The organism is Sphingomonas sp. PWP1-2 (assembly GCF_049898305.1).
Lineage (GTDB): Bacteria > Pseudomonadota > Alphaproteobacteria > Sphingomonadales > Sphingomonadaceae > Sphingomonas > Sphingomonas glacialis.
In genome coordinates, this window is record NZ_JAFCXM010000008.1 from 1 (window position 1) to 55852 (window position 55852).

Annotated in this window: 59 protein-coding genes (1 of these 59 cut by a window edge); 40 read left to right on the forward strand and 19 right to left on the reverse strand. The window is 64.7% G+C overall.

The annotated features are described in order from the left end of the window. Positions 1 to 69: 69 nt before the first annotated feature. Genes ACP7C5_RS17510 through ACP7C5_RS17520 form a run of 3 tightly spaced genes read right to left on the reverse strand, consistent with a single transcriptional unit; the run spans position 70 to position 1399 of the window. Entirely contained in the window at positions 70 to 360 is a 291-nt protein-coding gene (locus ACP7C5_RS17510; protein WP_426265224.1) for a hypothetical protein, read from the reverse strand. Beyond that, on the reverse strand, positions 357 to 941 hold the full coding sequence (locus ACP7C5_RS17515) for a mobile mystery protein B (protein ID WP_426265225.1): 585 nt from the start codon (positions 939 to 941) through the stop codon (positions 357 to 359). The genes ACP7C5_RS17510 and ACP7C5_RS17515 overlap by 4 nt, the downstream gene beginning before the upstream one ends. After that, entirely contained in the window at positions 938 to 1399 is a 462-nt protein-coding gene (locus ACP7C5_RS17520; RefSeq protein ID WP_426265226.1) for a mobile mystery protein A, read from the reverse strand. The genes ACP7C5_RS17515 and ACP7C5_RS17520 overlap by 4 nt, the downstream gene beginning before the upstream one ends. A 225-nt stretch (positions 1400 to 1624) precedes the next feature. Between ACP7C5_RS17520 and ACP7C5_RS17525 the strand changes: the two genes are divergently transcribed. The 5 genes from ACP7C5_RS17525 (at position 1625) to ACP7C5_RS17545 (ending at position 5129) form a co-directional block, all read left to right on the forward strand. Next, positions 1625 to 1852: a hypothetical protein gene (locus ACP7C5_RS17525; RefSeq protein WP_426265227.1), complete on the forward strand. Its 228-nt coding sequence runs from the start codon at positions 1625 to 1627 to the stop codon at positions 1850 to 1852. Then, a complete protein-coding gene (locus ACP7C5_RS17530; RefSeq protein WP_426265228.1) occupies positions 1849 to 2286 on the forward strand; it encodes a TA system VapC family ribonuclease toxin in 438 nt (145 codons plus the stop codon). Before ACP7C5_RS17525 ends, ACP7C5_RS17530 begins: the two co-directional genes overlap by 4 nt. Before the next feature lie 4 nt (positions 2287 to 2290). After that, on the forward strand, positions 2291 to 3196 hold the full coding sequence (locus ACP7C5_RS17535) for a HEPN domain-containing protein (protein ID WP_426265229.1): 906 nt from the start codon (positions 2291 to 2293) through the stop codon (positions 3194 to 3196). 428 nt (positions 3197 to 3624) lie between these two features. Next, positions 3625 to 4116, forward strand: coding sequence for an RNA polymerase sigma factor (locus ACP7C5_RS17540; RefSeq protein ID WP_426265230.1), 492 nt, complete (start codon positions 3625 to 3627; stop codon positions 4114 to 4116). Next, on the forward strand, positions 4116 to 5129 hold the full coding sequence (locus tag ACP7C5_RS17545; protein ID WP_426265231.1) for a FecR family protein: 1014 nt from the start codon (positions 4116 to 4118) through the stop codon (positions 5127 to 5129). Before ACP7C5_RS17540 ends, ACP7C5_RS17545 begins: the two co-directional genes overlap by 1 nt. Before the next feature lie 9 nt (positions 5130 to 5138). Here ACP7C5_RS17545 and ACP7C5_RS17550 read toward each other — a convergent pair whose 3' ends face one another. After that, positions 5139 to 5675 (reverse strand): MucR family transcriptional regulator, encoded by a 537-nt coding sequence (locus tag ACP7C5_RS17550; protein ID WP_426265232.1) that lies wholly within the window; start codon positions 5673 to 5675, stop codon positions 5139 to 5141. Positions 5676 to 5845: 170 nt separating this feature from the next. On the opposite strand from ACP7C5_RS17550, the gene ACP7C5_RS17555 reads away from it, so the two are divergent. Then, positions 5846 to 8779: a TonB-dependent receptor domain-containing protein gene (locus ACP7C5_RS17555; protein ID WP_426265233.1), complete on the forward strand. Its 2934-nt coding sequence runs from the start codon at positions 5846 to 5848 to the stop codon at positions 8777 to 8779. A gap of 8 nt (positions 8780 to 8787) precedes the next feature. After that, positions 8788 to 10878, forward strand: a complete 2091-nt coding sequence (locus tag ACP7C5_RS17560; RefSeq protein WP_426265234.1) for an Atxe2 family lasso peptide isopeptidase — start codon at positions 8788 to 8790, stop codon at positions 10876 to 10878. Here the strand turns inward: ACP7C5_RS17560 and ACP7C5_RS17565 are convergent. The 9 genes from ACP7C5_RS17565 to ACP7C5_RS17605 all read right to left on the reverse strand — a co-directional run bounded on the left by ACP7C5_RS17565 (position 10844) and on the right by ACP7C5_RS17605 (position 19674). Next, entirely contained in the window at positions 10844 to 12625 is a 1782-nt protein-coding gene (locus tag ACP7C5_RS17565; RefSeq protein ID WP_426265235.1) for an asparagine synthase-related protein, read from the reverse strand. The genes ACP7C5_RS17560 and ACP7C5_RS17565 overlap by 35 nt on opposite strands. Further along, positions 12622 to 13278 carry a lasso peptide biosynthesis B2 protein gene (locus ACP7C5_RS17570; RefSeq protein ID WP_426265236.1) on the reverse strand — a complete coding sequence of 219 codons (657 nt, stop codon included), beginning with the start codon at positions 13276 to 13278 and terminating at the stop codon, positions 12622 to 12624. The genes ACP7C5_RS17565 and ACP7C5_RS17570 overlap by 4 nt, the downstream gene beginning before the upstream one ends. 59 nt (positions 13279 to 13337) lie before the next feature. Further along, positions 13338 to 13469: a benenodin family lasso peptide gene (locus ACP7C5_RS17575; RefSeq protein WP_372901065.1), complete on the reverse strand. Its 132-nt coding sequence runs from the start codon at positions 13467 to 13469 to the stop codon at positions 13338 to 13340. Between the two features lie 102 nt (positions 13470 to 13571). Further along, a complete protein-coding gene (locus ACP7C5_RS17580) occupies positions 13572 to 14162 on the reverse strand; it encodes a GntR family transcriptional regulator (protein WP_426265237.1) in 591 nt (196 codons plus the stop codon). Continuing rightward, on the reverse strand, positions 14159 to 15055 hold the full coding sequence (locus ACP7C5_RS17585) for a phytanoyl-CoA dioxygenase family protein (protein ID WP_426265238.1): 897 nt from the start codon (positions 15053 to 15055) through the stop codon (positions 14159 to 14161). The genes ACP7C5_RS17580 and ACP7C5_RS17585 overlap by 4 nt, the downstream gene beginning before the upstream one ends. Positions 15056 to 15060: 5 nt before the next feature. Then, positions 15061 to 15693 (reverse strand): acyl-homoserine-lactone synthase, encoded by a 633-nt coding sequence (locus ACP7C5_RS17590; RefSeq protein ID WP_426265239.1) that lies wholly within the window; start codon positions 15691 to 15693, stop codon positions 15061 to 15063. Positions 15694 to 15769: 76 nt separating this feature from the next. Beyond that, complete coding sequence (locus ACP7C5_RS17595; RefSeq protein ID WP_426265240.1) at positions 15770 to 16522, reverse strand: LuxR family transcriptional regulator; 753 nt, start codon at positions 16520 to 16522, stop codon at positions 15770 to 15772. Positions 16523 to 16819: 297 nt separating this feature from the next. Beyond that, entirely contained in the window at positions 16820 to 17209 is a 390-nt protein-coding gene (locus ACP7C5_RS17600) for a Cu(I)-responsive transcriptional regulator (RefSeq protein ID WP_426265241.1), read from the reverse strand. Between the two features lie 122 nt (positions 17210 to 17331). Next, entirely contained in the window at positions 17332 to 19674 is a 2343-nt protein-coding gene (locus tag ACP7C5_RS17605; protein ID WP_426265242.1) for a heavy metal translocating P-type ATPase, read from the reverse strand. 348 nt (positions 19675 to 20022) lie between these two features. On the opposite strand from ACP7C5_RS17605, the gene ACP7C5_RS17610 reads away from it, so the two are divergent. Further along, positions 20023 to 20376 carry a hypothetical protein gene (locus tag ACP7C5_RS17610; RefSeq protein ID WP_426265243.1) on the forward strand — a complete coding sequence of 118 codons (354 nt, stop codon included), beginning with the start codon at positions 20023 to 20025 and terminating at the stop codon, positions 20374 to 20376. Positions 20377 to 20535: 159 nt separating this feature from the next. Here the strand turns inward: ACP7C5_RS17610 and copD are convergent, their stop codons facing one another. Both copD and copC read right to left on the reverse strand, forming a co-directional pair. Continuing rightward, positions 20536 to 21462: a copper homeostasis membrane protein CopD gene (copD, locus tag ACP7C5_RS17615; RefSeq protein WP_426265244.1), complete on the reverse strand. Its 927-nt coding sequence runs from the start codon at positions 21460 to 21462 to the stop codon at positions 20536 to 20538. After that, the gene (copC, locus tag ACP7C5_RS17620; protein WP_426265245.1) at positions 21463 to 21840 is read right to left on the reverse strand and encodes a copper homeostasis periplasmic binding protein CopC; all 378 of its coding nucleotides are present in this window, start codon (positions 21838 to 21840) and stop codon (positions 21463 to 21465) included. 135 nt (positions 21841 to 21975) lie between these two features. Between copC and ACP7C5_RS17625 the strand changes: the two genes are divergently transcribed. The 8 genes from ACP7C5_RS17625 to ACP7C5_RS17660 all read left to right on the forward strand — a co-directional run bounded on the left by ACP7C5_RS17625 (position 21976) and on the right by ACP7C5_RS17660 (position 28283). After that, the gene (locus tag ACP7C5_RS17625) at positions 21976 to 22260 is read left to right on the forward strand and encodes a hypothetical protein (protein WP_426265246.1); all 285 of its coding nucleotides are present in this window, start codon (positions 21976 to 21978) and stop codon (positions 22258 to 22260) included. Continuing rightward, on the forward strand, positions 22257 to 22697 hold the full coding sequence (locus ACP7C5_RS17630; protein WP_426265247.1) for a periplasmic heavy metal sensor: 441 nt from the start codon (positions 22257 to 22259) through the stop codon (positions 22695 to 22697). Before ACP7C5_RS17625 ends, ACP7C5_RS17630 begins: the two co-directional genes overlap by 4 nt. Next, positions 22694 to 23263 (forward strand): RNA polymerase sigma factor, encoded by a 570-nt coding sequence (locus ACP7C5_RS17635; RefSeq protein ID WP_426265248.1) that lies wholly within the window; start codon positions 22694 to 22696, stop codon positions 23261 to 23263. The genes ACP7C5_RS17630 and ACP7C5_RS17635 overlap by 4 nt, the downstream gene beginning before the upstream one ends. Before the next feature lie 149 nt (positions 23264 to 23412). Then, complete coding sequence (locus ACP7C5_RS17640) at positions 23413 to 25368, forward strand: copper resistance system multicopper oxidase (RefSeq protein ID WP_426265249.1); 1956 nt, start codon at positions 23413 to 23415, stop codon at positions 25366 to 25368. Next, on the forward strand, positions 25365 to 26585 hold the full coding sequence (locus tag ACP7C5_RS17645; RefSeq protein WP_426265250.1) for a copper resistance protein B: 1221 nt from the start codon (positions 25365 to 25367) through the stop codon (positions 26583 to 26585). Before ACP7C5_RS17640 ends, ACP7C5_RS17645 begins: the two co-directional genes overlap by 4 nt. Positions 26586 to 26649: 64 nt before the next feature. Further along, on the forward strand, positions 26650 to 27225 hold the full coding sequence (locus ACP7C5_RS17650; protein WP_426265251.1) for a c-type cytochrome: 576 nt from the start codon (positions 26650 to 26652) through the stop codon (positions 27223 to 27225). A gap of 74 nt (positions 27226 to 27299) precedes the next feature. Next, the gene (locus tag ACP7C5_RS17655) at positions 27300 to 27746 is read left to right on the forward strand and encodes a DUF305 domain-containing protein (RefSeq protein ID WP_426265252.1); all 447 of its coding nucleotides are present in this window, start codon (positions 27300 to 27302) and stop codon (positions 27744 to 27746) included. Between the two features lie 93 nt (positions 27747 to 27839). Further along, on the forward strand, positions 27840 to 28283 hold the full coding sequence (locus ACP7C5_RS17660) for a DUF411 domain-containing protein (protein ID WP_426265253.1): 444 nt from the start codon (positions 27840 to 27842) through the stop codon (positions 28281 to 28283). A 72-nt stretch (positions 28284 to 28355) separates the two neighbouring features. Here the strand turns inward: ACP7C5_RS17660 and ACP7C5_RS17665 are convergent, their stop codons facing one another. After that, positions 28356 to 29015, reverse strand: coding sequence for a class I SAM-dependent methyltransferase (locus ACP7C5_RS17665; RefSeq protein WP_426265254.1), 660 nt, complete (start codon positions 29013 to 29015; stop codon positions 28356 to 28358). A gap of 92 nt (positions 29016 to 29107) precedes the next feature. On the opposite strand from ACP7C5_RS17665, the gene ACP7C5_RS17670 reads away from it, so the two are divergent. From ACP7C5_RS17670 to ACP7C5_RS17705, 8 genes are all read left to right on the forward strand, one after another. Then, the gene (locus ACP7C5_RS17670) at positions 29108 to 29857 is read left to right on the forward strand and encodes a helix-turn-helix domain-containing protein (RefSeq protein ID WP_426265255.1); all 750 of its coding nucleotides are present in this window, start codon (positions 29108 to 29110) and stop codon (positions 29855 to 29857) included. Between the two features lie 15 nt (positions 29858 to 29872). Continuing rightward, positions 29873 to 30139, forward strand: a complete 267-nt coding sequence (locus tag ACP7C5_RS17675) for a metal-sensing transcriptional repressor (RefSeq protein WP_426265256.1) — start codon at positions 29873 to 29875, stop codon at positions 30137 to 30139. Positions 30140 to 30152: 13 nt separating this feature from the next. Further along, positions 30153 to 31493: a cation diffusion facilitator family transporter gene (locus tag ACP7C5_RS17680; RefSeq protein WP_426265257.1), complete on the forward strand. Its 1341-nt coding sequence runs from the start codon at positions 30153 to 30155 to the stop codon at positions 31491 to 31493. A 124-nt stretch (positions 31494 to 31617) separates the two neighbouring features. Next, positions 31618 to 31986, forward strand: a complete 369-nt coding sequence (locus ACP7C5_RS17685; RefSeq protein WP_426265258.1) for a hypothetical protein — start codon at positions 31618 to 31620, stop codon at positions 31984 to 31986. Between the two features lie 417 nt (positions 31987 to 32403). Then, positions 32404 to 33642, forward strand: a complete 1239-nt coding sequence (locus tag ACP7C5_RS17690) for a TolC family protein (RefSeq protein WP_426265259.1) — start codon at positions 32404 to 32406, stop codon at positions 33640 to 33642. Further along, complete coding sequence (locus ACP7C5_RS17695) at positions 33639 to 35108, forward strand: efflux RND transporter periplasmic adaptor subunit (RefSeq protein ID WP_426265260.1); 1470 nt, start codon at positions 33639 to 33641, stop codon at positions 35106 to 35108. The genes ACP7C5_RS17690 and ACP7C5_RS17695 overlap by 4 nt, the downstream gene beginning before the upstream one ends. Then, entirely contained in the window at positions 35105 to 38242 is a 3138-nt protein-coding gene (locus tag ACP7C5_RS17700; protein WP_426265261.1) for an efflux RND transporter permease subunit, read from the forward strand. Before ACP7C5_RS17695 ends, ACP7C5_RS17700 begins: the two co-directional genes overlap by 4 nt. Before the next feature lie 17 nt (positions 38243 to 38259). Then, positions 38260 to 38649 carry a copper-binding protein gene (locus tag ACP7C5_RS17705; RefSeq protein ID WP_426265262.1) on the forward strand — a complete coding sequence of 130 codons (390 nt, stop codon included), beginning with the start codon at positions 38260 to 38262 and terminating at the stop codon, positions 38647 to 38649. 131 nt (positions 38650 to 38780) lie between these two features. Here the strand turns inward: ACP7C5_RS17705 and ACP7C5_RS17710 are convergent, their stop codons facing one another. Then, positions 38781 to 39185: a MerR family transcriptional regulator gene (locus tag ACP7C5_RS17710; RefSeq protein WP_426265263.1), complete on the reverse strand. Its 405-nt coding sequence runs from the start codon at positions 39183 to 39185 to the stop codon at positions 38781 to 38783. Positions 39186 to 39252: 67 nt separating this feature from the next. Between ACP7C5_RS17710 and ACP7C5_RS17715 the strand changes: the two genes are divergently transcribed. The 8 genes from ACP7C5_RS17715 to arsH all read left to right on the forward strand — a co-directional run bounded on the left by ACP7C5_RS17715 (position 39253) and on the right by arsH (position 45595). Beyond that, positions 39253 to 39918: a cation transporter gene (locus ACP7C5_RS17715; protein WP_426265264.1), complete on the forward strand. Its 666-nt coding sequence runs from the start codon at positions 39253 to 39255 to the stop codon at positions 39916 to 39918. A 90-nt stretch (positions 39919 to 40008) separates the two neighbouring features. Continuing rightward, positions 40009 to 40695, forward strand: a complete 687-nt coding sequence (locus tag ACP7C5_RS17720) for a ZIP family metal transporter (protein WP_426265303.1) — start codon at positions 40009 to 40011, stop codon at positions 40693 to 40695. Between the two features lie 120 nt (positions 40696 to 40815). Next, entirely contained in the window at positions 40816 to 42822 is a 2007-nt protein-coding gene (locus ACP7C5_RS17725) for an FTR1 family protein (protein WP_426265265.1), read from the forward strand. Between the two features lie 232 nt (positions 42823 to 43054). Continuing rightward, positions 43055 to 43414, forward strand: a complete 360-nt coding sequence (locus ACP7C5_RS17730) for a hypothetical protein (RefSeq protein ID WP_426265266.1) — start codon at positions 43055 to 43057, stop codon at positions 43412 to 43414. 73 nt (positions 43415 to 43487) lie between these two features. Then, the gene (locus ACP7C5_RS17735; RefSeq protein WP_426265267.1) at positions 43488 to 43841 is read left to right on the forward strand and encodes an ArsR/SmtB family transcription factor; all 354 of its coding nucleotides are present in this window, start codon (positions 43488 to 43490) and stop codon (positions 43839 to 43841) included. Beyond that, the gene (locus ACP7C5_RS17740; RefSeq protein WP_426265268.1) at positions 43838 to 44377 is read left to right on the forward strand and encodes an arsenate reductase ArsC; all 540 of its coding nucleotides are present in this window, start codon (positions 43838 to 43840) and stop codon (positions 44375 to 44377) included. The genes ACP7C5_RS17735 and ACP7C5_RS17740 overlap by 4 nt, the downstream gene beginning before the upstream one ends. Positions 44378 to 44414: 37 nt before the next feature. Further along, entirely contained in the window at positions 44415 to 44858 is a 444-nt protein-coding gene (gene arsN2 / locus ACP7C5_RS17745; RefSeq protein WP_426265269.1) for an arsenic resistance N-acetyltransferase ArsN2, read from the forward strand. Continuing rightward, positions 44855 to 45595, forward strand: a complete 741-nt coding sequence (arsH, locus tag ACP7C5_RS17750) for an arsenical resistance protein ArsH (RefSeq protein ID WP_426265270.1) — start codon at positions 44855 to 44857, stop codon at positions 45593 to 45595. The genes arsN2 and arsH overlap by 4 nt, the downstream gene beginning before the upstream one ends. Positions 45596 to 45729: 134 nt before the next feature. Here the strand turns inward: arsH and ACP7C5_RS17755 are convergent, their stop codons facing one another. Continuing rightward, positions 45730 to 47025: a tyrosine-type recombinase/integrase gene (locus ACP7C5_RS17755; RefSeq protein ID WP_426265271.1), complete on the reverse strand. Its 1296-nt coding sequence runs from the start codon at positions 47023 to 47025 to the stop codon at positions 45730 to 45732. Between the two features lie 597 nt (positions 47026 to 47622). On the opposite strand from ACP7C5_RS17755, the gene ACP7C5_RS17760 reads away from it, so the two are divergent. The 4 genes from ACP7C5_RS17760 to ACP7C5_RS17775 all read left to right on the forward strand — a co-directional run bounded on the left by ACP7C5_RS17760 (position 47623) and on the right by ACP7C5_RS17775 (position 53450). Then, positions 47623 to 48840, forward strand: coding sequence for a DUF932 domain-containing protein (locus ACP7C5_RS17760; protein WP_426265272.1), 1218 nt, complete (start codon positions 47623 to 47625; stop codon positions 48838 to 48840). A gap of 126 nt (positions 48841 to 48966) precedes the next feature. Next, positions 48967 to 51072 carry a ParB/RepB/Spo0J family partition protein gene (locus ACP7C5_RS17765; RefSeq protein ID WP_426265304.1) on the forward strand — a complete coding sequence of 702 codons (2106 nt, stop codon included), beginning with the start codon at positions 48967 to 48969 and terminating at the stop codon, positions 51070 to 51072. Between the two features lie 73 nt (positions 51073 to 51145). Further along, complete coding sequence (locus tag ACP7C5_RS17770; protein ID WP_426265273.1) at positions 51146 to 52207, forward strand: DUF7146 domain-containing protein; 1062 nt, start codon at positions 51146 to 51148, stop codon at positions 52205 to 52207. A gap of 307 nt (positions 52208 to 52514) precedes the next feature. Next, positions 52515 to 53450 carry a DUF2493 domain-containing protein gene (locus tag ACP7C5_RS17775; RefSeq protein WP_426265274.1) on the forward strand — a complete coding sequence of 312 codons (936 nt, stop codon included), beginning with the start codon at positions 52515 to 52517 and terminating at the stop codon, positions 53448 to 53450. Here ACP7C5_RS17775 and ACP7C5_RS17780 read toward each other — a convergent pair. Further along, positions 53436 to 53654: a hypothetical protein gene (locus tag ACP7C5_RS17780; protein WP_426265275.1), complete on the reverse strand. Its 219-nt coding sequence runs from the start codon at positions 53652 to 53654 to the stop codon at positions 53436 to 53438. The genes ACP7C5_RS17775 and ACP7C5_RS17780 overlap by 15 nt on opposite strands. 285 nt (positions 53655 to 53939) lie before the next feature. Between ACP7C5_RS17780 and ACP7C5_RS17785 the strand changes: the two genes are divergently transcribed. The 4 genes from ACP7C5_RS17785 to ACP7C5_RS17800 form a co-directional block, all read left to right on the forward strand. After that, positions 53940 to 54107 carry a hypothetical protein gene (locus tag ACP7C5_RS17785; protein WP_426265276.1) on the forward strand — a complete coding sequence of 56 codons (168 nt, stop codon included), beginning with the start codon at positions 53940 to 53942 and terminating at the stop codon, positions 54105 to 54107. Positions 54108 to 54248: 141 nt separating this feature from the next. Continuing rightward, on the forward strand, positions 54249 to 54662 hold the full coding sequence (locus ACP7C5_RS17790; protein ID WP_426265277.1) for a hypothetical protein: 414 nt from the start codon (positions 54249 to 54251) through the stop codon (positions 54660 to 54662). 452 nt (positions 54663 to 55114) lie between these two features. Then, positions 55115 to 55438 (forward strand): DUF736 domain-containing protein, encoded by a 324-nt coding sequence (locus ACP7C5_RS17795; RefSeq protein ID WP_426265278.1) that lies wholly within the window; start codon positions 55115 to 55117, stop codon positions 55436 to 55438. A gap of 386 nt (positions 55439 to 55824) precedes the next feature. Then, positions 55825 to 55852 carry the 5' end (the start) of a helix-turn-helix transcriptional regulator gene (locus ACP7C5_RS17800; protein WP_426265279.1) on the forward strand. The gene runs 254 nt beyond the window's last position, so 28 of the gene's 282 nt are visible here — the first part of the coding sequence; it begins with the start codon at positions 55825 to 55827; the stop codon falls past the right edge of the window.

Consider the following 55852-nt stretch of genomic DNA (forward strand, 5'->3'; position numbering starts at 1 on the left):
ACGCCAAACATCCCCGGCCGCTCCTAAAAGAAGCAGCCTTACCAACGGCTGGATTTTACTCCGCCACGCTCAGCACCGCGCCGGCGTTCCGATGGCCTGCTTTGTCACCGGCGCATCCACCAATTGTACGCGTGCGGCAGCGGCGCTGGTTTCGGCATGGTCCGGGTCGATCACCGCAAGGCAGAAATCAAGCGGTGAAACATAGGTCTTGAGGATTGCACCACGATCCCGCCGAAGGGTCGATAGCAACTTGAGAACGTGTTGGCGTGGATCGGGAGAGCCAGCCGCGAGATCCGGCAACGTAACTTCCTCGTGATCGCACGCCGGCAAGGTCTGCGTTAGGGCAGCATAGTCCGTCATGTTCGAGCGAAGGCGAGCAAGAGGCCAATATCATGAGCGTCAGCAGCTCTGAGCGCATCGACATATGCGTGGCGCATTGCGCCGATATCGCCGAGATTGCCGCCACCCCAGCTGAACGGATTGCCACCGAGACGCTCGATCAGGAGGTCGGCCATCAGGCGTGCATGACGTCCGTTGCCATTGGGAAATGGGTGGATGGCAACGAGGCGGTGATGAAATCGGATCGCGATTTCGTCTGCTGGATAAGTTCTATGCTCGATCCAGTAATTGACGTCGGCCAGTAGCGCATGAAGGTCTGTTTGGATGCGGTAAGCATTAATGCCGATATTGCGCTCCGTCCGCCGGAACCTCCCCGCCCAGCTCCAGACATCTCCGAGCATCCGCTTGTGGAGTTCTCGCACGAAGCCTTCGGTTAGAATGTCGCCGCGCCGGCTTAGCGCCCAGCCCGCACCGATATCAATGTTGGCCTGCTCGGCCTCGTTGAGATCGGAGCGAGTTGTAATCCAGGTCTGCAGCAGTCCCTCGCGTTCGCCTGGCTCCAAGGGGGTGGCGTCATCGGGCTCGGCAAAAAGATCGGTCACGGCTTGTTCCAAATGTCTCGTTGCCGCAGGCTCGTCGCGATGTAGCGCTGAATTCGAGCTTCATCCTCCGTGTCGGCTACGCGCTGGTCTTCGAGTGCCATCGAATGCGATACGCGGCGTAGGGCTTCGATCGCGATAGCGCGTTCCCGCTGCTCCATCGTCCTCGCGAGGCTGCTTTTGGGGATCAAGGCATAGACGAGGACGCAGTCCATCGCCTCGGCCGCCTTGCGCAGAGTGTTGAGCTGCACTGTGCCGCTGACTTCAGACGTCTCCAGATTTTGGACGCTCTGGGCGGTAATACCGATGCGCTGACCGAGCTGTGATCCGCTCATGCCCAGTGCATCGCGAATGGCTCTAATCCAGCCACGCGGAGGCACGGCGAAACGCTCTGCTGGACCCAATGCCGTCAGACGTTCGTCGAGGCGCTTGCGCGCTCGGTCTGTAATTTCCTTTTTCATCAGGTTACAGTCTTATGATTAGGTCATCTACATCAGGTTATGTGCTGATATCATAAAAATAATGATAAGGCTATAGCCTGATAAAGATCACATATTTATCAGGCCATAGCCAGATATTTCGTAGGGCGATCTGCATATCGCGCCATTCGCATCGAGACGCGAAGCAGCCGATTGAGACACTAATACCCTTCTGCTATGATGCGTGATGACTGATGCATAGGCGGCATGATGCGAACTACGCTAGCGATAGATGATGACGTACTGGAAGCGGCGAAAGCGATCGCGGGTCAGAGCCATCGGACCGTTGGCGACGTCATCTCCGATCTCGCCCGGCGCGCCTTGAGGCGGCCCGATCAGCCACAACAGCGAAATGGCATCCCCCTCCTGCCAGCGCGGGAAGGTGTCGTCGTCACCCAGGCGGCCGTGAATGCTTTGCGCGACGAATTGCCGTGAGGTTCCTGCTGGACGTCAATGTACTCATTGCCCTCATCGACCCCGCCCATGTCGGGCATGACGCTGCGCATCGGTGGTTCCAAGCGGAAGGCCAGCTTAATTGGGCGACATGCCCGATGACCGAAAACGGCGTAATCCGAATCGTCGGTCATCCCAAATATCCGAATTCACCAGGCTCGCCGGCGATCGTCGCTGATGTCGTCCAGCGGCTTCGCGAACTGCCGGGCCACCGCTTTTGGCGTGACGACATGAGCCTCGTCGGATCGGATCGCGTCGATCCGACCCAGTTGCTTACCTCGGCTCAGGTAACCGACAGCTATCTCCTGGCCCTGGCCGCCGAAAATGGCGGCAAGCTTGCCACTTTCGACCGACGACTGTCGCCCAAGGCGGTAAAGGACGGTAAGGCCTTCTTGCATGTCATCGACGGAGCCTGAACGCGTGCGCCGCGACCTCGACCATCTTCCGGCGGCTCAGCAAGGTGAGCTTGAGCGCGTCGTCGCAATCCTGATGCGCGATTTTGAGGCGGCGATCTCTGGAGCCACCCAGCCGTGGAAGCGAAACGGCAAGGTCCTGAAGGTCATCCTGTTCGGGAGCTACAGCCGCAACGATTGGGTCGATGAGCCGGAGAATGGATACCAATCAGACTTCGATCTCCTCGTCATCGTCAATCATGCGGACCTGACCGACATCGCAGATTACTGGTATGTCGCGGAGGATCGTATCCAGCGCGATCCCACGATCGGGCGACAGGTCAACATCATCGTCCACAGCCTCGATGAGGTGAACAACGCGCTGAGGCGAGGTGAGTATTTCTGGACCGACATCGCGCGGGACGGGATTGCCCTCTATGAGCTGCCCCAACACTCTCTCGCCAGCCCGATTCCGCTTACAGCCGCAGACGCCTATCGGATGGCTGAAGAGTATTTTTCTCAGAACGTCGCGAAGATCGACAGCGCCCTAAAGATCGCGAAATTCGCCATCCAAGAAGGTGAGCGCAATGACGCGGCGTTCATGCTTCATCAGGCGACGGAACGCGCTTATGCGTGCATGCTCCTAACATGCACTTTCTACTTTCCACGGTCTCACAATATCAAATTCCTGCGCTCCCTGGCTGAGGACAAGGAACCCCGTCTCGTTGAGGCTTGGCCACGGGCGACGAAGCAGGAGCGGCGGCGTTTCGAGCTCCTCAAACGGGCCTATGTCGAAGCCCGCTACTCGCCCAATTTCACCATCGAAATGGCTGACCTCGAGACACTCGCTGACGCTGTCCGGAAGCTGCGGGCGATCGTCGAGGCGGTCTGTCTGGAGCGGCTCGATGTGCTGAAGGCGGAGGCCGGGATTTAGCTCCAAAGTGACGGAATCGCTGTTTATTTCCGATCCCTTGCGTTTGGTGATCCACTCGTTCTAGACTCGATCCGCGCCGCTCAAATGGTGGTGCCGAGGCGTGAGAACCTCGCATGGTGATATTGATCTGGCTCTCGGTTGCCCGGGTGGCCGACGCGCATGTTCAGGCCGCTTGCGGCTAAAGGCGTCGGCGCATGTGTTTCCCATGCATGTTCTCAACACCCGGCTTCGAGCCGGGTCCGTCTCGCTGTCTGGAGACGGATTATGGGCTGGGCTTGGGCGCCTGATCGATTGGTACGCTACCTGCGGGGTCGGGTGGAATTCGCTGCGCCCGGGCGTCTTTCGGTTTGCGCGCGATGAGGCGCGGCGTTGCCCGTGCTGACGGTCGGGAGGATCAATCGCCGCAGCCTGAAACGCTGCCGACCACGATGGAACTCGATGTCCTCTATCGCAATGAGCAGCATTCGCTCGTGCGCTTCTTCACGCGCTACCGCGCCAGCCCTGAAGATGCCCGGGACCTGGTTCAGGAGGCCTTTCTTCGCCTTTCGCGCATCGATCTGCGCCGTTCCGGTTCCATTTCCCGGCCTGCCGAGTATCTTCGGCAGATTGCCCGTAACCTGTTGAAGGACCGTGCCAAAGCGGCGCGGCGGCATGCTGTGGATGCCCATGTAAATGCCGACGATTGCGACCTTGTTGGCATCGATGAACTGCGTCGGCTTGAGGCGCGCGATAGTCTTGTACGCCTCGAAGCTGCTATAAAGTCTTTGAAACCAAAGACTCGGGAGATTTTCATGGCGCACCGCCTGGAGGGCCTCAGCTATGCGGAGATTGCCGAGCGGACCGGCCTCTCGGTCTCGGGCGTCGAGAAGCAGCTCGGTCGCGCAGTTGACCAGATCGACAGGTTGATGGGCCGCCCCTGATGGCGTTGTTCGGCGGCGGCAACAGTGCCGCAGATGTGACTGGCCGCGAGGCATCGGCCTGGTTCGCGCGGATGCGCGGATCGGACGCCGAGATGTCTCGACTTGAGTTCGAGCGGTGGCGCGCAAGCGATCCGCGAAACCGGGCCGCCTATACCCGGATCGAGCGGCGCTGGCAGCTTGCGGCGGGCTTAGCCGGTTCTCCTCTCGCTCAGGAGCATCTCGCCGCCGTCAACCGCAGGCCTTTCTATGCAATGTCGGGCCCACGTGTCGCATTCGCGAGCGTGATTGTCGCGTTGTTGATCGGTGGCGGCGCCGTCTTTCTGTGGCGAGGCGACGGGCCTCGCCCGGTGGCGGTGGCTCAAGCCAGCACGCCGTTCGCAACCCGTGTCGGCGAGATCCGCACCATGCGGCTGGCTGACGGCACGACTGTCACGCTCGACACCGACAGCGCAATCGAGCCGATGTTTACTGGCCAGGTTCGGCTCGTCCGCCTGTCGCGCGGACGGGCCCGGTTCGACGTCGCGCATGAGGCTGGGCGGCCGTTCATGGTTGAGGCGGCCGGCCGGACTATCATTGACCGCGGCACGCTGTTCGACGTCGTCCTCGGCCGGGAGGGAGTGAAGGTGGTTCTGTTGCGGGGCGCGATCGAGATTCGTGACCGCAAGGCGCACGGGACCGGCGGCGCGCCGATCGCGCGGCTCGTGCCCGGCCAGGTCTTCGCCGACGCGCCCGCCGCCGGTGTGGCGCAGGTGTCCGCGGCGCCCGGCGGCAGCGATCAATGGGTCAGGGGTATGCTCAGCTTTGACGGCGCGCCGCTCGAGGACGTGGTCGCCGCGGCAAATCGCTACTCGGCGCACAAGATTCGGCTCGGCGAGCCGGCGCTTGCCGGGCTGCGCGTGACCGGGACTTTCCACGCTACACCGACCGACGCGTTGGCCGCGATCCTTGCTGCGACCTTCAATCTTCGCGTCGAGCATGATGCTCAGGGTGATTTCATTCTTCACGCCCGCTGACGTGGGCTATCACGCGTTCTGATCGACCTTCGCAGGGGCGGGTTTCCTAGTCGCCACGTGCGCCTTTCGCGGCGCCTTGGTGATCGGCGTTGGCGCATCGCCGGACGGTATCACCACGCCGAGTTTCGGCCGTCCCGCCTTCTTCTTGCGTCCCAGGCCGATCTTCACGGCCATCGCCTTGCGCATCTCCGAATAGGCCGGCGCGGTCATGGGATAGTCGGCCGGGAGATTGTAGCGCGTGCGATACTCCGCAGGCGTCAGGCCCTGCGTCGTCAGGTGCCGCTTGAGGACGGCATAGGATTTGCCGTCAATCATCGAAATGATCTTGGTCGGGTCTGCAAGGCTTTTCCTAAGCGTGACGGCCGGGACGTATTCGGGCGCCGCCGGTGCGGGCGGTTGGCCAAGGTCAGCCAGCGCACCATGGACTGACGCGATCATGGTGCCGATATCGCCGACCGCTACCCGGTTGTTGGTCACGAAACTGGCTGCGATCTCGGCTGTCATCGCGATCAGGGTATCGGGTTCTTCCACGCGGGTAATCTCCATTTAGCTGCCCTGAAGGGTCGTGCCCGGGCGGACGTGGCAGCTTTATTCAACGCACGTTGGTCGGACAGCAAGCCCAAGTCTCCCGATTTATTTTGGGCGGGTTCCCGAGCCGGCGTCGTCTTGCCCCTTTGACAGCCGCCAGATCGGCGTCGAGCTAAGGGGAAGAACGAATGCGTTTGGGAAAATTCGCGGGCTTTGCGGCCTGCACGACGGTCATGCTGCTCGCGTCACCGATTGCCGAAGGCCAGACCGCTGACGCCCGTGACTATGATCTGCCGGCGCAGGATCTGGGCGCCGCGCTGCGGCAGGTCACTTCCCTGTCAGGCCGGCCCGTCATCGTTGCAACTGACCTTGTCGCCGGCCTGCAGGCGCCTGCGCTCAAGGGGCGGTTCTCGTCGGATGAAGCTGTCGACCAGTTGCTGCGCGGCACTGGCCTGCATGCGGTGCCGGTCGGCGAGACCCTTGTCGTTCGCCGGGTTTCGGATGGCGGGAGCGCGGACGCCGGCGGTGTCAGCGATATTCTCGTGACCGGCACCCGGATCCGCGGCAAGGCCCCGGTTGGGTCGCCGCTCGTCGTCATCGACCGCAAGGCGATCGAGCAAGGCGGCTTCGCGACGACGCAGCAGATCGCGCAGTCGATTCCGCAGAATTTCGGGGGCGGGCTGAACGAGGCAACGGCGGTGGGCGGAACTGTCAGCCAGAACACCGGCAACAACGGAACGCGCGGCTCGAGCATCAATCTGCGCGGACTCGGACCCACCTCGACTCTCGTGCTGCTCAATGGCGAGCGCCCGCCGCTCGGCGGGTTCGCGGGCGCCTTTGCCGATATCTCGATGATCCCCGCCTCGGCGATCGAGCGGATCGAAATCGTTCCCGACGGGACATCGGCAATCTACGGCTCGGACGCGGTCGCAGGTGTCGTCAACATCGTGCCGCGGCTCGACTTCACCGGCATCGAGGCGAGCGGGCGCATCGGCACCGCCGATGGGGATAGCCAGGAATATCAGGCCAGCCTGCTGCTCGGCACGCGCTGGTCCAGCGGTCACGCCATGATCGCCTATGAATATTACGACCGCGACCGGCTGAGCGCGGCGGACCGGCCGTTCGCGACCGACGACCTCAGGCCCTTTGGCGGGCTGGATCACCGTGTAGCCTATGCCAATCCCGGCACTATCTATGCCGGCGGCACCAGCTTCGCGATCCCGGCCGGGCAGAACGGAATCGGGCTCACCGCCGCGAAGCTGACGCCCGGCACGGTCAATCTCGCCGACAGCTGGACCGGCGCCGATATGCTGCCGCAGCAGCGCCGCCATTCCCTCTTCGCGGCCATCAGTCAGGATCTCGGCGACACCCTGCGCCTCCACGCCAACGGGCTGATGACGATCCGCACCTTCGATGAGGCGGACCGCCCCAATACGAATGTGCGCCGCACCGTGCCGGTGACCAACGCCTTCTATGTCGATCCGATCGGCACGCATCAGCCCGTCGGCGTCCAGTACAGTTTTCAGCGCGACCTTGGCAACGAGTCCCGCCGCGGCATCGCCAGCGCCTATGGCGGGACCGCCGGGCTCGAAGCGAAAGTCGGAGCCTGGTCGGCGAACGCAGCGGTTACCTATGGGCGTGATTACGAACGCTATACCGGCTACAATCTGGTCAACACCGCTCGCCTGGCGCTCGCGCTCGCCGATCCCAACCCGGCAACTGCCTATAATCTGTTCGGCGATGGCCGGTCGACGAACCCGGCGACGATCGCCGCCATTCGCGGCTGGTACGACTCGACCAATGTCAACTCGGTATGGTCGGCGACACTGCGGGCCGATGGCCCCCTGTTCGCACTGCCGGCCGGCGACGTGCGGCTGGCGGTCGGTGGTGAATATCGCGAGGAGCGTTATGTCGATGAAGGCGGGACAAACTACACCTCGACGCTGACGCCGCAATTTAGGGTGCCGATCGCGCTCAGCGCGCCGCGTCATGTCAGGGCCGGTTATGCCGAGCTGCTCGTGCCGGTGTTCGGCGGCGACGCGACGGTTCCAGGATTTCATCGTCTCGACCTGTCGGCGGCGGTCCGCACCGAGCGTTACAGTGACTTTGGCACGACCACCAATCCCAAGCTGGGGGTCGCCTGGGAGCCGTTCGCGGGCCTTACCATCCGTGGCAGCTATGGTACGTCGTTCCGCGCGCCGACTTTCTCGGACCTGCGCCAGGATCCCGCTAACCAGCTGATCTTCTCCTATACGATCCCCGACCCGCAGGCGCCATCGGGCCAGTCCAATGTGATTGTGCTGCGGGGCAATGATCCCAATCTGAAGCCGGAGCGCGCCACGACCTGGACGCTAGGCGCTGACCTCAAGCCGGGCTTCCTTCCCGGCGCGCATGCCAGCCTGACCTGGTTCAATGTCGATTATCGCGACCGCATTGCCTCGCCCTCGACCCAGCTGTTCAGCTTCCTGGTCAACCGCAATGTCTATGCAGGCATCACCGAACCCAATCCAAGCGCGGCGCGGGTCGCCGAGCTCTATGCCTCGCCCTTTTTCAGCAACTTCCTGAACATCCCGGTGACCGCCGCCTTTGCGGCCGTGGTCGATGCGCGACTGCAGAACCTGTCGGTGGTCAAACAGTCCGGCCTCGACATGGACTTGGGTTATGGCTTTGCGCTGGCGGGTGGCCGCGCCGATATCGGCGCGGCCGGCACCTACATCTTCCACATCCGTCAGGCATTGACGCCGACCGCTCCGGTCTCCGATGTCGTCGGCGTGCTGGGCAATCCGGTCGACTTCCGGGCGCGGGCGCACCTCAGCTGGTCGCGGGGCGGGTTCGATGCCGCGCTGTTCACCAACTATGTCGATGGCTACACCAACAAGCTGAACGCCACGCCCCAACATGTCGACGCCTGGACGACCTTCGACCTGCAGCTTAGCTATCGTTTCCAGGCGGCGCGGGGTGCGTTCAAAGGTCTCAGGGTCTCGCTCGGCGCGAACAATCTGTTCGATCGCGATCCGCCCTATGCCGCCTATTTCATCGGCCCATCCACAGCCGGCTATGATCCCGAAAATGCCAGCGCGATCGGGCGCGTCGTCTCGCTGCAGGTCACCAGGGCGTGGTGAATCGACCAGTGTTTGCCTGTGCCGTAGGCGCGGCCCTTTCATGGACGGCGCCGGCGTACGCCGCAGCGGAATCCTGTGCCGAGCGGCTGAACCCTGCAGCTTCGGCGGTGCCGGGCCGGGAACTGACCGCACAGGCTCTGGTCGAGCTGCGGGACTTCGGGCGAGCCGACAGCGGCCCGTCCGGCGCGGCGCCCTTCAGCGTCTCGCCCGACGGCACCTGGGCAGTGATGGCGATGCGTCGCGCGGACGCGGACCGTGACAGTTACTGTGTCGGCATCATGCTGGTGTCGCTCGACGGACGCACCGCGCCGCGCCTGCTCGACGTTGGCGGCGATTTCATCGCGATGACGCATGACGTTCGCGATGCGCCGGACATCGTCAACGGTTCGCCCGATCCCGGCACGCCGTCCTGGTCTCCCGACGGAAGCCGTATTGCGTATCTTCGGCGCGATGGCGGCGGCACCCAGGTCTGGACGGTTGGGCTCGGCGGTGAGGCGGCAAGGCAGGTGACCAAGTTCGCGACGGATGTCGTCGCCTTCAGCTGGTCGGAGGATGGTCGGGCGATCCTTGCCCGGACGCGGCCAGGTCTGGTCCCAGCGTGGGCCGCAATCGATGCAGAGGGCCGATCCGGATTTCTGTTCGACAAAAGGTTCTGGACGCTGACCGATGATCGCCCGAGGCCGGCTCTGCCCGTGCCGGTCGTGTCGGTTGCGGTCGATGCCATGTCCGGCCTTGTCGTCGACGACGCCGCGGTCAGGGACGGGGTAGAAACGGCTGGGCCACGGGGCGCCCAATTCTTTGCCCGCTCGGAAAGCGGTGCAACGGCATGGGTCGGGCGTGACGATCCTTTAATGATCTTCGGCCCGACCCCGCTTCACGTCGACATCGGCGGGCGATCACTGGCCTGCCCTGCGGCAATCTGTGCCGACCATGTCGCCGGCCTGTGGTGGTTTGGGCCGAACGAGCTGCTGTTCATGCGCGGGGGCAGTCCTGACAATGGCGGGCGGACCGTGATCTATCGCTGGCGGATCGGACACGAGGCGACGCCCGTCCGGTTGCTCGGGACGATCGACGCGCTGTTCGGCTGCCAGGCCGCGTCGCGCCGCCTCGTCTGCGCTTACGAGTCGGCTATTCACCCTCGAACCCTGGTGTCGTTTGATCCGGTCGCGGGAAAGCAAAGGACGCTTTTCGATCCCAATCCCGATTTTCCCATAGCGTCGCTCGGGCGCGTGCAGCGTCTTGTCTGGAGCCGCGACGGCGCGACCACCTACGGCGATCTCGTCCTGCCGCCGGGCCATCATGAGGGCGAGCGGCATCCTCTGGTCGTGGTGCAATATGCCAGCCGCGGCTTCCTGCGCGGAGGTACCGGCGACGATGTGCCGATCCACCTGCTTGCCGCGCACGGCTTTGCCGTCCTCAGCTTCCAGCGGCCGCCGCTGCTGCCGGCAACGGCGACGGCGCGCAGCCTGACCGAGGTCCAGCACATCAACATTCCGGGATGGGCCGAGCGGCGCTCGATCTTCGACGCGCTCGATGCCGGAGTCGATGCGGCCGTGGCGACTGGCGCGATCGACCCGGACCGGATAGGCATCACCGGCCTCAGCGATGGCGCCTCGACGGTGCAATATGCGCTGCTTCACTCCAGCCGCTTCAAGGCTGCGGCGATGAGCAGCTGCTGCGAGGACCCGGGCAGTACGATGGTCGATGCGGGTCTCAGCTACCGCGACTTTCTGATCGCATCGGGCTATCCCAAGCCCGGCGAACCGGGCGACGCGTTCTGGCGCCCTTATTCGCTCGCGATGAACGCCGACCGGCTCAGGACGCCACTGCTGATCCAGGTGCCGGATGGAGAGTATCGGCTCGCGCTGGAAAGCTACTCGGCACTGCAGTTCCACGGTGCGCCCGTCGAAATGTATGTCTTTCCCGACGAACATCACGTCAAATGGCATCCGGCGCACCGGCTGGCGATCTACGAGCGGGACGTCGCCTGGTTCGATTTCTGGCTGAAGGACAAGGTGTCCGGCGACCCTGCGCGCCTCCCCGAAATCCGACGATGGGAAGCGCTCAAGGCCGCGCCGCCGCCGGCCGATCGGCATTAGACCGAGCCTCCCAGCCATGCACCCAGGCTGCGACGTCGGCCAGCGCCAGGAGGCGCAGCGTATCGAGGCCGGCCGGCACGGCTGCCTCCAGCGCCAGCCGGATCGCGGGAAGATCGAGCAGGCCCTCGCGTGCGAGCGCACCGTCGAGAAGGAGATCGCGCAGCTGAACCTTATTGGCGATCGCCGCCTGCGTGCAGAGGCTGTCGAATGCACCCTTGCTCTGACGCCCCACGGCAATCGGCGGCAGCAACGGCTCAAAGGCGGCACGGGCGACGGCGCGGTTGCGGCCACCGGCGCACCATAGCCAGCTCGGGATAGCGAGGCAGGTTTCCATCAGCGGCTGCGACAGGAGTGGAAAGATGATCGGGGCGTGTGCCTGACGTCCGTGCCCGTCGAGATGATTCTGCACGCGGATGAGCGCCATGACATGCGCACGCTTTCCCGGGAGAGTCCCGTTCGGCACCGGCAGCCACGGATGGCCCGCCGGCCATGGTAGATCGGCCACCGCCGTTCGCGCCAGAAACTGATAGCTGGTGGCCCAGGCCTGGACTGGCCGGCGGCGCAGCGCTCTGCGCGCCGTTCGGAACGCCACATTCAAGGGGCTGGTTTCTCCGAGATCAGCCATGTCGCCAATGGTTTCCAGCACGCCCCGGCCCAATCCCTGTCGCCGCAACCGGTCGAAAATGGGCGCAAGCGAGCGCTGATAGCTGAAGACATTGTCACCGCCCCCGCCGCTGAAATAGGCGTCGGCACCCACTTCTTCGGCATGCCGACGTTCAGGCCGATCGAGTGCCTGAGCAAAGCTTCTGGCATTGGCGCGCGCAAGACCATTCGATGCGCTGCGCTCGAGATCGATGGCTGTGATATCCGGGTCGACGGTCGCCAGATCGATCCCAAGGTGATCAGCGATGGCCCGCGCATAAGGCGTCTCGTCCATATCGCCGGCGACCGCCCGGAATGTGATGCCGCGCGGTCTGGCATTTCCCTGCGACAGGACCGCGGCGACGATCGCTGAGTCGAGGCCGCCCGATATCTCGACCAGGGGCCGCCGAAAGCAGCTGGCCCAGCTCAAGACCGATTTCGTCGCTGCCTGACGCACGGCTTCGATGGCTTCTTGCGGATCCGACATCTCGCGATCCCGCGCGGTGAAGGTCCAGGGCGACCAGGCGCATTCGATCGTCGGGCCGGGCGGCAGGATGCGCATGGCAACGCCTGGTTGCACCTCATCGATCCCTCGCAGCGCGGTGCGCGCGGGCCTGAGGTCGCGGTAAACCAGCGCCTGGCTCACGATCGTCCAGTCGATCTCGGCAGCGACCAGGCCAAGATCGACCAGCAGAGACGGTTCAGCCGCAAGAAGGTGCACGTCGTCGAGCTCGAGATGATAGCAGGGCACGCTACCGGACGGGTCACGCAGTGCCTCAGCGGCGGCGTGGCGGGTTCGGAGCGCCAGATAACCGCCCCAGTAGAGCTCAACAAATTTTACCGGCGGCTGGTCGAGCCCGGAGGTCGCGCCCGCGAGACAGTTCGTCCCGCCGTCACGCTCGAACAGATGGCCGAGAATGATGCCGCTGCCGTCCGGCACAACGACATGAGGCAGCGTCGCCGGCGCGAGCACCGTGAGCGTCGGGCTTTCGTAGAGGGGGATGAGCCCGTGTTCGGACTGGGCTCGCTCGATGGCGCCGGCGACCCTGTCCGAGGCCGCGCGTCCGGTTCGTCGGAGCATGGCGAGATAGCGGATGCCGCTCACGAGGCGTAAATCGGCGTAAACTTCGAGACCCGGTCGTAGTGATCGTTCAGGATCGCGTGATCGTCCTGCAGCCAGCAATGCGCGGCGAAGGGGGTCGCCGCCACGCCGAACACGACCCGGCAGGCATGGCGCCCGGCAGACAGCCACCGGGCCAGTGCGAGCGAGTCGAGCAGGCAGTTTCTGGATATCGGATTGAGCCGTCGTGCCTGCTGAAAGCTGGATAGCCGCTCGCTCAGCTGATCACTGTTGGGAGTCGAGCTTCTGGGGTTGCACGCCATATGGCGATCGAGCTGCACGCGCAGTGGTGTCGTACGCAGGCCGAGCCAGGTCGCCGCGATGATCCCGTCGATTCGGGCATGTTGTACCAGACCGATCGGCCGCCGCCGCTCGGGCGTTTCAAGTGTCATGGGTATCGCGAGATCGCAGCGCTGTTGTGCCGGTGCCGGATCGCCCGGCTTCCAGATGGCGCTGCGCTCAAGCATGGCGACCAGACCGGATGGAGCGGGGCACGCGGCCGCGCTGGACAGCCATGCCGCCACTGGTCCGGTGATCGCCGCCGGCACGAGCAGGTAGCGATCCTGCCGCACGTCGAGCAGAATGATGCGGTCGGCGGCAATGCATGCCGAAGTGTGCGGCAGAATCTGCCAGAACATGCCGAACTGTACCCCTTGCCGCTTGGCCGGCGCGGCGCGAGCCGCGCCGGCACGCTGGATCAGTCGTCGCTGAGGCCGGCGAGATTCTGGCTGTCGATGAAGTCCGGGACCTGGGTGCCGTTGCCCTGGGTCTCGACACTGGCGACGCCGAGATCGATGAGGTCGATTGCTTCGTTGGTTTCGGGGTTCATTGTCCGTCTCCTTGCTCGTCGCGGATGGTGCGACAGGGAAAGGATCGGCGCGTCATCCGGTTATAAAAAGTTTATAATCGGATTATAATCGAGAGGCTTGATTCAGGCCTCGCCGCGCTCGCGCAGCAAGTCGGGAACCGCGCGCATCCGTCGCAGATGATAGCGGCGGATAGCATGGGGCTGGTCGGATCCACGGGTGATGAGCTGTTCGAGCTCGCCCTCGACTCGCTCCAGAATTCGTTGTTCGACGATCCGGAAGGGATGAAGGCGGTCATTCGCGGCGGCGATCGCATCGCCGATCTCGTGGTTCGGCGCGGCTGCCGCGATCCGGGCGAACAGCGCGGCGATGCGATCGGCGCCGGCCGGCACCTCCCACAGCGGTGCGATTGGCTTTTCTTCCTCGCCCGGCCGCTTTGTTCGCGCCGCCATGATGAGCAATGCCGAATTCCACTCATAGAGATCGCGCAGCATTGCCTCGGTGAAACGCGGGACGTGGAACCCTTCCCGGCTGTTTGCCTCCACCAGTCGCTCGCCAGCCAGCCGGTGCAGGACGTCGCGCACCGGCGTCATGCTCACGCCAAGCTCATCGGCGAGCCGGATCGCCTCGAGCCGCGTTCCCGGCGCGAAGGCGCCTTCTCGCAGCATCTGCTTCAGCGTCGCATAGCTGCGCTCCATCGCCTGGGCCGGGCTCATGCGCCATCCCCGTTCCCCGACTGCGCCTGGCGGTGCGCCGCGACCGCCTCCCGCTGATCCGGGCGCAGCGCATCCACCGCGCCGAGATGTGTCGGGATATCGTCGCCCAGCAGGATCGATGGGCAGACGCCTTCATAATTGCCGAGATTGGGTCGGTGCTGCCGGTATCCGACCAGGCCGGCCAGTTCGGGATCGAAGGTGCGGGCGACCGAGGGTGGATAGGCGAGCCACTGATTTTCATAGGGCTTGAGCCATCCAAGGCAGTAGCTGACGATCATGCCTCGCCGGGTCTCGATCGTCAGATTGGCGCCGGCACCGTGCAGGGTCGAGCCGAGAAAGACGAGGGCAGTACCCGGGCAGCAGGAAGCGACGAGCGGCTCGCCTGGCCCTTCATCTACAAGTGCCAGCCGGCCGTGAGTGCCAGGATAGATCAGCGTTGCGCCGTTCGCCCGCGTGAAGCTCGTCAGTGGCCACATCACGTTGACGAGATATTCGAGCTCGCCCTTCGGCGCCGGCCACATGTCCTGGTCGCGGTGCGGAAACTGCAGCGGTGCGCCGGGGTGGATCTCGATCGCCTGGGTGAGGTTGAGCTGGATCGTGTCGCACCACGGCCCGAGTGCATCGTCTACCAGGGCCTTGATCAGCGGATGCTGGACAAACGCGGCAGTGTGCCGTGATCGCTTCAACAGGCCGCCGAAGCGCTTGGTGCGCCCGCCATAGAAATCGCCCTCGCAAAAAGGCGTCGCCTCGAAGACCGGATCGAAGTCTGCGGTGAGCGCGGCGACCTGCTCCTTCGGGAGCATGCCGGGGAGCAGGCACCAGCCCTGGTTGCGCAGTGCATCCGAAGCTGCATCGAATCCGTCGGGTCTGGGTGGGATCGCATCGATGTCCATGTCGCTCACCCTCTCGCGCCGATCGCGCGCCTTTCCTGAAGTCCGGGCGTGGCGGTCGGCGACCAGATGCCGGCGCGAGCCAGGTTCAGCGGCGTATCGGGCTCGATCGCGATCCTGAGCGCGCAGAGCATGGAGCCTTCATGCTCGATCGGCAGGCCGAGCGGCCGGCAATCCCAGCCAAAGCTCAGGATCTGCTGGAACCAGCCCATCTCGGCAACGCCGGTATAGGTTGTGATGCCGTGCTCGATCGCATGCTCGACGATCGCGGTGACGAGCTGGTCGCGTACCCGACGCCGGTCGATCGCGCGCAGGCTGCGGTCGAGACAAAAGCGGGTGATCTCCATGGTGCGCGAACCGCGTGGCAGGGGATGCTCGCAAAGGTTCGGGAAGAGCGTGTCGAGAATGTGCGGCCGGGTGGTTGGCAGCAGCCGGGTTGAGGCAAGGTGACGGCCGTCATCTGTGAGCAGGATCAGATACCGGGCGTGATCGTCGTCGAACTGGTCGATTTCGTGGCAGCCGTCGCGGACCGGGATGTTCCATCTGAGCAGATCGACGAACACGCTCTTGCGCGCGGCGAACATCAGGTTGAGCGTGGCGTCACCCGCGTCTTTCAGAGTGGTATCAAGCAGTTGGACCATCGGAGGCCTCCATCTGGAAGGGACCTCCAACCTCGCGACAGTTACCGGCGTCGCCTATACCAAGAACTTGGTATGGCTATCGCCGCAGGCCAAGTTCAGAAAAGGCGATCAGGCCACCCTGCAAAGCCCTGACTGACAGTTCGGCCTTGTTATGGACGTCGTAACGCTCGCGAGCATGTTTCAGATGCTGGATCACCGTTCCCTTGCTGATGCCGAGGATCGTTCCCGTCTCCCAGTCGGTCTTGCCGCGGGTGGACCAGAGTATGCAGTCGCGCTGGCGCACGGTGAGCGGTCGCTCGATTGGGGGCCAGATCTCGCGGATCCTCGTGATCCGCCGGGCCGCGTCAAACGCGATGCCGCCGAGAATCTGGGCGACCGAATACAGATCTCGGGGAAAGGGCTCTCCCGCGCCCATGGCGAAGGAGCAGGATCCGGTGAACTCGCCAGGAACATGAGCGGGGACGGTGTATCCGTCACCGATTCCGACGATCCGTGCCTGGGCAAAGACGCTGAGATCGGCCGGGGTGAGCGTGATCATGCCCGGTATCGCCGACCAGGGAAATCCGTAGTTGGCGAGCTGGCTGGCACGGTGGACCGGATCGGAACGCCCCAGGCGGTTTTCGTCGAACCAGTGCTGCCAGGCCAGCGGGTAGTTGTGAAGCCTGATCGCGGGTGCCGCATCGACCCCGAAATCGATGTGATGTACCAGCGCGAAATATCGGATGCCCATCGCGTTGCAGCACTCGGAGAGCAGGTCGAACAGTTCGTCCTCACTCGAAGCTGCGCGGGCATTGTCGACGAACGCATCAGCGACCGCCAGTTTTGGCATAACGACCCGAACCGATCGCAAGGGCGTTCCCACCGCTTGACTTGCGAATCGTCCTATCTGCGCGCCTCGCATATTCGCTTCTCACGGCGACCGCTCGGACCAATGTGTTCCCGGACGAACTTTCTTCCAAATTAGTTAGTTTATGTCAAATAGATGACGCAGTTAACGAGAAAAATAATTGCCTCCATTTTGGTCCATTTCTGTCGGGCGCCGCGATGTTGTTCCCCAGTGTAAAGACTTGCTTGCGCGTCGTCAGGCAACGCGTGATTTTTTAGTGATGATCAGGCCGTAGCGGCATCAGCGCTCGGCAAGACGGTCGATGATCGGGCAATCCGGCCGGGAATTGCCATGACACTTTGATGCGAGGTCGAGCAGCGCCACCTGCATGGCGCCGAGCGCGGCTGCCTTGCGCCCAAGCTCTTCGGCCCGCGCTGTCGCCAGGGCCTTCACTTCAGCGTTCGATCGACCGGCATCCCGCCACAACCCCAGCAGGTCGCCAATCTCGGCGATGGGGAACCCCAGATCGCGCGCGTTGGCGATGAACCGCAGGCGGTGGACATCCGCATCGCAATAGTCGCGATACCCACTCTCGCGCCGTGGCGGCGGCGGGATCAGGCCGATTGCCTCATAGTGGCGGATCATTCTTTGCGAGACGCCGCTCGCGTTCGAAGCCTGGCCAATGTTCACGTCGGACTCCTCACCTTTGATCAGGCAACCGCGCGCTGAGCGTCGCGCAATCCGGGCGACCGGATAAGGCCTGATTTCAGTCGCCGCCTCCGCGCGCCGATGCCGCGCCGCGCCCTTCTCGTTCAGAGCTTTACTCTATTCAGGCGCAGCGCATTGAGCACCACCGTGAATGACGACAGCGCCATGGCAGCGCCCGCGAACATCGGCGACAGCAGGATTCCCGCGACGGGGTAAAGGACACCCGCAGCGATCGGCACCCCGACACCGTTGAACACGAACGAGAAGAACAAATTCTGCCTGATGTTGCGCATCGTGGCACGGGCGAGGCGCCGCGCGCGGACCATCGCCGCAAGATCGCCCTTGGTGAGGGTCATGCCGGCACTCTCGATCGCGACGTCGGTGCCGGTGCCCATTGCCACCCCGACATCCGCCGCAGCGAGCGCCGGTGCGTCATTTACCCCGTCGCCTGCCATCGCGACCCTGGCGCCGGAGGCCTTCAGTTCGCCGACGATCCTCGCCTTGTCCTCCGGCCTCAGATCGGCGCGCACCTCGTCGATGCCGCCGATCTGCCGCGCAACCGCGTCCGCCGTTGCCTGGCTGTCGCCCGTCAGCATGACAATGCGCAGCCCTTCGGCATGCAGTGCCGCAATCGCGTCGCGCGCGGATTCCTTGATCGGGTCGGCCACTGCGAGCAGGCCGGCGAGCTTGCCGTCCACCGCAACGAGCATGATGCCGGCGCCCTCGGCGCGACGCTGATCGGCAGAGGTTTCGATCGGCGCCGGGTCGATCCCGACACGCCGCATCTGCGCGGCATTCCCGACAACGACCTCGTGGCCGCCGACCCGGCCGGTGACACCAAGCCCGGTCTGTGACTGGAAGTCGACTACCGGCTCCACCGCGAGGCCGGCGTCCCTGGCGCCCGCCACGATCGCCTGGGCGAGCGGGTGTTCGGACTGGGCCTCCAGTGCGGCAACGAGCGCCAGCATTGCGTTTGCGTCGCGGCCGTCCAATGGCTCGGTAGCGACGAGTTTCGGGCGCCCTTCGGTCAGCGTGCCGGTCTTGTCGATGACAAGCGTATCGACCTGTTCGAGCGCCTGCAGCGCTTCCGCGTTCTTGACGAGCACGCCGGCATGCGCGCCGCGTCCTGTACCGACCATGATCGACATCGACGTGGCGAGGCCAAGCGCGCAAGGGCAGGCGATGATCAATACTGCGATCGCATTCAGCAGGGCGTGGCCGAAGCGCGGTTCTGGACCTGCCAGGTTCCAGACGATGAAGGTGGCGACCGCGATAGCCACCACCAGCGGCACGAACCATCCCGAAATCCGGTCGGCAACCGCCTGGATCGGGGCCCGGCTGCGTTGCGCTTCGGCAACCATCCTCACGATGCGCGCGAGCACGGTGTCGGAGCCGACCGCACGTGCCTCCATGAGCAGGCTGCCGGTGCCATTCACCGTGCCGCCGGTGACCTGGGCCTGCGCTTCCTTCAGGACAGGGGCGGGCTCGCCGGTCAGCATCGACTCGTCGACCGCCGAGCGGCCCTCCAGGACGATGCCGTCGACCGGCACTGCCTCGCCTGGCCGCACGCGCAGACGATCGCCGGCCGCGATGTCGGCGAGCGGTACCTCTTGCTCGGCCCCATCGGCGCCGAGGCGCCGTGCGGTCTTGGGAGCGAGGTTCATCAGCGCCCGGATCGCCCGGCCCGTCGCGGCGCGAGCGCGCAACTCGAGCACCTGGCCGAGCAGAACGAGAGTGACGACGACGCCGGCTGCCTCGTAATAGACAGGCACGACGCTGTGCATCCGGAACGACGCGGGAAAGAGACCGGGCGCGAGCGTCGCCACGACGCTGTAAGCGAACGCGGCCCCGACGCCGATCGAGACCAGGGTGAACATATTGAGGTGCCAGGTTCGGATCGAGGTCCAGCCGCGCTCGAAAAATGGCCATCCCGCCCAGAGGACGATTGGCGCCGTCAGAGCAAGCTGAACCCAGGGGGATACAGCCGGCGGGAGGAAATCGACGCCAAGCATCTCGGCGAGCATCGAGATGGCAAGAAGCGGAACCGACAGTGCGCCGGCGACCCAGGTTCGCCGGGTGAAATCCACGAGTTCGGGGTTGGGACGATCGTCGAGCGACGGGGCCTCGGGCTCGAGTGCCATCCCGCAGATCGGACACGTCCCGGGCCCTTCCTGACGGATCTGCGGGTGCATCGGACAGGTCCATATTTCGCCACCGGTCACCATCGGCTCGGCGGCTGGCTTATCGCCAAGGTAGGCGTCCGGTTTCGCCACGAATTTCGCGCGGCACCCGGCACTGCAGAAATGATAGGCATGACCGCCATGCTCGGCATGGTGCGTCGTCGTCGCCGGATTCACGGTCATCCCGCATACCGGATCGATTGCGCTGGTTGCCGCCGAGGGCGCCTTGGCGGAGCAGCATTCGTGGTCGTGGTGGGCATCGGTCATGGGAATAATCCTCCTGGCCCGACACCAGATGGGGTCTGACATTGTGTTAAGGTCAAGGGCAGTATCGCGCCCGCCGAACTATTGCCTCGCAGTGCCTACGCGCTCCGGCATCGCATCCCTCGCCCACGCCGGAATTTCCCGACGCGGCGGTCTGCGCGATCACGTCGAACCAACGTCGGTACGATCGGTCGCGCGCGGAGTTCGGGACCAAGGTCACAGCACCTTCAACGCTAACGCTTTCCGGCTCATGACGGCTCCAAGCTTAGCTGCGCGCAATCTACGTGAATATTGGCTGGCACTTGCGATCACTGCCCGTTCAGCGGACGCCGCCTACTTAGGAATTCTCTCATGGAGGAGGATGACATGCGTAACATTGTACTTGCCGCAGCCAGCGCGGTCGCGCTTCTGGCCTTTTCGGCGCCCGCGACGGCCCAGGATTGGCAAGGTCGGCACGACTGGCAACATGACCGGCTCGACCAGCGCCATGACGACGTCCACGATCAGCTCGACGAAGAACATGACGAGGCCCACGAACAGGGTATCAGTCCCTGGGAGCATCGCGAGCTCCATCGCGATCTTCAATATCAGCATGACGAGGCCGACTACCGACTTGAGCGCCAGCACCGGCGGGAGCATCAGCGCGAATGGCAGCGGCGCCACCGCTACGGAAATTATGGCTATAACGGCTATTATCGTTACTGACCGCGGACGGGCCCGCCGCTTCGACATCGGGCGGCGGGCGTGATAAACGTCCATTGAAATCGGGACTTGCTAGGAGGCTCTTGCGTGCGCTGTGCATGCCCCGATTGGCACCGCCTTGTGGTATGCAAGTTGACCAGCGCGCGTCTGACGGCGCAGAAGCTAGGACGGCGGCTCGAGCGTTCCCAGCCAGGCCACCAGCGCGAGGATTACGGTCGCGCACCCGCACTCCAGCATTAGGCTACGCCGCATGGCACCGAGCGCTTGCCGATGATCGCCCGCCGCGATCGCCGCCTCCAGGGCCGGAACAAGCTTGAAGCGGTTGGCCCCCGCCAGCCCAAGCATCGCCACGAACAATACCACTTTGGTCAGCAGCAGCTGGCCATAGAGCGACGCCGGCAGGTCGATGATATGGGCGGGTCCCACGATCAGCCATGAGTTGACGATGCCGGTGACCAGAATCAGGCCCACCAGCACCGTTCCCATGCCTGAGAACCGCTCAAGTCCGCGGTGGGCGAGGGAGAGGCTCGGCAGACCGGCCGCGACGGACGGGCGCAGGAGCACCAGCAGCGCAGCGATTGCGCCGAGCCAGCCGCCTGCTGCGAGAAGATGAATCACGTCGGCGCCGAGGTGGATCCAGCCCAGTCGCCCCTCGTCCATCGCGCCGTGCCCGGTCCAGGCGAGCGTTGCGACCGCGATCCCGGACGAAACGACGGCGAGTCCAAGCATCAGGGACGGACGACGCGGCAGGAAGATCGCGGCGAGACCGACCAGGGCGAGCGCCGCCATGCGCGCGAGCCATGCGTATCCGACAGCGCTTCCCGCAATCAGGTCGATGAGCGTTTGCCTGTCCAGGTCGAGCATGGCGACACCCGCCATTGCTGAGGCCATTGCGATGATCTGAACGGCGGATGCCACCAGACCTAAAGCTGCCAGCCCGGCAAGCAGCGCCGGAAGGCGCAGCAAAGTGACGATGCTGCGCTCAACCGGCCGCGCCGGCAACATGCCGAACACCGCCAGCCCGAAGGCCGACAGGAGCACGGCGTAGACCGTGCCCCTCAGGCCGACGACTAGCAGACCGGCATCCACCTAGCTGATGCGGAAGACGAGGGTACCCGTGACGCGGTGCGTGTCCACCGAGACGACGTGATAGTCTACACGATAGGTCCCCTTCGGAAGCGGCTTGGCCGGAAGCACGAACAGGGTCTTGCCGTCGGCGCCGACCGTGGCGGTTCCAGCCATCTTCATGGGGGTCTTCATCGCCATACCCGGCATGGAAGTCATTGCGAGATCGGCACCCGACAGCTTCGCCATGAGGCCTTCCGAGAAATGCAGCTCGATCCGCCGCGGTGCCGCACCGGTCGATTTGGCCGCCGGCGTGGAAGAAAGCAGCTTCGGATGTGCCTGGGCGACCCCTGCGAAAAGCGTGGCGGCGGCAAACAAGGCAACGGCGGTCTTGCGGTACATGTTGATCTCCTCGACGTCGACGCAACCATCGACTCCTGCCAATACGCAGTGCCGATCAATATCCCTCGTTTCGATGTCGGCGAGGGATGCCGCCGGCGAGCGCGTAATGGTTTCGGACGGGGTGGAGGAATCGACATGCAGGATGATCTGGACAGGGCGCTCGCCCGGCTTGCGGCGGCACCGGTGCATGCGCGCCTCGCCGACCTCGACGCCGGCGTGCTGATCCGGCTCGCGGGCGATGCCGGCGAAGCGCGGCGGGGTTACGGCATCGGGGCCGTGTCGGCAGTCGGCGCGCTGATCATGGGGATCGCCACGTCTACCTTGCTGGCCGCGCCTGAACCGGCACGCGCAGGCGCGCTGGCACCATTTGCCTCTTCCGCGCCGTTCGCACCGTCTACCTTGCTGGAGGGCGACCGGTGACTGCGACCCGCCGGACCCTGCTGATCATCGCGGGCGCATTCCTGGCGGCGCTTGCCGGCGTTTTCCTCGGGCACCGGCTAGTCGTGCAGCGCGAGGCGCCAAGCGCCGAACTGCATGCGGTGCTCCACGATCGGCTCGATCTCGATGCGGGCCAGAAGGCCCGACTGGAGACGCTCGAGCGCCAGTTCGCGGTCCGCCGCAAGGCGATCGAGCTCGAGCTTCGGGCCGATAATGCGCTCCTCGCAGAAGCGATCGAGACCGAGCATGGCTATGGCCCGAAAGTAGCAGCCGCGGTTGACCGCTCGCACGAGGGGATGGGGAGGCTTCAGAAGGAGACGCTGTCGCACGTGTTCGCGATGCGGCAATTGCTGCGATCGGACCAGGCTTCGCGGTTCGACGCAGCGGTGACAAAGGCTCTGACCGACGAAGGTCGGTGAGCCTGGACCTCTCCACTCTCGCCGATGGCGAGCTGGCAGCGCTCAGCATCGCGCGCCGCGATGCCGCGTTCGCCGAAATCGTACGCCGGCACCGCGATGCGCTCTACCGCCTGGCGCTGGCGAGCCTCGCGGACCCCGACGACGCTCTGGACGTGGTCCAGGAAACCTTCGTCGCTGCGCACGGGGCGCTACGCCGGTTCGACCCCGCGCGGGCCATGCGGCCATGGCTGGCACGGATTGCGCTAAACCGGTGCCGCGACCGCCTTCGCCGGCGCAGGGTTCGCCGAATCCTCATGCCGTTCGGGACGGCCGACCACCCTGCCGAGCTGATTGCGGATGACGCACCTGGCCACGACATCGTCGCGGCCGACCGCCAGGAGCTCGCCCGGACAATGCTGGCGATATCCAAGCTACCGGCTGCGATCCGCGAACCGATTCTGCTCCGGACGATCGAGGGCTTGAGTCAGTCCGAGACGGCCGACGCGCTCGGCATCAGCGAGAAAGCAGTTGAGACGCGGCTCCGCCGCGCGCGCGATAAGCTGAGGCAGGTGCTGACTACCGGCTGACCCGGAAGTTCGGTGCGGGGGCTTGACCCTCACATGATGTCAAAGCCCATTTCTCTATCCTGCAAGAAAAATAGTGCTTGCAACGAGGGATCGGCGGCCGGCCCGCGTAAACCGAATACGGCCAGCATGCCGCCGGCGACGGAGCAGCAATGAACGACCTATTCGACCGCCGCCAACTGCTTCGCGGGGCCTCGCTCGCGGGCGGCGCAGCCGCGTTGGCGGCGTGGATGCCCGCCTGGGCACGGCCCGTGTCCGAAGGGCTGGCCACGACGCTGCCCGTCGTATCGGGCGAGGACATCACGCTCAGGATCGCGCGCCAGACGATGATGATCGACGGGAGACCCTCGCGGGCAATCGGGATCAACGGCACTGTTCCGGCGCCGCTGATCCGCTTGCGAGAAGGGCAGAATGTGCGCCTGCACGTCGTCAACGACCTCGACGAGGAGAGCTCGATCCACTGGCACGGCCTCCTTGTGCCGACCCAGTTCGACGGTGTGCCTGGCGTCTCCTTCCCAGGCATCAAACCGCGATCCACCTTCACCTACGAATTCCCGATCCGGCAGTCGGGCACCTATTGGTATCACAGCCATTCCGGGATGCAGGAGCAGCTCGGCCACTACGGCCCGATCGTGATCGATCCGGCGGGCGTCGATCCGATCCAGTCGGACCGGGAACATGTCATCGTGCTGTCCGACCACAGCCAGATGTCGCCAGAGGCGATCTATCGCAAGATGAAGGTTGATCCCGGGCACTTCAATTTTCAGCGGCAGACGCTCGCCGGCCTTCTCTCAGGGCGCGACCAGACCCTGAAGGACCGGCTCGACTGGGGCCGCATGCGCATGGACCCGACCGATATCTCGGACGCGACCGGGCCTGCTTATACCTATCTCGTCAATGGTCACGGGCCGGTGGACAACTGGACAGCACTCTACACGCCAGGCCAGCGCGTTCGGCTTCGGGTCATCAACGCGTCGTCGATGACGACCTTCAATGTGAGGCTTCCCGGCCTCAGGCTGACGATCGTCCAGGCCGACGGCCAGAATGTCATGCCGGTCACGGTCGACGAGTTCCAGATCGGCGTCGCCGAGACCTATGACGTTATCGTCACGCCGACCGAGGACCGCGCCTATACGCTGGTCGGCGAGGCGATCGACCGCTCCGGCATGGCGCGTGCAACGCTGAGCCCTCGTGCCGGCATGACCGCCGAAGTGCCGCCGCTGCGCAAGCGCCCGGTCGCGACGATGAAGGACATGGGCATGGACATGGCGAACATGCCCGGGATGGAGGGCATGGACATGTCGGGCGGCATGACGGGCATGCGCGGCGTCGATCCGACCGCGGAGCAGAACCCGTCAGCACGGCTCGCCACCGCAGGCGCCATGGCGATGAACGCTGCGACCCCCCCGTCGATGCCGCCGATGGACCAGGGGGCGATGCCGGGCATGGCTGGTATGCCACCGGCCGGCGGCCAGATGGCCGGAATGGACCACGGCGCCACCGCCGGAGCGCCCGCTCCAGGCGGGGCGACGTCGGCGATGGACATGGGTTCGATGAAGATGCGCGACTTCTCGGCGGCGCCGCAGGTCGACAAGAATCCCGGTGTCCAGACGATCGCGCCGATGCCGATGGACCGTACCGGCGAGCCCGGACAGGGCCTCGAGGATGCCGGCCACCGGGTCCTGGTCTACAAGGATTTGATGGCGCTGGAGCGCAATCCCGACGTCCGCGCGCCCGAACGGTCGCTCGACGTCCACCTCACCGGCAACATGGAACGGTTCATGTGGTCGTTCGACGGGGTGAAGATGTCGGACACGATGGAGCCGTTCCCTTTCGTGCTCGGCGAGCGGGTGCGCGTGAACCTCATCAACGACACGATGATGGGCCATCCAATCCACATCCATGGTCACTTCTTCGAACTTGTCACCGGGCACGGCGATCACGCGCCGCGCAAGCATACCGTCATCGTGCAGCCGGGCGGCAAGGTAACGTTCGATTTCACGGCTGACGCGGTCGGCGACTGGGCGTTCCACTGCCACCTGCTTTATCACATGATGGCGGGAATGATGCGCGTCGTAAGCGTGCGGCCCAAGGGAGGCCAGGCATGAGCCGGCTCCTGATCACGCTCGCGGCGGGGACCGCGCTCGGGCTCACCGTTCCTGCCTCAGCGTCAGCACAGTCGATGCAGGGTATGGACATGCCGGGCATGAAGATGCCCATGCCTGCCAAGAAGCCGCCCGCCCGAAAACCCACAGTCAAGCGACCACCGGCCGCGACCCCGGCAGCCAGAAAGCGCTCCGCGCGCAAGCCGGCGGCGAAACCCGTCGCAAAGCATTCCGCCCCAGCCGCTGTCCCTGCGGCGGGGCACGCCGGCCATGATGCGATGCCGGGAATGGATCATGGATCCATGCCGGGCATGGATATGTCGGGCGACAAACCCGCGCCGGCCCAGGACGGCATGGCCGGAATGCCGGGGATGGAGGGCAGCGCCGGCCAGACCGCCAGGCCCATGGACTCCATGCCCGGTATGGCGATGCCCGGTTCGGCCACGCCCGGCATGCCGATGTACGGCATGGAAATGACCGGCACAGCGCTTGCTGCGGGCAACGCGCCTGCACCCGCAGCGCCGATGGACCATTATTCCGATCGGTTCTTCCCCCCGAACGAGATGGGCCGGTCCCGCTCCATGATGATGCGCGAGCAGGGTGGGCAGAATTTCCACCAGGTCATGTTCAACCTGGCCGAGGTCCAGTTCCGCAACGGCAGGGACGGCTATCGCTGGGACGGCGAGGCGTGGTTCGGCGGTGACATCAATCGGCTGACGCTCAAGACCGAGGGCGAGGGCGTCGAGAGCGCCGAGCTCCAGGCGCTCTACAGCCGTGCGGTCGGGCCCTATTTCAACCTGCAGGCGGGCGTGAAGCACGACTTCCAGCCGTCGCCGACCCGGACCTATGCGACGATCGGGTTCGAGGGGCTCGCGCCCTATATGTTCGAGGTCGGAGGTGCCCTGTTCCTGTCGGACAAGGGAGAGCTGCTCGGCCGGCTTGAGGGCTATTACGATCAGCGCATCACGCAGCGGGTGATCCTCCAGCCGCGCGTGGAGTTGAACCTCGCGGCGCAGGATGTGCCCGAGACCCGCACCGGATCCGGGCTGTCGAACGCTGAGCTGGGCCTCAGGCTGCGCTACGAGATAACCCGCCAGTTCGCCCCCTATGTCGGTGTCTCGTGGGATCGCAAGGTCGGGCAAACCGCGCGCTATGCGCGGCTCGACGGCCGGGACGCCGGGGCCACCAACCTCGTGGCCGGCATTCGGTTCTGGTTCTGAGGCGTGAGCACGAAATGACCGATCGCCTGATCGGCCGGGGCTTGGATGATCAAGGGAGATGGCAATGAACCGGGACAGACTTCGCTACCATCTGCCGAGCCTGTCATTTGTGGCGGCACTGGCGGTTATGCTTGTGATCGCCGCGAGCGGCTTTCTCTGGTTCGGCGTCTATAATATCGGCGCCGACGCACCGCATACGCGCGGTGTCTATGCACTTCTGCAATCCCTGCGTGACCGCTCGATCGCCGTGCGCGCCAGGGATATCACACCGCCGGCAGATCTTGCTTCCCCGGCACGGATCTCGGTCGGCGCCGGTCTCTATGCCAATATGTGCTCGGGATGCCATCTCGGACCAGGCGTCGAGCGGAGCGAGATCAGCCAGGGTCTCTATCCGCAGGCGCCCGAACTCGCCAGGACGAACGATCTCAACCCGCAGCAGCAGTTCTGGATCATCAAGCACGGCGTCAAGCTGAGCGCGATGCCCGCCTGGGGAAAGACCCATCCCGACCCGCTGATCTGGGACATGGTCGCCTTCATCCGGAAGCTGCCCTCACTGTCGCCCGACGCCTATCGAAAGGCCGTCGCGAGTGCGCCGGCTGACCATGACGAGATGATGAAGGACATGCCGGGGATGAAGTGAGGCATCTGACCGCACCGGCACCGGGGTGCCATGTTGCGCGATCGGTGAGGAATGGAACCGAAAGGACCGGAGCGATGATGAAAAACGCCTATGCAAGCCTCGCACTCCAGACGCTCGTCGGCGGTGCGATCATGTACCTGGTCATGTTCGTCATGATCGACGGGCTTGGCAGCTTCTACAACAACCTCAACATGTTCTACATGACGCTGATGATGGTGGCGCCGATGGTGGTGCTGATGGTCCTCGCGATGCGGCACATGTTCCCCTCCAGGGCGGTCAACGCGGCGCTACTCGCTGGATCGGTCGCGATATTCCTCGGCTGCTTCACGCTGATCCGCACCCAGACGACGATCGGCGATTCCGAGTTCCTCCGTTCGATGATCCCTCATCATTCGGGCGCGATCCTGATGTGCCGGGAAGCCTCGCTCAGCGACCCGGAAGTGAAGACGCTGTGCGACGGAATCATCCGGTCGCAGCGCCAGGAGATCGACCAGATGAAAGCGATCCTCGCTCGCAGATAATGGTGGCGCGCCGGGACCGGCGAACGACAATGGACAAGTTGCCTCTCTGCCCCGCAGTTCGGGCGGGAGTGTAAAACGACAAAGGGAATCAGCATGACCAGTCTCAGAACGATCGCTGCCGCATTTGCGATGGCGCTTCCAGCCGCGGCGATTGCCGGGACCCCGATTGCCGTGCACCGCGATCCCGGATGCGGGTGCTGCGAGAAATGGGCAGCGCAGGTGCGTGCCCAGTTCGGGCGGCAGGTGCAGATCATCGACGACGCCGCACGAGCCGCGTTCAGCAGGCGCGCGGGCGTGCCCGCCGACCTCGTGTCGTGCCACACGGCCATTATTGATGGCATGACCTTCGAGGGGCACGTGCCCCTCGCCGACATGAAGCGCGTGCTCGCCCAGCATCCAAAGGGCGTCACCGGCCTTGCCGTGGCCGGCATGCCGATGGGGTCGCCGGGCATGGAGATGGCGGGGATGAAGGTGCAAGCCTATGACGTCATCGCCTTTGGGCCGGGCGTGCGCCGGGTCTTCGCGCACCATGGCTGAGCGGCCGTCATCGGCGCCGCGCTGACCAACAGGCGGCTTGCCGGTGATCCGGCCCTCGCCCCTTGGTCGGCATCAGGCCGGCTTGCGTCCGGTGTAGAGCGAGATCGAGCCCGTCGGCGTCTGGACGACGCGAACTTCCGCGACCTTGTCGAAGCCGGCGTCGGCGATGAGCTGTGGCAGGATGCCCTTCGCGTTGAGGCCGGTGCGCTCCCAGCCGTCCAGCGCCTGAACCTGACGGAAAAGCAATTTCATCAGCAAGGTCCGCTGCAGACCATAATCCGCGATTGCCAGGAGGCCGCCCGGGCGGAGCGTTCGCGCCATTGCCTGCAGGATCGCCGATTTCACCGGGAGGTCGCATTGATGCAGGACCAGGCTGGAGAGCAGCTTGTCGGCTGGGACATCGACGAGGACATCGACCTTGTCGCCAAAGCCCTGGATCCATTCGATCTCCACGTCCGCGACTCTGGCCTTGTCTCGCGCCAGCGCAAGGACGGCGGGATCCGGATCGATCCCGATCACGCGCGCGCCCGGCGCCATCTGTTTGATCGCGATCGCCTGGGAGCCGGTGCCGGCACCGACATCGACGATCACTTCGCCCGCTGCCGGCGCGACGAGACCAAGCAACGCGGCGCGCCACCGGCGCTCGCGTGTCATCACCGCAATCACCCGGTCATAGTCCCGGGTAAGTCCGGAACGACCCAGCGCGGGCACGAAGTCGGGTTCGTCAGCCATAGCCTGTCTCCAAGGCCCTCATGCGGTCAGCGGCCCTGTCTGTCTTGAACGGTTCGCTTGCCCCGGGCTTTTCGGGCAGAGTGCGACGGGCGATGCGTGCTGACTTCGATCATGCCTGGTCCGGCGAGACTCGCCTCGGTGACGGCTGGGCGTGGTTCGAGGGACGCTGCGGAGATGTCAGGCCCCATCGTCATCTTGCCGCCCAGATGATCGTCGGAATCTCGAAGCCGGTCGAGGTCGATGGGCCTGCCGGCGCGCGCATCGGGCCGGCGATCCTGATCCCCGCCGGCCTGCTTCATGCCGTCCGGCCCACCGGTGCGCCGGTGCGCGTGATCTACATCCAGTCCTTCAGCCCCCTCGGCCGCGCCTGGGCCGATTTCGGTCGCGAAGACCTCATCCTCCCGCCGACGGCGCTGTCCGCGCACCTCCGCGATACCACTGACCTCGGCGAGACCCTTGCCCGGCTCGCCGCCGATTGCTCTCCTCCGCCGCTCGACGCACGCCTTCGGGATGCGTTGCGCATCCTGGCCCATGGGCCAGCCGACCGGGCCGGTATTGCCGCAGCCGGCGAGGCTGTCGGCCTGTCCGGACCCAGGCTGCGGGCGCTGGCTGCAGTCCAGCTCGGCGCGCCTCTGGCGCAGTGGCGGCTGTGGTTCATGCTTGAGTCTGCCCTGCGTTCACTGAGCGAAGGCCAATCCATCGCCGCCGCCGCGATGTTCGCGGGGTTCAGCGATCAGGCGCATCTCGGCCGGACCATGAGGCGTTTCATGGGCGTGACACCGAAGACCGTTGCGGGAACGATGGTGGCCGCCGCTGTAAGGCCTTTACCCCCTCCCCCCTAGGGGGTAGGGGGGTGCATGTCACACGCATCCGATCCGGAGGTCCGTCGCGGCCTCAATCAGGCCCAGGGCCATCTCGCTTCGATCCTGACAATGCTGACGGACGGGCGGTCCTGCCTCGATCTCGCGCAGCAATTGCAGGCGGTCGAGAGCACGATCCGGACAGTGAAGCGGGCACTTATCCACGACCATATGGAGCATTGCATCGCCGATGCAGTTGCCGATGGCGGCATGAGCGCGGAGCAGGCGCTTCGCGAGTTCAAGTCGCTCACCAAATATCTCTGAGGACCAGTACGCTATGACCACCCTTCGCGACTGGCTCGGCTTCGGAGACCAATCAACTTCTGGCGACCGAAATCATGGCCATCACCACGGCGGTGCCGAGGGTCATGGTCACACGCACGGCGTGATCGATCCGTCGCTTACCACGTCGGACCGCGGCATCTGGGCCATCAAATGGTCGTTCGTGATCCTGGCTATCACCGCGAGCCTGCAGTTGAGCGTCGTCCTGCTATCGGGGTCCGTCGCCCTTCTCGCCGACACGATCCACAACATCGCAGATGCCACGACGGCGATCCCGCTCTGGGTCGCCTTCGTGCTCGCGCGACGCAAGCCCTCGAAGACGTTCACCTATGGGCTCGGTCGCGTTGAGGACCTGGCTGGGATCCTGATCGTCCTCATCATTCTCTTCAGTGCGGTCGTCGCGGGCTATCAGGCGGTCGAGCGGCTGATTCATCCTCATCCAGTCAGTCATCTCGGCTGGCTGGTCGCGGCCGGGCTGGTCGGCTTCGCTGGTAATGAGATCGTCGCGGTGTTTCGCATCCGAGTCGGGCGTCAAATGAACAGCGCTGCCCTGATCGCAGACGGCTATCACGCGCGCACCGACGGCCTCACCTCCCTCGCGGTCGTGCTGGGCGCCATCGGCGTCTGGTTCGGCTACCCGCTCGCTGATCCCATCATCGGCCTCCTGATCACCATCGCAATTCTCGGAATCGTCTGGCAGTCGGCGCGGGCCGTGATCACGCGCACGCTGGATGGGGTGGACCCTGGCGTCACCGAGGAGATCCGCCACGCCGCCGAACATGTGGCCGGCATCACCAGAGTAACTGACGCGCGGGCGCGCTGGATCGGGCACAGGCTCCATTCCGACGTCGCCATCGTCGTCGACGACGGCCTCAACCTTTCTGAAGCGATGGAGATCGCACGAAGTCTCAAGCGCGAACTTCTGGAGCACATGCCGGCGCTGCGCACCGCCAATGTCACGTTCGAAACCTCCGACCTGGCGGCAACCGCCGCGATCGAATCCTCTGCACATCACCACGCACCGGAGCCATTCCGCTTTCGAAGCGATCTGGCGGAGGGTGTTCTCACGATCGTGGACACGCCGCAAGGCGAGCGCATGCGCCTCACACTTGCGCATGCCGTCCCGGGCCTCAAGGCAAGCGTGACGATCCAGCGCCCGGGCTCAGGGGATGAGGAATTGTGGCTCGATCCGGCTTCGGGGGAGGCGCTGCGGTTCGACAGCAAGACCGCGCCCGCCGAGCCGCACGAATTCGATGCCGTGTTGCACCTGATCCTTGGCGATCGTGCCGATGCACTGCAGTTCCGGATGAATGAACCCGCCGGCCACGCTCACTGAGCGGCGGCGGTGTCCGGAATGGCCGCGCGGTTTTGCGACAAATGGGACGCATACGCACCCGAAACGGACGGGGCAGGCGGCGGCGCTGCCGGCGCGAATTGACTTGTCACCCCGCGACTATATTTTGGCCGATGTGATCCGCTTCCTGCGCCTTCTTCTGCTGACGTTCGCCATGGTCGGCCTTGCCGGCCAGTCAACGGCAATGGCGATGGCGCCGGTGATGTCCAGCCCAGCGGCAAAGCAGGCGGCGATGGCGGGAATGGACTGCAAGGACATGGCAACGAAGCCGTCTTCGGACGGCGCGCCGTGCAAGAAGCTGACCTGGCAGTGCATCGCCGCGATGGGCTGCCTCACTGCAAGTGCACTTGAACCCGCGATGCTCGCGATCACCGTACATCCATTCGTTCGCGCCGCACCAGCACCGCGAGACGTCACACGCCTCGTCGGTCGCTCCTACGGTCCCGAACCAGACCCTCCCAGTTTCCTGATCTGACACCCGGAATCCGTCGATTCGCCGCTTCGTAAGCGCGCGATCGATCATCCAGTTCATATCAAGGAAATCATCATGTCGAATCGTCTCGTTGCGGCCGCCCTTGGCGTCGCCGCCATTCTTTCCGCCACTCCCGCCCTCGCCTCGACCTCCCAGGCAACAACAGCCGGCGCGGGTCATTTCGAATGGCGCGCCGGAACCCAGGCGGGTCCGCGCGCACCGTTGAACCCACCCCGGCGGGTCTGGGTCGGGTCCGACGCTGATCGGATGGCATCGTGCGACTGCGCGATGATGCGAATCCAGCCCGAGGCGTGCGGCTCACCGCGCGCTTCGTGATCGTCGGATCGTAGCGACCGGCCGGCGGGGTTCGCCCCGCCGGCCAACCGACCGCTCAGACGGTCGCGATCGGGGGAACCCAGTATGAAACTCTTCGTCTTTTGCGTCGCGCTGGTCGCGTCCGCATCGTTCGGGGCCCCGGCCCTGGCCGGCCCTCTCACCTTCGACGAGGCGCTCGCCCGTGCCCGCGCCAACGCGCCATCGCTTCATGCCAAGGCGCTCGGTGCCGATGCCAGCCGTGCTGCGCGCGGTGCCGCCGGCGCGCTGCCCGACCCCAAATTGTCGGTCGGCGTCGACAGCTTTCCGGTGTCGGGTCCGCTCGCGTTCGAGCCGTCTCGGGACGATTTCAACGCGGTGCGCGTGGGCGTGTCGCAGGACTTTCCCAACCTCGCCAAGCGCCATGCGCAGCAGGCGCGTGCCGACAGCGATATCGTGGCCGCGGATGCAGAGACCGTGGCCGAGGCGCGGACTGTCGAAGTCGAAACGGCTGTTGCCTGGATCACCCTCGCCTATGCCGAGCGGCGCCTGGCGGCGCTCGACGGGGTGCGCGCTCATCTCGGCCGGTTGGTCGACACCACGCCGGCTGCAGTTGCTTCAGGCGGGGCGCGGCCGGCGCAGGTGCTGGCCGGGCGCCAGGCGCTTGCAGCACTCGACGACCGGCGCGACGAGCTTGTCTCTGCCGTTGCGCGGGCTCGGGCCGATCTCACCCGCTGGACCGGAGATGCGGCGCCGGCCGTTGAGGGGTCGGTGCCGGACTTTGCAGTGGACGGCGCGCGGCTTCATGCCGCGCTCGACACCAACCCTTCGATTGCAATGATCAGGGCGAGAATCGGCCAGGCAGAGGCTGATGTACGGCTCGCCCAGGCGGAGCGACGCCCCGACTTTGGCGTCGATGTCAGCTATTCGCGCCGCGACCCGCGGTTCGGCGATTATGTGTCGGCCGGCGTGACGATCGGGCTGCCGTTGTTCAAGCGACACCGGCAGGAGCCGATGATCGCCGCGCGCCAGGCGGAAGCAGAACGGGTTCGGGCCGAACAGCAGGATGCCTCGCGCGGACTGGTCGCCGCGCTCGACGCCGCCCTTGCCGATCATGCGATGCATCACGCGCAGTGGATGCGATCGCGCGAAACGCTTGAGCCGCTGGCGCGCGAGCGGGTCGATCTCGAGACCGCGAGCTACGGCGCGGGACGGGCAAGCCTGGTCGATGTCGTCGACGCGCATACCGCTCTTGTCGATGCGACACTGGCGACCCTCGATCGCGAAGCGCTGGTCGCGATCGACGGCGCGCGCCTCACTCTTACCTATCGGAGCGAAGCGCGATGACCCCGAGAAATATGATCCCGCGGACTGCAGCCGGGCGTGCGGTTGTGCTGGCGATCATCGCCAGCGGCGCCATCGGGTTCGGCGTAGCGCGGCTGACTGCACCATCATCCACTTCCGCGTCGTCCACGGCACCGTCGTCCGCCGGCAAGAAGATACTCTACTGGTATGATCCGATGATCCCGGCCGAGCACCATGACGGGCCCGGCCTGTCGTCGATGGGGATGCAGACCATCCCCAAATATGCCGATGAGGGAACCTCGGGTGGGGCGCCGGGGGTCAGGGTCGATCCGGCGGCAGTGCAGAACCTCGGCATCCGTCTGGTGTCGGTTGAACGCGGTGCGCTTGGGTCCGACCTCACCGTCACCGGCGCGATCGACTTCAACCAGCGCGATGTCGCGATCGTCCAGGCGCGGGCGGCCGGGTTCGTCCAGCGAGTCTATGCGCGCGCACCCGGCGACGTCATCGCCGCCGGTGCGCCGCTCGCCGACATTCTGGTGCCCGAGTGGGGCGGCGCCCAGACGGAGTTGCGGGCTGTGGCCCGGACCGGGGATGCGGCGCTGATCGCCGCCTCGCGGGAGCGGCTGCGTCTGCTCGGCGCACAGGGCGCGAGCGGGCGGGGCATGACGACGGTGCGCAGTCCGATCGGCGGCGTGATCCAGACGCTCGACGTGCGCGCCGGAATGACCCTGGCGGCGGGACAGACTCTTGCTCAGGTGTCGGGGCTCGGCACCGTATGGCTCAACGCTGCGGTGCCCGAGGCGCAGGCCGGGCTGGTCCGGCTTGGGCGGTCGGTCACCGCCGAGTTGACCGCATTGCCGGGCGAAAGCGTGACCGGGCGCGTGATCGCGATCCTGCCGACCGCACAGGCCGACAGCCGCACGCTGACGGTGCGGATCGAGCTTCCTAATCGCGGCGGGCGGCTGCGCCCGGGCATGTTCGCGACCGTCCATCTCGGCGGCGACAGCGGCGCCGGCCTGCTCGTCCCGAGCGAGGCGGTCATTCGCACCGGCAAGCGCGATCTTATCATGGTCGCCGGGACAGGCGGTCATTACCGGCCGGCCGAGGTACGGATCGGCCGGGAAGCGGGAGGAAAGACGGAGATCCTCGCCGGGCTCGCCGAGGGCGACAGGATCGTCGTATCGGGTCAGTTCCTGCTCGATTCGGAAGCGAGTCTGTCGGGCATTGAAACGCAGCCGATCGGCAGCCGTACGCCTGCACCAAAGGCGAAGGCAGGGGCCGCGCTCTACGAGACTGTCGGCAAGATCGAGCAGATCACCGCCACTTCGGTGACGCTGAGCCACGAGCCGGTGCCCGCCATCGGTTGGCCCGCGATGACGATGACCTTCCAGCTCCCCGATGCGGGCGTAGCTCGGGGTTTGAAGACGGGAGACCGCGTCCGCTTCGGCTTCGACCAGCCGCCGGCAGGACCGACGATCCGGCGTATGGCGAAAGTGGCGGGCCAATGATCGCCCATCTCATCCGCTGGTCGGTCCGCAATCGCTTCTTTGTCCTGATCGGTGTGGTGATGCTTACCGCCGCGGGCCTGTGGGCGGTGCGATCGACGGCGATCGACGCCTTACCCGACCTGTCGGACGTCCAGGTCGTGATCCGCACTTCCTATCCCGGCCAGGCGCCGCAGATCGTCGAGAACCAGGTCACCTATCCCCTCACCACCACCATGTTGTCGGTCCCAGGGGCGAAGACGGTGCGCGGCTATTCCTTCTTCGGGGACAGCTTCGTCTATGTGATCTTCGAGGACGGCACCGACCTTTATTGGGCGCGCAGCCGCGTGCTCGAATATCTCAACCAGGTGCAGGGGCGCTTGCCGGCGAGTGCTCGCAGTGCGCTCGGTCCTGACGCCACCGGCGTGGGCTGGGTCTACGAGTATGCGCTGGTCGACCGGAGCGGCCGGCATGACTTGTCGCAGCTCCGCGGGCTTCAGGACTGGTTCCTGCGCTACGAGCTGAAGACGGTAACCGGCGTCGCCGAGGTCGCCAGCATTGGCGGTATGGTGAAGCAGTATCAGGTGCTGCTCGATCCGGTGAAGCTCGCCGCCTACGGCGTCACCCACGCCCAGGCGGTCCAGGCGATCCAGAAGGCTAATCAGGAATCGGGTGGCTCGGTGCTGGAGATGGCCGAGGCAGAATATATGGTCCGCGCCTCGGGCTATCTGAAGACGCTCGACGATTTCCGGGCGATTCCGCTCAGGACCGCTGCCCGCGGTGTGCCCGTCCGTCTCGGCGAGGTCGCCACGATCCAGATCGGCCCCGAGATGCGGCGCGGGATCGCCGAGCTGAACGGCGAGGGCGAAGTGGCGGGCGGCGTGGTGATCCTGCGCTCGGGCAAGAACGCGCGCGAGACGATCGCCGCGGTCAAGGACAAGCTCGCCGATCTCAAAAAGAGCCTGCCTCCAGGCGTTGAGGTGGTGACGGTCTATGATCGCTCTCAGCTCATCGATCGTGCGGTGGAGAATCTCACCCATAAGCTGATCGAGGAGTTCATCGTCGTCGCGATCGTCTGCGGCCTGTTCCTCTGGCACGTCCGCTCGGCACTGGTTGCTATCCTGACCCTGCCATTGGGCGTGCTCGCCGCGTTCGTCGTGATGCGGTTCCAGGGGGTGAACGCCAACATCATGTCGTTGGGGGGCATCGCCATCGCCATCGGCGCGATGGTCGATGCGGCCGTGGTCATGATCGAGAATGCTCATAAGAAGATCGAACGCTGGGAGCAGGAGCATCCCGGCCAGCATCTTGAGGGCGAGATGCGCTGGATCGTCATCACCGAAGCCGCCGCCGAAGTCGGGCCGGCCCTGTTCTTCAGCCTGCTGATCATCACGCTCTCCTTCATTCCGGTGTTCACGTTGGAGGCGCAGGAAGGCCGGCTGTTCGCGCCGCTCGCCTTCACCAAGACCTATGCGATGGCGTCGGCGGCGATCCTGTCGGTGACCTTGGTGCCGATCCTGATGGGCTGGCTGATCCGTGGCCGCATTCCCGCCGAGCAGGCCAATCCGATCAATCGCTGGCTGACTAACCTCTACCGCCCCGCGATCGACTGGACGATGCGGCGGCCCAAGACAGTGCTGCTGATCGCGGCTTTAGTGTTCGCGACCACGGCCTGGCCACTCACCCGGCTCGGCGGCGAGTTCATGCCCAACCTCGATGAGGGCGATCTGCTTTACATGCCCTCGGCGCTACCTGGCCTGTCGGCTGCGAAGGCGTCTGAACTGCTCCAGCAGACCGACCGGCTGATCAAGACCGTGCCCGAGGTCGAGAGCGTGTTCGGCAAGGCCGGTCGCGCCGAGACCGCGACCGATCCCGCGCCACTGGAGATGTTCGAGACCACCATCCAGTTCAAGCCGCGCGACCAGTGGCGGCCGGGCATGACGCCCGACAAGCTGGTCGAGGAACTCGACCGCACGGTGAAGCTCCCCGGTCTCGCCAATGTCTGGGTGCCGCCGATCCGCAACCGCATCGACATGCTGGCGACGGGCATCAAGAGTCCGATCGGGGTCAAGGTATCGGGCGCCGATCTCGCCCAGCTCGACCGCATCGCGCACGATGTCGAGACGGTGGCCAAGACGGTGCCAGGCGTCAGCTCGGCACTCGCGGAGCGATTGACCGGCGGGCGCTATGTCGATGTCGATATCGACCGCGCCGCAGCGGCGCGGTTCGGACTCAACATCACCGATGTGCAGTCGATCGTCTCGGGTGCGATTGGCGGCGAGACGATCGGTGAAACGGTCGAGGGCCTCGCCCGCTATCCGATCAGCGTGCGCTACCCGCGCGAGCTGCGCGACAGCCTCGAAGGGTTGCGCGCGCTGCCGGTCCTGACCCCTTCGGGCCAGCAGATCACTCTGGGGACGGTGGCAAATATCTCGATCGCCGAAGGGCCGCCGATGCTCAAGACCGAGAATGCCCGGCCCTCGACCTGGGTCTATGTAGACGTGCGCGGGCGCGATCTCGCCTCGGTCGTCGGTGACCTGCAGCGGGCGGTGGCGAAACAGGTCAGGCTCTTGCCCGGCGTCAGCATCGCCTACTCCGGCCAGTTCGAATATCTCCAGCGGGCAGTCGACAAGCTGAAGCTGGTCGTACCGGCGACGCTGCTGATCATCTTCGTGCTGCTCTACATGATCTTCGGCCGGTTCGACGACGCGGCACTCATCATGGGCACGCTGCCGTTCGCGCTCACCGGCGGCATTTGGACGCTCTACCTGCTCGGTTTCAACCAGTCGGTCGCGACTGGCGTCGGGTTCATCGCGCTAGCCGGCGTCTCGGCCGAGTTCGGCGTGGTGATGCTGATCTACCTCAAGAATGCGCTGGAGGAGCGCGACGCCGATCCGGACGCCGCCGAGGTCGAGGCGGCAGTGCGCGAAGGCGCGCTGCTGCGCGTCCGGCCCAAAGCGATGACGGTCGCGGTGATCCTCACGGGTCTGTTGCCGATCCTGCTCGGCTCGGGTGCCGGCTCCGAAGTGATGAGCCGGATCGCCGCCCCCATGATCGGCGGCATGCTGACCGCGCCGCTGCTCTCCATGTTCGTCCTGCCCGCAGCCTATCTGCTGCTGCGCCGGCCGAAGACCAAGCCAATTGCTCAACCCGTTTAACCTGCAAGGAGAAGACCATGCACTATGTACGACTGACCATCGCCCTCGGCCTCGTCGCCCTGACCGCTGCGTGCGGCAAGAAGGCGGAGACTTCGGTCGCGGCCGAGGCCAACCAGGCGGTGCCCACCGCCGCCATGAGCGGCGAAGTGGGCAATATGGCAATGGCACCTACCGCCAAGACCGCAATCAAGGCCAAGGGCCACGGCACGGTCACAGCGATCGACAAGACGGCGGGCACGATCACGCTCGATCATGGCCCGATCCCCGAAGCCAAATGGCCGGCGATGACCATGACGTTCAAGGCCGCCCCCGCGATCACCGATCCGGCGAAGGTCGGTGAGAAGGTGGATTTCGACGTCACGCTGACAGGCAGCGCGGACGAAGTCACCGCGATCCACAAGCAGTAATTTTGACCGATGCTAGCTCGCGAGGAGGCTGACATGCGTCCGAACAGCTGACGACAAATTTCGGCTTGGGCAAGGTGCCGGGAATGGCGGTGTTTGATCAAAACACCGCCATTCCCGCAGGCCAGTCGCGATCAGTTGGCGCGGGCGCCAAGTGCCTCGACGATCCGGCAGTCGTCGACCGTGCCACCGTCACAGCTGGCGACTAGGCCTGCGACCTCACGCCGTAGTGCCTTGAGATCCGCGATCTTGCGATCGATCTCGGCGAGATGGTCCTTGGTGACCGCGTCTACCGAGGCGCAGTCGCGGCTGCGGTCGGCGGCGATGTCGAGCAGCGCCCTGACCCGGTCGAGCGTGAAGCCGAGCTCTCGTGCCCGGCGGATGAACTTGAGCCGGGCGAGATCGTCCGATCCATAGACGCGGTAGTTGCCGCTGCTTCGCGCCGGCGCGGCCATCAGCCCGTCCTGCTCGTACCAGCGCACGGTTTCCGGAGTGGTGCCGGCGGCGCGGGCCAGTCGTCCGATCGTCAGTGCTTCCATCGCCCTTGACCCTGTAGTGGCTTCAAGGTCCATATGGGGCGCGAACGCTATTAGTCGAGGTCATTTCGTGGTTTGCAGCAGCTGTGCCTCCGACACTATCGATGCCTTGGCCGACAACAGGTGGAGGCGAGTCCTGTGGGTTGCGCTGGCGATAAATTTAGCGATGTTCGCTGGCGAGATCGTCGCCGGGGTCGCTTCGGGCTCGCGATCGCTTCAGGCCGACGCGCTCGATTTTCTGGGTGATAGCGCGAACTACGCGATCAGCCTCGGTGTTGCCGGCATGGCTCTGCAATGGCGGTCTCGCGCGGCAGTCCTCAAGGGCGGGACGATTCTTTTCTTCGGCATCTATGTGCTGGTCACGACGGTAGTCGGCGCGCTGGGCGACGGCGTGCCGCGTGCGGGAACCATGGGGGCGGTCGGCCTGCTCGCTCTGCTCGCGAATGGCGGCGTCGCCCTGATGCTCTACCGCTACCGCAGTGGAGACGCGAATATGCGATCGGTCTGGATCTGCTCCCGCAACGACGCGATCGGCAACCTTGCGGTCCTCGCTGCCGCCGCCGGGGTGGTCGGGACTGGCACCCAGTGGCCCGATCTCATCGTCGCAGCAATTATGGCGACGCTCGGCATCGTCGGCGGAACTCAAATCCTTCGCCAGGCGCTCAGCGAGCTGGGGCAGCGAAATTCTGTCAGGTCAGAAGTGTCCCTGCAGGAAGTCGCGAACCTCCCAAACTGATGTGACGGGACTGCCGAACATCGCTGCGTGGCAGCGGCGATGGTGCGTTGACTATCCTCTCGATCAGAAAGCGATCGGCACCGGAACATGATGACGGCACTTCCCTATACGATCATGCCGGTGGTGGCCGTGTTCATCGGCGCCGTCGTCGCCGTGCTGCGCAAGCCCGGGCCGGCGCTCACCAGTGCCATTCAGCACCTGGCGGCAGGGGTCGTGTTCGCGGCTGCCGCCGTCGAGATCCTGCCGCAGGAGATGCACGGCGCATCCCCGCTCGCGACGCTCATCGGCGGCGCGCTCGGCGTCGTCGCCATGCTCTCGCTCAAGTCGATCGAGGGTCGAATTGGGGGACCGCTCGGGATGCTTGGTGCGGTTGGCACCGATATCCTCATCGACGGCCTGGTTCTTGGACTCGCCTTCATCGCTGGCGCCAAGGCAGGGCTGCTGCTCACGATCGCGCTGACGCTCGAAGTGCTTTTCCTCGGCGTGACCGTCACCGAGGGCCTTGGCGAGTCGGTGCAATCGAAGGTGAAGGTCGTCGCCATCACCACGGCAATCGGACTTCTGATGCCGCTGGGTGCGTTATTGGCTACGCCCGTTGCGCTGTTTCCGCCGGTGGTGATTACGGGGTTTCTCAGTTTTGGCCTGATCGCGCTCCTCTATCTGGTGACCGAGGAGCTGCTGGTCGAAGCGCACCAGAAGCCGGACAGCCCGCTCATCAGCGCCATGTTCTTTGTCGGCTTCCTATCCTTGCTGCTGCTTGAGGAAGTGATCGCCTGATCGTCCCGAGCCGGTAAAATTATGACCAGTTGGGGATGACGCCGGCGGAACACGCTAATGCGAATCTGTAGCGAGAAACTGCTTGACCCTATAGTCGCTAGAGACTGTATCGCGTCGCACATGATCATGGCCTTACACTTGCGTGCGGCGCCGGGCGCCGATTGCTCCAGGGTTGCGCGCCGACGGCCAACTTTCCGCGCCGCCACCACGGTCGCGCTTGCGCTCATTGCTCTGTTCATCGCGCTGTTCGGCGCTGTCGCGCCCGCCAGTGCGCAAGTAGATGACGTCCAGACCGCCTGGCGCCTGCTCGACTATATGGCTGTCGATTATGGCGGCGCCGTCGGCGATGGCAGGATCAAGAGCGCCTCCGAATATGCCGAGATGACCGAATTCGCTGCCTCGGTGACAACCCGAATGTCCGGGCTTGCGCAGGGCCCTAAACGGGCCGGACTGATCGAGGCGGCGAAGAATCTGCAGCAGGCCGTGGCGCGCAAGGCGTCGCCGGCCGAGATCGCGCGCCTGGCGCATGGCATCGCCGCCGACCTTCTCGTTGCCTATCCCGTGCCGCTCGCGCCCAATACCGCACCAGACGTGGCGCGCGGCGAGGCGCTTTTCACAACGAATTGCGCCGCCTGTCACGGCGCGGCGGGCGACGGCCACGGCCCGAACGCAGCGAAGCTCGCAACCCCGCCCATTGCGTTCACCGATCTCGGCCGCGCACGGCAGCGCAGCCCGTTCGCGCTGTATCAGGTCATCACCCAGGGCCTCGATGGTACGGCGATGCAGAGCTTCGCCGGCCTGCCTGACCCGGACCGCTGGGCACTCGCCTTTCGCGCGGGCGGGTTCGCCTTCACTGAGGCCCAGGCACGGGAAGGCGAGCGACTATGGAAAGGCGAGCCGGCACTTCGCGGCGCTGTTCCAGACCTGAAGACACTTACTTCCCTGACGCCGACCGCCCTCGCCGCCCGGATTGGCGAAGCGAAAGCCGATGCGGTGATCGCCTATCTGCGCCGGCGCCCGGAAGCGGTCGTTCGACAGGCGCCGGGCTCGCTGCTCGTTGCGCGTGACAAGCTCGCCGCGAGCCTTGCCGCGTATCGGACCGGGGACCGTAAGCAGGCTCGTGAGCTTGCCCTTTCGGCCTATCTGGATGGGTTCGAACCTATCGAACCGACACTGACCGCGCGCGACGCGACGCTGATGAACCGGATCGAGGGTGCGATGGGTGAGTATCGCGCAGCGGTCGATCACGGGGCGCCGTCGAGCGATCTGGCAACCCGCATCCAGGTCCTTGGCGGGTTGTTTGACGATGCCGAGGCGGCGCTGGCTCCGTCAGCTTCAAGCAGCGCATCGACCTTCTTCGGCGCGTTCACAATCCTCCTGCGCGAGGGTCTGGAGGCGCTGCTGATCGTGGTCGCCATGATCGCATTCCTTCGCAAGGCCGAGCGCAACGCCGATCTTCCCTATGTTCATGCCGGGTGGGTCGGTGCGCTCCTCGCCGGCGCGCTTACCTGGGCGGTCGCGACCTTCGCGATCGGCATCAGCGGCGCCAGCCGCGAACTGACCGAAGGGTTCGGTTCGCTGTTCGCGGCAGTCGTTCTGCTGTCGGTCGGCATCTGGATGCACGGCAAGTCGCAGGCGGATCGGTGGCAGCGATACATTCACGAGAAGATGTCGCGCGCGGTCCCCGGCAACTCGGGGTGGTTCCTGTTCGGATTGGCGTTTGTGGTCGTCTACCGCGAAGTCTTTGAGACGATCCTCTTCTATGCGGCGCTATGGACCCAGGGCAATGGCGGTGTGCTTCTCGCGGGCGCCGGATCAGCCTGCCTGATGCTGACGGCGATTGCCTGGGCCATGTTGCGATACAGCCGGACTTTGCCGGTCGCGCAGTTCTTTCGCTACAGCGCCTGGCTGATGGCGATCCTGACCGTCGTACTGGCCGGTAAGGGCGTGGCCGCGCTCCAGGAGGCCGGCGTCATCGACATCGCGCCATTGGTGAGCGCGCCCAGGATCTCGATGCTCGGCGTCTTTCCGACATGGCAGTCCCTCTCGGCTCAGCTGGTGATGCTGGCGGCGATCGTTGCCGGGTTCGCGTGGAACCGCCGCCCGCACATGCGCGCCGACGCCTGAGCGGAACGCGTTTCCTTCGAAGCTTGCACGTTATGGCGCCGGCGGCCTTCCACCTGCAGTATCTACGAACGCCTGGAGCAACTGACGCTTAGACGGAGCGGATAGCGGCAGGGCGGCGGCTACACGGTTCGCAGTCAACGGCATTGATCATTTCCATAGTTCCGCTATTCCAGAATCATTGGTTGGATTTGCCGACTGGTGATGGGGAGGACATAATATGCGGAACTTGAACATGCTGCTTCTGACAGCGGCGCTCGTGGCCGGTCCGGCTTGCGCCGTTGGCGCGCCGAGCGACGTAAGCACCGTGTCTGCGACCGGTGAGGGAAACTGGGAGATCATCTGCCACGTCAGCACGTTCGGTGGCGACGACACGCCGCGGATACTGAGCAACGGCAAGAGCAGCTTGTCCCTGGCGGGCATGCGCAGCGCTTCCTGCAGCTTTCACAAGCCGCCCAAGAACCCGCTTACGGTGACTATTGAGTCGGCAACGCTGCTCTGTCCCTTCAAGTCTGCTGCACCGGATGCGTGCAAGCAGACCTTCGAGAAGGGCCCTGCGGGGTCGTTCGAGATCAAACAAAAGCCGAGGAGGTAGGAGCAGGGGCGCGGCTGCGGGGTGGTCGGTGGGCGCTGCTTGTCGGCCACATCATTTCCGCTAGAGGAGAAGTATGGAAATGAAAACTGCCGTGGCTGCCCTCTCTGCGCTGGCTCACCAGGGCCGACTCTCGGCCTTTCGAATGCTGGTTCAGGCGGGACGCGAGGGTATTCCGGCGGGCGAGATCGCCCGCCACCTCGACGTTCCCGCAAACACGCTGTCTGCGAACCTCAACATTCTCGCAAATGCCGGCCTTATCGAGAACCGGCGCGAAGGCCGCTCGATCATCTACACTGCACGCTACGGGGACATGGCTGAGTTGCTGGAATATCTCATGCAGGATTGCTGTGGCGGTTCGCCCGAAATCTGCGCGTCGCTTGCCGAGGTCGTCCTTCGCAGCCACTGTGATGTTACGGGCACGGCATGAGCACTGACACGACCAATGTGCTGATACTCTGCACCGGCAACAGCGCCCGCTCGATTCTCGGTGAGGCGATCGTTAATCGGCTCGGTGGAGGGCGCTTTTGCGGCTTTTCGGCTGGTTCCTTTCCCAAGGGCCAGGTCCATCCCGGCGCGATGCGCTTGCTCGAACGCCATGGCTATCCGATCGAGGGTTTGCGCTCGAAGAGTTGGGACGAATTCACGGGCCCGGACGCGGCCCGGATCGATGTGGTGGTTACCGTATGCGACAACGCAGCTGGTGAGACTTGCCCGATCTGGCCGGGTCATCCGGTCAAGGCACATTGGGGGCTTCCCGATCCGGCGGGGGTGGACGGCGGAGAAGCCGCCGAGGATGCGGCGTTCGAAGCCGTGCACGACGCATTGTCGCGGCGCATCGGCAAGCTCGTGGAGTTGCCGATCCGCGACCGCGAAGTTCCTGCCCTGGCGATACGGCAACGTCTCCAGGCCATCCATGACGAATTGGCTGCCACCGAAGCGGAGACGGTGGAGGGGCAGTCGTGAAGCGCTCGCGCGCATGGCATGAAGCCAGGGCAAGGGCGTGAGCGATACCTGCTTTTATTCAGTTCCCCCCGGCGCCAACGACATCTTGCGCACTGCACTCGAAGCGGCGGCATTGCCGACTGCGGGCATCGATGGCCCGGGCCTTCTGCTGTTCGGGCTCTCAGACGAGATCGGGTTGATCGGGTATATCGGTCTTGAAGGGCCGGGGCCGGACCGCCTGCTCCGGTCCATGGTCGTGCTGCCGAGCCGCCGCAGGCAGGGTTTCGGCCGAACGCTGGTTGAGCACCTCGAAACCACCGCCCGTGGCGAGGTCGAGCGCCTGCATCTGCTCACCACCACGGCGGCGCGCTTCTTTGGCGGGCTCGGCTATCAGGAGGCCGATCGGGCAACAGCGCCGCCAGCGATTGCGGGGACGGCGGAATTCTCCACTCTCTGTCCGGCAAGCGCCACCTACATGATCAAATCTTTGAGCATCACATGACCCGCATCCGCGACCTTCCCGATCCAGATCATATGCCTGCGTTCGAGCCGGGCTTCGCCTACCGGCGACCGGCGGCCGACATCGGCGCCGATCAACCACCGCCCCGCATATTGCTGCTCTACGGCTCGCTGCGCGAACGCTCCTTCTCACGGTTCGCTGTGGAGGAGGCCGCCCGTCTGTTGCGCTTCTTCGGCGCGGAGACGCGAATATTCGATCCGTCCGACCTGCCGCTTCCTGACCAGGTGCCAGGCGACGATCATCCCGCAATCCACGAGCTTCGGGAGCTGTCCTTGTGGTCGGAAGGCCAGGTGTGGTGCAGCCCGGAACGGCACGGTCAAGTCACCGGCATCATGAAGGCTCAGATCGACCACCTCCCGTTGGAGCTGAAGGGCAAGCGGCCGACACAGGGCCGCACGCTGGCGGTGATGCAGGTATCGGGCGGCTCTCAATCGTTCAACGCGGTCAACACGCTGCGCCTGCTCGGCCGATGGATGCGGATGTTCACCATTCCCAACCAGTCGTCGGTTGCGATGGCTTACAACGAGTTTGACGAGAACGGCCGCATGAGGCCGTCGAGCTATTACGATCGCATTGTCGACGTGATGGAGGAACTGGTGCGCATCACGGTGCTGATGCGCCCTCACGCTGCGGAACTGGTTGATCGCTATTCCGAAAGAAAGGCCACCGGCAGGCAGGTCGAAGGTGACGATCACGCAGCGGCCGCGATCGCCCGATAACCATCCGTTCACAGGAGTCGCCGCTGCGGCAACCGAGCGAAGTAACGTCATCGCAGAACCTGCCACTGAATCCGGGCTCACTCGAGTCGCTTGACCTACCCAGAAGGGAGCAAACGGATCGGTGTCCAGGCGCGTCAGGCCGCCCGTTTGCCCTTCGCTGGGCTCGATTGACCGGCAAGCGCGGCCGCGAGCTTCTTGCCGACCCGATTGGCTGCCTTCAGCGAGGGGTCGAGCTGCACGTGAGCATAGCGCATCGTCGAGCGCAGATTGACGTGCCCGAGGATCGCTCCGGTCAGCGCCAGCGCCTCGCCGGATGAGGTCGACATCGCGCCCATCGTGTGGCGCAGGGTGTGGGGCGTGACGCCGACCAGGCCGGCTCTCTTCACGATTTTCGGCCATAAGACCTTGGTGCCCTGGAAATGCTTCTCTCCGGTTGCCGCCGGGAAGACAAAATTGCTGCCATCCTCGCGCTCGATGGCCTTAAGCAGGACAATCGCCGCCGTAGCCAGCGGGCGGATCGAACGCCCGGTCTTGCTGTCATCGAGCGCCAGCACGCCGCGGTCGAAATCAACCTCGTGCCATTTGAGTCCGGCAATCTCATCGCGTCGACACCCGGTCAGGACCCATAGCCGTGTAATGTTCAGGGCCTTGACGTTGGTGCCCTCCGCTTCGAGCGCATCGCAGGCCGCACCGAGTTGCCCGAGCTCCTTGAGCGTAAGATACCGTTCGTTGGCGCCGTCGGTCTTCTGGACGACCGCCTTGTGGCAAAGGTTGGAAGGAATGATACCGCGCCGCTCGGCGAAGCTGAACATTGCGGAAAGGTCACGGAATGCCTTCCGCGCGGCACCGGGCCCACCGCGTACAATGACGCGCCTCCGGTGGCCGAGCTTCACGTCGTTGGCGCTCTTGCCGTTGGTGACGTCGGCGAAGAATCGCTCGATGTGACCGACTTTCACCTCAGTCACTTTCATGTGGCCGAGCAACGGCACGACATGGTGGCGCAAGCGCGCAACCAGATACTGCTTCGATCGAGCCTTCATCGGCTCACCCATCCGCTTACCCCGCTGAATGAAGCAGCCTTCGGCTTCATAGAGATCGACGAGCGCGCTCATCTTCATTTCCAGGCGCTTGGCTTTCCGTTCGGCAGCAGGATCGTCGCCGATGGTAGCGGCGGCGAGGAGCTCCTTGGCCTTCTTGCGGCCCTGCTCGACCGTGAGTGCACCAAACCGGCCGACCGTCACGTAGCGCCGGGGCGCCTCGCGACCGCCGCCTTCCGCTCGGTAGCGGATCACGAAGGTCTTGCTTCCGCTGACGCCGACCCGGATACCAAATCCGGTCACGTCGCTGTCCCAGATCTCGTAGCGCTTCGCCTCTGGCTTGGCCGCTTCGATGAGCCTTTTCGTCAACACTACCGACTGTGAAATTGCCATGACAATCGCCTGCTATTCGACCCCAACCTTGGGTTTCCGGGCGTCCACCGGGCGTCCACCAGAACGGAATTCGCCGGTTATCCCTCGGATATCTCTAGCGTAAGGCTCCTCGATATTCCAGTTATAATTCAGCAAGATAAGGCTAGAATAGAGGGCTGTGGCGAAGCCCCGAAAAGGGCCTCCGGCAATTTTGCCAAGGTTGGGGTCGAGGGTTCGAATCCCTTCGCCCGCTCCAGTTTTTCCTAATGTTTTCATACAATTAGAGCGGTCCTTCGGGGCCGCTTTTTGCTTCCCCGACCGCCCTCGAAAATCGGGGAAGCACGGGGGAAGCAGTCTGCGGCAAGTTCCAGCGTACATATGGCGGCATCCGCGATGTGTCGAGTTTGTCGGTGCACGCCGCATTATGGATTCGGCCGCGACGGGTTGTTGCGGGATTCGGAAACGGCGCCAGTTGGGCGCAGCAGATTTCGGTCGTCCCCCGTGCTGCGCGCGGTCTCGGCGGCGCACGGAGCCAGAGAGGGAGAGATTGCAAGCAGTTTCGTGACGGGATGAAAGCCGAGAGAGAGTTTCTCGGGTTGCTCGTCATGAAGGTATCTCATGATCACGACTGTTCTTCCCTCTGCCCCTCCCGTGTCGGGGCAGTCGGCTCCGCGAGCCTATACCGGTTACAAGGTCGATATCAGCCGTGGTGAGCGCATCGGGCGAGTCTCGTCCGAGTGGTTTTCGCGTCCTGATGACGAGCGGTTTCTCTCCCTCGGCGCGCTGCATGCGTCAGTGCGGTCTCGAGCTGAACGTGCGACCGCTCGTACTGTCGAAACCAAGTCGCTTCGTGTCGAAGCCAGTCGCGACAATGCCGAACATCTAGCGCTGATAGTGCCCGGCCAGGACGCGCCCGTCGCTCCCACCCATTGGTCGTACGGCCAGCTCTGCAGCCTGGTAGGTGCCCCCGCCAGTTACATGCGCCAGCTGCCCGCGCCGCTTGCCGGCATCAACCTCCAGCACGGCTTGCTCTCGCACCGCGGAGAACTGGTCAAGACGCTCGAAGCTGACGACGGCCGGATCGAGCTGCGCGCGGTGACCGGGCCAGACTATGGCCGCATCTGGGACCATGAACTGGTGGAAGCGGTGATGCGCATCGCCGGGGACGGTACTGGCGACACGCGCTGGAAGGTGCCGGGTCTGCTCGACTGGTCGACGATGACGCACAACCCGTTTGTCGAAGTGACCAAGGACACGACGACGCTGTACGCTTCGGACCGAGACGTCTTCCTGTTTCTGGTCGACGACGCCCACCCGATCGAAGCGGGACGTCTACCGAATGGCGACGCCGACCTCTACTTCCGAGGCTTCTATTGCTGGAACAGCGAGGTCGGGTCGAAGACGCTCGGGATGGCGAGCTTCTATCTCCGCGCGGTCTGCATGAACCGCAACATCTGGGGCGCCGAAGGCTTCGAGGAGATCAGCATCCGGCATAGCAAGTTCGCCAGCCACCGCTTTGCCCATCAAGCGGCACCGGCGCTGGAGCGGTTCGCCACGTCGTCGCCAGCGCCCTTCATGGTCGGCATCCGCGCTGCGCGCGAAGCGATCGTCGCGCGAAAGGACGAAGACCGCGAGACCTTCCTGCGCAAACGCGGCTTCTCTCGCCCCGAGACCGAAAAGATCATTGCCAGGGTGCTGGCGGAGGAAGGCCGCCCGCCCGAGTCGATCTTCGATTTCGTGCAGGGGATCACCGCGCTCGCTCGTGACAAACCGCATCAGGATGCGCGTCTTGAGCTTGAGGGCAAAGCCGCCAAGCTTTTGGCGAGCGTTAAATAAGGTCGCGCTCATCTCACTCACCTTCGGCGCAGTTCCCCCCCTGTAGAGGGAGAGGGCTGCGCCTCTCTTCGTGACGGGTTGAGGGTCAGGAGAGAGGCTCCCGGCCGCCCGTCATGGAGAAGACCCATGACCAGATCGGTCCAGAAGATCACGTTGTCGTCGTCGCGGGACATTCCGTTCGACAAACTCGTGCTGAGCCAGTCCAACGTCCGCCACATCAAGGCGGGCATTTCGATCGACGAACTGGCGGAGGACATCGCCCGCCGTACGCTCCTGCAAAGCATCATGGTGCGACCGGTTCGCGATGCCGACGGCGTCGAGACCGGCATGTACGAGATCCCGGCTGGCGGTCGCCGTTACCGGGCACTCGCGTTGCTGGTGAAACAGCGCCGGCTCGCCAAGACTGCCCCAGTGCCGTGCGTGCTCCGCGATGCCGGCACACCCGAAGAGGACAGCCTGGCGGAAAACGTCCAGCGTGCGCCGCTGCATCCGCTCGACCAGTTTCGCGCCTTCCTCGCGCTGCGCGAGAAGGGCCAGTCGGAGGAGGAGATTGCGGCGGCGCAGTTCGTGGCGGTCGCCGTCGTCAAGCAGCGCCTACGGCTTGCCGCGGTCAGCCCGAAGCTGCTGGACGTCTATGCCGAGGACGGCATGACGCTCGACCAGTTGATGGCATTCACGGTCAACGCCGACCACGCGCGCCAGGAGCAGGTGTTCGAGCGCATCGCGGGAAGCTACGACAAGCAGCCTTACGCCATCCGACGGATGCTGACAGAAGGGGCGGTCAAGGCAACCGACAAGCGCGCCTTGTTCATCGGCCTCGACGCCTATGCCGAGGCCGGTGGCACCATCTTGCGCGATCTGTTCGAACAGGATCACGGCGGATGGCTGCAGGATGCCGGGCTGCTCGACATGCTCGTTGCCGAGAAGCTGCGCGAGGATGCGGAGCCGATTAGCGCGGAGGGCTGGAAGTGGACCGAGGTCGCTCCCGACTTCGCGTACGGACATACCTATGGTTTGTGCCGGCTGTTCGGCGAGCAGGTTGCGCTCACCGACGAGGAGCAGGCGACGCGCGACGCGTTGCAGGCCGAGCTCGACGGGCTGGAGGATACCTATTCCGGCACCGACGAGGACCTACCCGAAGAGATCGATGCACGCTTGGCCGAAATCGAAACGGCGATTGCCGCACTCGACGAGCGACCGTTCGTGTTCGATTCGGCAGAAGTGGCGCGGGCCGGTGCGTATGTCAGCATCGATAGCGCTGGCGTGCTTCGCATTGATCGCGGCTATGTCCGGGCGGAGGATGAACTACCAATCGAACTCGAAGAGGATGACGGCAACGAGGGCGGAGCCACCGACACCGCCGATCAGTCCCATCGCGATGATCCGACCACCGACGATGAACCATCGGCGCCGGAGCCGGAAGAGGATGGGCTGAAGCCGATCCCCGATCGGTTGGTGAGCGAACTCACCGCTTATCGTACTCTGGCGTTGCGACATGCGCTTAGCGGCCGACCCGAGATCGCATTCCTTGCCGCACTTCATGCGCTTTGCCTGCGGATATTCTACCGCTACGCGCAGGACACCTGCCTCGAGCTCGACCTGAAGAGCGTCGGGTTCGCGGCGCAGGCAGCAGGCCTTGCGGACAGCGTCTTGGCGACAGCCTATGACGAACTGCATGCCGAATGGGCGAAGATGCTGCCCAAGGACGCGATTGACCTGTGGGACGCGCTTGGCCGGTTCGACTTTGGCACCCGCTACGCGCTGTTCGCCCATTGCGTGTCGCTGTCGGTCAACGCGATCTACGAGCCGTACAATCGCCGACCGAAGGCTCTCGCTCACGCCGATCGGTTCGCTGACGCGCTCGACCTCGACATGGTGTCGGCCGGCTGGGTGCCGACCATCGACACCTATTTCGGTCGGGTGACCAAGGCACGCATCATGGGCGCGGTTCGCGAGGCGAAAGGCGAACAAGCCGCCGACCGTATCGCGCACCTGAAGAAGCCGGAGATGGCAGCGGAAGCGCAAACCCTGCTCGCCGACTCGGGTTGGCTGCCCGAGCCGCTGCGTACGCCGGGCCGCACGCTGTTCGCGGTCGTGCCGGCTGCCGAGCCGGACCTTGCAGTCGCGAGCGACGAACCGGCGGCGATCGGCGGTGAACAGGTCGTTGACGATGTGGTCGAACACGCCGAAGATGAACCGGTCGAGGAATATCAGGCCATCGCCGCCGAATAACGGCCCACCACCTACCGGCCCGCCGTCGACCTCACCGACGGCGGGCTATTTCTTTGCTCGAAGGATCACGCCGATGCAGGACCGTGCCACGGACATTGCGCAGCGCCTCGCCGAGCAGGCTGAGGCGGTGTGCCGCCATTATCTTTCCAGCGGACGTCGCGAGGGTCGCTACTGGCTGGTTGGCGATGCTGACAACACGCCCGGCCGCAGCCTGTTTCTTAGGCTGAGATCACTCGAACCGGCAAAGCCGGCGGATAAATGGACCGATGCTGCGACCGGCGAGCATGGCGATCTGCTCGACATAATCGCTCGGCGCGAGCGTCTGACGACCTTGCGCGATACACTAGATGAAGCCCGTCGCTTTCTTGCGCTCCCTCGAACCGAACCGACCGATAATGGGCACCGTCATATGCCGGCACCCACCGGCTCGCCGGAAGCGGCGCGCCGCTTGTTTGCCATGTCGAAGCCCATCGTCGGCACGCTTGCGGAAACTTACCTGCGTGAGCGCGGCATCAGTAACACCCGGACGTGCACAGCGCTCCGTTTCCATCCCCGCAGCTGGTATCGCTGCGACAGCGATGACCCCGCAGACCATGTCCGCGACAGCTGGCCGGCACTGATCGCAGCAGTGACCGACAATACCGGTGCTATTACGGGCGCGGACCGCACATGGCTCGACGCAACAGGCACGACAAAGGCACCGATATCGACTCCACGTCGCGCCATGGGATTTCTTCTCGGCAACGGCGTCAGGTTCGGTCGGGCAACGGATATTCTGGCGGCTGGCGAAGGCATCGAGACGATGCTGTCGCTCCGATGCGTTATGCCGGCCATGCCAATGATGGCTGCGCTTTCCGCCAATCACCTCGCCGCTCTGGTCCTGCCGAACAGCCTGCGACGGCTCTATATTGCTCGCGACAACGATCCGGCCGGACGGCACGCCACAGAAACCTTGGCCGAACGCGCATACGATGCCGGGATCGAGGCGCTACCGCTTATACCGGCGCTCGGCGACTTCAACGACGATCTGCGTCAGCTCGGGCTGCCCGCACTGGCGGACGGGGTCCGTCTCCAGCTCGACCGCGCGGATGCCGAGCAGTTTCTGATCTCGCACAAGTCCAGCGAAGCGGCGTGATCGGTTTTCGTCCGGGATCATCATTACTGCACTGCCTACTTGGCGGAAGAGCCGCGCCCACGGCCTTCTGAGGGGGCGTGTCGGACCGGAACCCATCCGGGCCGGCAACGGCTGCGCCGGACTATTTTCCGCCGCCGGGCTGCACCCGACTTTGCATCGCGAACCAAAATAGCCCGGCTTCGCCGTCCTTCGCTGCGCTGTGGCCGCTTGTGGCTCCGCCTCAGCGGTGCAGGCCCGACCGCGTCCCGCTCTTCGACGCCTGCGAAGGCCGCGATGGGCGCGGCTGTCAGCTCAAGGGCAAGTCACCATGACGAACGATCCCGACCACGAACCGCACCACGCTACCTCGCCGACTGGCCATATTCTCGAAGAACTCGCGCTTTATGGCCACCGCCCGTTCGATGACGAACCCGATGCCCGGCCATTGCCCGAAGCGCATCACATTACCGGCGCCATCGTCGATATCTTCGATGCGCTCGTAGTGACGATGCAGGACACCCGCCTCGAACCCGATCTCGAGACCCTGCTCTGGGGCCAGGTCAATCTGTTCCACCGCACGGTCGACCGGATCGAACGCGAACTCGACGACAACGAGCAGGCGCAGAAGCGCGCGCAGCGCGAGCAGGACGGCTCTGAGGTGAAATCGGTCGAACTGGAACGTTTGCTCGCCGAAGGGATGACACTGATCGAGCGCCGCAACGCCTTCGAGCTGATGCGCGACCTTTCCGCCGAACAGTTCGAAACCCACACCCGTCACGCCTGGCGTCCGCACGCGGGATCTGTGGTCAATCGCAAGGCCTTGACCTCGGCGATGATCGACAGCCGCGACTTCATTGCCGCCCGCAAACGCGCCGAAACCGAGGTGATGTTGCCGACAGGACCGAAGATTGCCTTCACCGGTGGGCTGGACATCACCGATCACCGGCTGGTGTGGGACACGCTCGACAAGGTCCACGTTAAGCATCCCGGCATGGTGCTGATGCATGGCGGTTCGCCCAAAGGCGCTGAAGTGATCGCATCGCGCTGGGCCGATAGCCGCAAGGTCGCACAGGTCGCATTCAAGCCCGACTGGTCCAGGCATGCCAAAGCTGCACCGTTCAAACGTAACGATGCGATGCTCGATATCCTGCCGATCGGGGTGATCGTGTTCGCTGGCACCGGGATCCAGGACAACCTCGCCGACAAGGCACGCAAGCTTGGAATTCCCTTGTTCGACTTGCGGCCGAAGTCACCCGGCGGGTGACTGGCTGCCCAAAATGTCGGTATCGTCGAGGCGACAGAGCCGTTCGGGCATATCGAGCAGCTTAAGCGCGGCTGCGGTGATCGCTTCGCCGATCGTTGGATAGGTCTCGGCTGAACTTATCCCGACACCGTCCCCGAAGCTGACTGTTGACTGATATCCATTGTCCTTGGGCGTCGCGGAAAGCGTGACGGAGTTCATCGTCATGGGATCAAACCTCCACGGCTATCTGCGCGTCATCCTACCCCAAATGTTGTTGGCGTGACACTGGTTTGCGATCCCGGCCCCTGTCCGAAACAAGGCCCACCCCACTCTTTGAGGCCTAACCCTTGGTCCATCGGATGGCCTGACGCCATCAACCCGTAAAGGGTCCGCTACGCGAGCGTGCGGCCGCGTGGGCTACGCCTCTCGCGGTGATTGCAGCCATCCGCCAGACACTTCGGGCGCCTGTCGAGCGGGGATGGTCCTCGCTCCCGGACAGGAGCCACCCACATGACCCTCAGTCTCGCACAATCTTTCGGTTGGAACCTCGCACGGACGATGATGTCCTGCATCGTCATCTTCAAAACCGGCGACCAGAAGTTCGGTGTTGCCGAAGCCCGCGAATATGACGGCGACCCCGCCCAGATCGTTCGCGAATATGACCCGTTCGCTCGCTGAAGCGATCACTCGCGCAAGCGCTCGGGAAGGCCATTTGGTCTTTCCAGGGCGCCTTTTCTGTTGCTATTATCGTCGGACATCGTGCGCTGTGGTGGTGGTGGAGAGCGCGTCCGACGACCTGTTTCGTCAAGGAGGACGCTCGTGATTTTTGCTATTCCGATCCTGATCGCCGTCGCATTTTTTCTATGCTGGTGCCTCATTAAGCTCACCGTGCACGCGCTGCCGTTTTTCGCTGCGATGACGATGGTGCTGTTGCTCCTTCATGCTGGCTTTGGGCTCGCCACCGCTCTCATCTGCGGCGGCGCGGTTGCACTCTTTGTCCTGATCGGCGGCAGAATGATCGTTGCTTCGGCCGCTTCGCCGGTCATGCGGTTGGGAATTTTGGTCGCGTTTACGGCACCTGCGTCGATCGCCGCCTATCATGCCGTCATGGGCCTTACCGCACCGGTCGTTTCCTCTGATGCAGTGCGCACCATAGCAGCGATGCTTGTCGCCATCCTCGTCGGAGGGGCGGCGTGGCGTAACGTTTCTGGCGCACGGGAGCATATTGCTTGAGCGTGATGTAGCGCAATTCCGAGGTCATCAGGCGGCCTGCTTTGGTTTTCCGGCGATCGCGCGGTGGGTGGGTCGCATCAATGTCCGTGGGGTGGATCGGGGCCAATGGCGGCACGGCCTCACTCTACGGAAAGACCGCGCGAACGCCACAAGCCGACCTGGAAGCCGCAGTTTGCCGGGTCCATTCCTTTGAGGATCAAGCCCGCTCCAACGGCCTCTTCAATGGCTGAGCTAGCCGGGTGACGGCTTCGCCTCGATACGCCTAAGCCGCAACCGCGTACCGGGCAGTTTCTTCCCCTGGGCTTCGCCCATTCCTCGCGACGCCAAGAAACCGCCCGTCCCGCAGTCCTCCGCTTACGCTGCGGGCTGACGCTGCGGCGGCGATCGCACCCGTCCTTTGCACGCCATCGAGGCCGCATGGGGCGGGCTCGAAATCACGAAGGAATATCATCATGGCAAATATCGGCAGCTTCAAGAAGGTCGGCTTGGACTATCAGGGCGAGATCGTTACCCTCAGCGTTCAGGCCAAGGGCGTCCGCATCGTGGCCGAAACCAACCGCTCGAACGACGCAGCACCGACCCACCGCGTGTTCGTCGGCCGCGCCGAAATCGGGGCCGCCTGGACGAAGACCTCGGCCGAGCAGCGCGAATATCTCTCGGTCAAGCTCGACGATCCCAGCTTCACCGCACCGATCTTCGCCAACCTCTTCGACGACGAAGGCGAAGACACCAGCAGCCTCATCTGGTCGCGCCCGCGCAAGGCAAGCAACGACTGATGCGGCAAGGAGGCCCCGCCCGGCAACGCCGGGCGGGGCTCTTTCTCGCGAACGCCGCAAACGCTGGATGATACTCCCGTCACCGTCAGGGCAAGTGGTCGAGCGCACCTAACCGAGCGTCGATCTGCTCTCCTCTCGAGAGCATAGTTGCCTCCACAGTGGCGCACAGCCCAATTGCCCAAATTGCCCGCTTCCTATCGGGCATCCCCTCATGGGAAGCGAGGCGCGTCGCTTTCGGTGCCTTTTGGGACGGCGGCGGTTGGCCTCGATGAAGGCCATCGGCAGCACGTCGCCGGGTCTTCTGAGCATAGCCTAAAACCCTCCAAGGTCTGCGGGAGATGGAGCGCGCTGGCGAATAGCGCCGCGCCGACGCTGGAGACGCCGAAATGACTGCAACACCACCGGAAGCCCCGA

Bases quoted from the DNA above. Each gene is read 5' to 3' on its own strand.
- ACP7C5_RS17510 (WP_426265224.1), bottom strand. From the start codon at position 360: ATGACGGACTATGCTGCCCTAACGCAGACCTTGCCGGCGTGCGATCAC.
- ACP7C5_RS17520 (WP_426265226.1), bottom strand. From the start codon at position 1,399: ATGAAAAAGGAAATTACAGACCGAGCGCGCAAGCGCCTCGACGAACGT.
- ACP7C5_RS17525 (WP_426265227.1), top strand. From the start codon at position 1,625: ATGATGCGAACTACGCTAGCGATAGATGATGACGTACTGGAAGCGGCG.
- ACP7C5_RS17540 (WP_426265230.1), top strand. From the start codon at position 3,625: ATGGAACTCGATGTCCTCTATCGCAATGAGCAGCATTCGCTCGTGCGC.
- ACP7C5_RS17545 (WP_426265231.1), top strand. From the start codon at position 4,116: ATGGCGTTGTTCGGCGGCGGCAACAGTGCCGCAGATGTGACTGGCCGC.
- ACP7C5_RS17550 (WP_426265232.1), bottom strand. From the start codon at position 5,675: ATGGAGATTACCCGCGTGGAAGAACCCGATACCCTGATCGCGATGACA.
- ACP7C5_RS17555 (WP_426265233.1), top strand. From the start codon at position 5,846: ATGCGTTTGGGAAAATTCGCGGGCTTTGCGGCCTGCACGACGGTCATG.
- ACP7C5_RS17570 (WP_426265236.1), bottom strand. From the start codon at position 13,278: ATGTTCTGGCAGATTCTGCCGCACACTTCGGCATGCATTGCCGCCGAC.
- ACP7C5_RS17575 (WP_372901065.1), bottom strand. From the start codon at position 13,469: ATGAACCCCGAAACCAACGAAGCAATCGACCTCATCGATCTCGGCGTC.
- ACP7C5_RS17580 (WP_426265237.1), bottom strand. From the start codon at position 14,162: ATGAGCCCGGCCCAGGCGATGGAGCGCAGCTATGCGACGCTGAAGCAG.
- ACP7C5_RS17585 (WP_426265238.1), bottom strand. From the start codon at position 15,055: ATGGACATCGATGCGATCCCACCCAGACCCGACGGATTCGATGCAGCT.
- ACP7C5_RS17590 (WP_426265239.1), bottom strand. From the start codon at position 15,693: ATGGTCCAACTGCTTGATACCACTCTGAAAGACGCGGGTGACGCCACG.
- ACP7C5_RS17595 (WP_426265240.1), bottom strand. From the start codon at position 16,522: ATGCCAAAACTGGCGGTCGCTGATGCGTTCGTCGACAATGCCCGCGCA.
- ACP7C5_RS17605 (WP_426265242.1), bottom strand. From the start codon at position 19,674: ATGACCGATGCCCACCACGACCACGAATGCTGCTCCGCCAAGGCGCCC.
- ACP7C5_RS17610 (WP_426265243.1), top strand. From the start codon at position 20,023: ATGGAGGAGGATGACATGCGTAACATTGTACTTGCCGCAGCCAGCGCG.
- copC (WP_426265245.1), bottom strand. From the start codon at position 21,840: ATGTACCGCAAGACCGCCGTTGCCTTGTTTGCCGCCGCCACGCTTTTC.
- ACP7C5_RS17625 (WP_426265246.1), top strand. From the start codon at position 21,976: ATGCAGGATGATCTGGACAGGGCGCTCGCCCGGCTTGCGGCGGCACCG.
- ACP7C5_RS17640 (WP_426265249.1), top strand. From the start codon at position 23,413: ATGAACGACCTATTCGACCGCCGCCAACTGCTTCGCGGGGCCTCGCTC.
- ACP7C5_RS17645 (WP_426265250.1), top strand. From the start codon at position 25,365: ATGAGCCGGCTCCTGATCACGCTCGCGGCGGGGACCGCGCTCGGGCTC.
- ACP7C5_RS17650 (WP_426265251.1), top strand. From the start codon at position 26,650: ATGAACCGGGACAGACTTCGCTACCATCTGCCGAGCCTGTCATTTGTG.
- ACP7C5_RS17655 (WP_426265252.1), top strand. From the start codon at position 27,300: ATGATGAAAAACGCCTATGCAAGCCTCGCACTCCAGACGCTCGTCGGC.
- ACP7C5_RS17660 (WP_426265253.1), top strand. From the start codon at position 27,840: ATGACCAGTCTCAGAACGATCGCTGCCGCATTTGCGATGGCGCTTCCA.
- ACP7C5_RS17665 (WP_426265254.1), bottom strand. From the start codon at position 29,015: ATGGCTGACGAACCCGACTTCGTGCCCGCGCTGGGTCGTTCCGGACTT.
- ACP7C5_RS17670 (WP_426265255.1), top strand. From the start codon at position 29,108: ATGCGTGCTGACTTCGATCATGCCTGGTCCGGCGAGACTCGCCTCGGT.
- ACP7C5_RS17675 (WP_426265256.1), top strand. From the start codon at position 29,873: ATGTCACACGCATCCGATCCGGAGGTCCGTCGCGGCCTCAATCAGGCC.
- ACP7C5_RS17680 (WP_426265257.1), top strand. From the start codon at position 30,153: ATGACCACCCTTCGCGACTGGCTCGGCTTCGGAGACCAATCAACTTCT.
- ACP7C5_RS17690 (WP_426265259.1), top strand. From the start codon at position 32,404: ATGAAACTCTTCGTCTTTTGCGTCGCGCTGGTCGCGTCCGCATCGTTC.
- ACP7C5_RS17695 (WP_426265260.1), top strand. From the start codon at position 33,639: ATGACCCCGAGAAATATGATCCCGCGGACTGCAGCCGGGCGTGCGGTT.
- ACP7C5_RS17700 (WP_426265261.1), top strand. From the start codon at position 35,105: ATGATCGCCCATCTCATCCGCTGGTCGGTCCGCAATCGCTTCTTTGTC.
- ACP7C5_RS17705 (WP_426265262.1), top strand. From the start codon at position 38,260: ATGCACTATGTACGACTGACCATCGCCCTCGGCCTCGTCGCCCTGACC.
- ACP7C5_RS17710 (WP_426265263.1), bottom strand. From the start codon at position 39,185: ATGGAAGCACTGACGATCGGACGACTGGCCCGCGCCGCCGGCACCACT.
- ACP7C5_RS17720 (WP_426265303.1), top strand. From the start codon at position 40,009: ATGACGGCACTTCCCTATACGATCATGCCGGTGGTGGCCGTGTTCATC.
- ACP7C5_RS17725 (WP_426265265.1), top strand. From the start codon at position 40,816: ATGATCATGGCCTTACACTTGCGTGCGGCGCCGGGCGCCGATTGCTCC.
- ACP7C5_RS17730 (WP_426265266.1), top strand. From the start codon at position 43,055: ATGCTGCTTCTGACAGCGGCGCTCGTGGCCGGTCCGGCTTGCGCCGTT.
- ACP7C5_RS17735 (WP_426265267.1), top strand. From the start codon at position 43,488: ATGGAAATGAAAACTGCCGTGGCTGCCCTCTCTGCGCTGGCTCACCAG.
- ACP7C5_RS17740 (WP_426265268.1), top strand. From the start codon at position 43,838: ATGAGCACTGACACGACCAATGTGCTGATACTCTGCACCGGCAACAGC.
- arsH (WP_426265270.1), top strand. From the start codon at position 44,855: ATGACCCGCATCCGCGACCTTCCCGATCCAGATCATATGCCTGCGTTC.
- ACP7C5_RS17755 (WP_426265271.1), bottom strand. From the start codon at position 47,025: ATGGCAATTTCACAGTCGGTAGTGTTGACGAAAAGGCTCATCGAAGCG.
- ACP7C5_RS17760 (WP_426265272.1), top strand. From the start codon at position 47,623: ATGATCACGACTGTTCTTCCCTCTGCCCCTCCCGTGTCGGGGCAGTCG.
- ACP7C5_RS17765 (WP_426265304.1), top strand. From the start codon at position 48,967: ATGACCAGATCGGTCCAGAAGATCACGTTGTCGTCGTCGCGGGACATT.
- ACP7C5_RS17770 (WP_426265273.1), top strand. From the start codon at position 51,146: ATGCAGGACCGTGCCACGGACATTGCGCAGCGCCTCGCCGAGCAGGCT.
- ACP7C5_RS17775 (WP_426265274.1), top strand. From the start codon at position 52,515: ATGACGAACGATCCCGACCACGAACCGCACCACGCTACCTCGCCGACT.
- ACP7C5_RS17780 (WP_426265275.1), bottom strand. From the start codon at position 53,654: ATGACGATGAACTCCGTCACGCTTTCCGCGACGCCCAAGGACAATGGA.
- ACP7C5_RS17785 (WP_426265276.1), top strand. From the start codon at position 53,940: ATGACCCTCAGTCTCGCACAATCTTTCGGTTGGAACCTCGCACGGACG.
- ACP7C5_RS17795 (WP_426265278.1), top strand. From the start codon at position 55,115: ATGGCAAATATCGGCAGCTTCAAGAAGGTCGGCTTGGACTATCAGGGC.